The sequence below is a fragment of the Pseudomonas sp. MNR3A genome (genome assembly GCF_009650575.1).
Classification (GTDB): domain Bacteria; phylum Pseudomonadota; class Gammaproteobacteria; order Pseudomonadales; family Pseudomonadaceae; genus Aquipseudomonas; species Aquipseudomonas machongensis.
In genome coordinates, this window is record NZ_VZZS01000010.1 from 55,791 (window position 1) to 113,461 (window position 57,671).

Here is a 57,671-nt window from a genome sequence, read left to right on the forward strand (position 1 = left end):
CCATGCCACTGCCGCTGGTAGGGCAGTCGCAGCCGGTCATGCGTGAGCCGCTGGCCCAGGCTGCAGGCATGGGAGATGGCGACGAGGCGGGCCCTGCCGGTGATACTGCACTGCAGCCTTCAGCGCCCTCTGCTGCCGTTCCTCCCACCGTCACCACGACTGCGCCGCCCCAAGGTGTCGCCGCCGGTCCTGCACCCGCTCCGGCCCAGCCGGTTGCGCCTGTGCAGAAACCTGTCGCAACCCAGCCGGTCAAGCCGGTTGCGCCTGCCGCCAAACCAGCGCCGGCCCCGACCCAGGTGGCGACCGCCAAGCCCGCTGCCAAGCCTGCCGAAAAACCCGCCGCCGGTGGCGCAGGCAACAGCGGCTGGTACAGCGGCCAGAAGCCGGGCAACTATGTGGTTCAGGTGTTCGGTACCAGCAATGAATCCGCTGCCCAATCGTTCGTCAGGGAACAGGGTGGCGACTATCGCTACTTCAAGAAAACCCTGCAGGGCAAGCCGCTGTATGTGGTGACCTACGGCAACTTCAGCAGCCGCGATGCCGCAGCTGCGGCAATCAAGAACTTGCCAGCGAAGGTCCAGGCTGGTAAACCTTGGCCTCGTACCGTCGGCAGCGTTCAACAAGAGCTGGCCACGGCCCGCTGATCCTTCCGGGCGGCACTACCCCCGCCGCCCAGTTGCTGAGCGAATCCCGGACTCGACAAAGCCTGCTGTGCTGATGCGCGGCAGGCTTTTCTGTCCCAGACTGCCGGCCACAAGCCTTCTGTTGCAGTCACGGCTGAAACGCTTCAGACTCTGCTCAAGCCGTTACCACGGCGCATGACGCAAAAACATTCAAAAATGCGACATAAACTTTCAACGATTCGTCGTGAAAATTTGTGAGCTTCCCTGTCGCTGTGCAACAATGGTTTCCCTATACCCACCGCAAAAAAGCTGGCATTCGATCGGCGTGGATGGTAAGTGGTTGTACTAAAAAGAGATTTGCCTTGGTTGAGAGGCGAACCTGGTGAGAAAGTGTCTATGAAAACAGGTCTGTACCATCCCGAAGAGTTCAAGGATAACTGTGGTTTTGGCCTGATCGCCCACATGACGGGCGAGCCGAGTCACCACCTTCTGCAAACTGCCGTCGAGGCCCTGACCTGCATGACCCACCGTGGTGGGATCAACGCAGATGGCAAGACCGGTGACGGTTGCGGCCTGCTGATGCAGAAGCCCGATCAGTTCCTGCGTGCCGTGGCCCTGGAGCACTTCGCCGCCGAGCTGCCCAAGCAGTACGCCGTCGGCATGGTGTTCTTCAATCAAGACCCGGTAAAAGCCGAGGCTGCGCGCGCCAACATGGACCGCGAGATCCTCGCTGCCGGCCTGCAATTGGTCGGCTGGCGCAAAGTGCCGATCGATACCAGCGTGCTCGGTCGCCTGGCCCTCGAGCGCCTGCCGCAGATCGAGCAGGTGTTCATCGGTGGTGAAGGTCTCACCGACCAGGAATTCGCCATCAAGCTGTTCAGTGCCCGTCGCCGTTCGTCCGTGGCCAACGCCCACGACGCCGACCACTACATCTGCAGCTTCTCGCACAAGACCATCATCTACAAAGGCCTGATGATGCCGGCGGATCTCACCGCCTTCTATCCGGACCTGGGCGATGAGCGCCTGCAGACCGCCATTTGTGTCTTCCACCAGCGCTTCTCCACCAACACCCTGCCAAAATGGCCGCTGGCGCAGCCATTCCGCTTCCTCGCCCACAACGGCGAGATCAATACCATCACCGGCAACCGCAACTGGGCCATGGCCCGTCGCACCAAGTTCGCCAACGACCTGATCCCCGATCTGGAAGAACTCGGTCCGCTGGTCAACCGTGTCGGCTCCGACTCCTCCAGCATGGACAACATGCTCGAGTTGATGGTCACCGGCGGCATCGACCTGTTCCGTGGCGTGCGCATGCTCGTGCCGCCAGCCTGGCAGAACGTCGAGACCATGGACGCCGACCTGCGCGCCTTCTACGAGTACAACTCCATGCACATGGAGCCGTGGGACGGCCCGGCCGGTATCGTCATGACCGAAGGCCGCCACGCCGTGTGCCTGCTCGACCGCAACGGCCTGCGTCCGGCGCGCTGGGTGACCACCAAGAACGGCTACATCACCCTCGCCTCGGAAATCGGCGTGTGGAACTACAAGCCCGAGGACGTCATCGCCAAGGGCCGTGTTGGCCCGGGCCAGATCTTTGCCGTGGACACCGAGACCGGTCAGATCCTCGACACCGACGCCATCGACAACCGTCTCAAGTCGCGCCACCCCTACAAGCGCTGGCTGCGTCAGCATGCCACCCGTATCCAGGCGACGCTGACCGACGACCAGGGCGTGGCCAGCTACGATGCCGACCAGCTCAAGCAGTACATGAAGATGTTCCAGGTCACCTTCGAGGAGCGTGACCAGGTGCTGCGCCCGCTCGGCGAACAAGGCCAGGAAGCGGTCGGCTCGATGGGCGACGACACGCCGATGGCCGTGCTTTCGCAGCGTGTGCGCTCGCCGTACGACTTCTTCCGCCAGCAGTTCGCCCAGGTGACCAACCCACCGATCGACCCGCTGCGCGAAGCCATCGTGATGTCCCTGGAAATCTGCCTGGGCGCCGAGCGCAATATCTTCCAGGAATCCCCTGAGCACGCCTCCCGAGTGATCCTCAGCTCGCCGGTGATCTCGCCTGCCAAGTGGCGCTCGCTGATGGCCCTGGAGCGCGAAGGCTTCGACCGTCACCTGATCGACCTCAACTACGAGCAGGATGTCGGCCTTGAAGCGGCCATTCGCAACATCGCCGACCAGGCCGAAGAAGCGGTGCGCAGCGGCAAGACCCAGTTGGTGCTGAGCGACCGCTTCATCGCCCCGGGCAAACTGCCGGTACATGCTTCGCTGGCCGTTGGTGCAGTGCATCACCGCCTGACCGAGCAGGGCCTGCGCTGCGACAGCAACATCCTGGTGGAAACCGCCACCGCCCGCGACCCGCACCACTTCGCCGTGCTGCTGGGCTTCGGCGCCTCGGCGGTCTACCCGTACCTGGCGTACGAAGTGCTGGCCGACCTGATCCGCACCGGCGAAGTGCTGGGCGATCTGGATGAAGTGTTCAAGTACTACCGCAAAGGCATCTCCAAGGGCCTGCTGAAGATCCTGTCGAAGATGGGTATCTCCACCATCACGTCCTACCGCGGCGCGCAGCTGTTCGAGGCCATAGGCCTGTCGGACGAAGTGGTCGGCCTGAGCTTCAAGGGCGTGTCCAGTCGTATCAAGGGTGCGCGTTTCGAAGACCTGGAGAGCGACCAGAAGCTGCTTGCGGCCGAAGCCTGGAGCGCGCGCAAGCCGATCCAGCAGGGCGGCCTGCTCAAGTTTGTCCACGGCGGTGAATACCACGCTTACAACCCGGACGTGGTCAACACCCTGCAGGCTGCAGTGCAGCAGGGCGACTACGCCAAGTTCAAGGAATACACGACGCTGGTCGATCAGCGTCCGGTGTCGATGATCCGCGACCTGCTCAAGGTCAAGGTGGCCGATCAGGCCCTGGCACTGGATCAGGTCGAGCCGCTGGACGCGATCCTCAAGCGCTTCGACTCCGCTGGTATCTCCCTGGGCGCGCTGTCGCCGGAGGCCCACGAAGCGTTGGCCGAGGCGATGAACCGCCTGGGCGCGCGCTCCAACTCCGGTGAGGGCGGCGAAGACCCGGCCCGCTATGGCACCCTCAAGAGCTCGAAGATCAAGCAGGTGGCCACCGGCCGCTTTGGTGTGACCCCGGAATACCTGGTCAACGCCGAAGTGCTGCAGATCAAGGTGGCCCAAGGCGCCAAGCCCGGCGAGGGCGGCCAGTTGCCAGGCGGCAAGGTCAACGGCCTGATCGCCAAGCTGCGCTACGCGGTGCCGGGCGTGACCCTGATCTCGCCGCCACCGCACCACGACATCTATTCGATCGAAGACCTGGCGCAGCTGATCTACGACCTCAAGCAGGTCAACCCGCAGGCGCTGGTGTCGGTCAAGCTGGTGGCCGAAGCCGGTGTCGGCACGATCGCTGCCGGTGTGGCCAAGGCCTATGCCGACCTGATCACCATCTCCGGCTACGACGGTGGCACCGGCGCCTCGCCGCTGACCTCGATCAAGTACGCTGGCGCCCCGTGGGAACTGGGCCTGGCTGAAACCCACCAGACCCTGCGTGGCAACGACCTGCGCGGCAAGGTGCGGGTGCAGACTGACGGTGGCCTGAAAACCGGCCTGGACGTGATCAAGGCCGCGATCCTCGGCGCCGAGAGCTTCGGCTTCGGTACCGCGCCGATGATCGCCCTGGGCTGCAAGTACCTGCGCATCTGCCACCTGAACAACTGTGCCACGGGCGTCGCCACCCAGAACGACAAGCTGCGCAAGGACCACTACATCGGCACTGTCGACATGGTGATCAACTTCTTCACCTTCGTCGCTGAAGAGACCCGCGAGTGGTTGGCCAAGCTGGGCGTACGCAGCCTCGGCGAGCTGATCGGTCGTACCGACCTGCTCGAAGTGCTGCCGGGCGACACCGAGCGCCAGCACCACCTGGACCTCACGCCGCTGCTGGGTAGCTCGCACATTCCGGCCGACAAGCCGCAATTCTGCGAAGTCGACAAGAACCCGCCGTTCGACAAGGGCGAGATGGCCGAGAAGATGGTCGAGATGGCCTTGCCGGCGATCCGCGACCAGGCCGGTGGCGAGTTCGCCCTCGACATCTGCAACTGCGATCGTTCCATCGGTGCGCGTATCTCTGGCGAGATCGCCCGCCTGCATGGCAACCAGGGCATGGCGGCTAACCCGATCACCTTCCGCTTCAAGGGGACGGCGGGGCAGAGCTTCGGCGTATGGAATGCCGGTGGCCTGAACCTGCACCTGGAAGGTGACGCCAACGACTACGTCGGCAAGGGCATGACCGGTGGCAAGATCACCATCGTGCCGCCAGCCGGTAGTCCGTTCGAAACCCAGCACAGCGCCATCGTCGGCAACACCTGCCTGTACGGCGCCACTGGCGGCAAGCTGTTCGCCGCCGGTACCGCGGGCGAGCGTTTCGCTGTGCGTAACTCCGGCGCCCACGCTGTGGTCGAGGGCACCGGTGATCACTGCTGTGAATACATGACCGGCGGCTTTGTCTGCGTCCTGGGCAAGACCGGTTACAACTTCGGTTCTGGCATGACGGGCGGCTTCGCCTATGTGCTCGACATGGACAACACCTTCTTCGACAAACTCAACCACGAGCTGGTGGAAATCCAGCGTATCAGTGGTGAGGCGATGGAGGCCTACCGCAGCCACCTGGCGCGCGTCCTGGGCGAGTACGTGGAAGAAACCGGCAGCGAGTGGGGGCGTGAGCTCTCCGAGAACCTGGACGACTATGTGCGGCGCTTCTGGCTGGTGAAGCCGAAGGCGGCCAATCTGAAGCAACTGTTGTCCAGCACCCGTGCCAACCCGCAGTAAGAGCAGCTGCAAGTGGCGAGCTGCACGCTGCACGTAGAGGCAGCGTACGGTTCGCCCGGCTTAAGTGATCGTCTTGCGGCTTGCAGCGTGTAGCTTGCAGCTGCTGTTGAGAGGTTTTGAAAAATGGCTGAACGTCTGAGCAACGACTTCCAGTTCATCGAAGTGGGCCGCAAGGACCCGAAGAAAAAGCTGCTGCGCCAGCGCAAGAAGGAGTTCGTCGAGATCTACGAACCCTTCAAGCCGCAGCAGTCCGTGGAGCAGGCACACCGCTGCCTGGGCTGCGGCAACCCCTATTGCGAGTGGAAATGCCCGGTACACAACTTCATCCCCAACTGGTTGAAGCTGGTGTCCGAAGGCAACATCCTGGCGGCAGCGGAGCTGTCGCACCAGACCAACACCCTGCCGGAAGTGTGCGGCCGCGTATGCCCGCAGGACCGTCTGTGCGAGGGTGCCTGTACCCTGAACGATGGGTTCGGCGCAGTGACCATCGGCTCGGTGGAGAAGTACATCACCGACACCGCCTTCGCCATGGGCTGGCGCCCGGACATGTCCAAGGTCAAGCCGACCGGCAAGCGCGTTGCGATCATCGGTGCCGGCCCTGCGGGCCTGGGCTGCGCCGACGTGCTGGTGCGTGCCGGTGTAACGCCGGTCGTGTTCGACAAGAACCCCGAGATCGGTGGCCTGCTGACCTTCGGCATCCCCGAGTTCAAGCTGGAAAAGACCGTGCTGAGCAATCGCCGCGAAGTCTTCACCGGCATGGGCATCGAGTTCCGCCTGAACACCGAGGTGGGCAAGGACATCACCATGGAACAACTGCTCGCCGAGTACGATGCAGTGTTCATGGGCATGGGCACCTACACCTACATGAAAGGCGGTTTCCCGGGTGAAGACCTGCCGGGTGTGCACGATGCTTTGGACTTCCTGATCGCCAACGTCAATCGCAACCTGGGCTTCGAGAAGTCGCCGGAAGACTTCATCGACATGCTGGGCAAGAAGGTCGTGGTGCTGGGCGGTGGCGACACCGCGATGGACTGCAACCGCACCTCCATCCGCCAGGGCGCCAAGGCTGTGACCTGCGCCTATCGTCGCGACGAAGCCAACATGCCTGGCTCGCGCAAAGAGGTGAAGAACGCCAAGGAAGAGGGCGTGAAGTTCCTCTACAACCGCCAGCCCATCGCCATTGTCGGCGAGGACAAGGTGGAAGGCGTCAAGGTGGTCGAGACCCGTCTCGGTGAGCCAGACGCCCGTGGCCGCCGCAGCCCCGAGCCGATCCCGGGCTCCGAAGAGATCCTGCCGGCCGATGCCGTGGTGATCGCCTTCGGCTTCCGCCCGAGCCCGGCGCCATGGTTCGAACAGCATGGTATCCAGATGGACAGCCAGGGCCGCGTGGTGGCTCCTGAGAAGGGCAAGTTCAAGCACCAGACCAGCAACCCGAAAGTCTTCGCCGGTGGCGACATGGTGCGCGGGTCTGACCTGGTGGTGACGGCGATCTTCGAAGGGCGTACCGCTGCTGAAGGGATCCTGGACTACCTCGAAGTCTGATCCTGGCTATTCGCGGGGCAGGTCGGAGCGTCGAACCGCCGTTCCGACTTGCCCCGCGATGCATTTTGTATACAAAAATCCTTGATCCACGGCACCCGATAGACAAAACGCATGGCCCTGGCCGTGCCTTTTGCGCTGGCGTCTGAGAAAATGCCCGCACTTTTTTGCTGGATGCCGACATGACTGCCCTGAAGAACGATCGTTTCCTGCGTGCACTGCTCAAGCAACCCGTAGACGTGACCCCGGTCTGGATGATGCGCCAGGCCGGCCGCTACCTGCCGGAGTACCGCGCCAGCCGCGCCAATGCCGGCGACTTCATGAGCCTGTGCATGAACCCGCAGTTCGCCTGTGAGGTGACGCTCCAGCCGCTGGACCGCTACCCGCTCGACGCCGCAATCCTCTTCTCCGACATCCTCACCATCCCCGATGCCATGGGGCAGGGCCTGTACTTCGAGACGGGCGAAGGCCCACGTTTCAAGAAGGTCGTCAGCACCCTGGCCGATATCGAGGCGCTGCCGATTCCCGATCCGCACAAGGACCTGGGCTACGTGATGGATGCAGTCAGCACCATCCGCCGTGAGCTCAATGGGCGCGTGCCACTGATCGGCTTCTCCGGCAGCCCCTGGACCTTGGCGACCTACATGGTCGAGGGCGGCTCGTCGAAAGACTTCCGCAAGACCAAAGCGATGCTGTACGACCAGCCCGAGGCCATGCACCTGCTGCTCGACAAGCTGGCACAATCGGTCACCAGCTACCTCAATGGCCAGATCAAGGCCGGCGCCCAGGCGGTGCAGATCTTCGATACCTGGGGCGGTGCACTGTCGGCAGCGGCCTATCAGGAATTCTCCCTGGCCTACATGCGCAAGATCGTCAGCGGTCTGATTCGCGAGCATGAAGGGCGCAAGGTGCCGGTCATCCTGTTCACCAAGAATGGCGGCCTGTGGCTGGAAAGCATCGCCGAGGCCGGTGCCGACGCACTGGGCCTGGACTGGACCTGCGAGATCGGCGACGCCCGTCGTCGCGTCGGTGACAAGGTTGCGCTGCAGGGCAACATGGACCCGACCGTGCTGTACGCCAAGCCAGAGGCGATCCGCAACGAAGTGCAGCGGATCCTGGCCAGCTACGGCAAGGGCAGCGGCCATGTGTTCAACCTGGGCCATGGCATCACGCCGGAGGTGGACCCGGAACATGCCGGTGTGTTCATCAACGCCGTGCACGAGTTCTCGGCGGGCTATCACGGCTAAGGCGACCTGTGAGCGATCCGGGTCTGCAATGGGCTTCGGATCTCACAGGCCAGTGTGCATTGACGGCGCTTCCTCTCGGACTAGCCTTACAGTCCGCGCTCCAGCGTTTTCTTAATCTTCGTGCTCTTTCGGCTCAAGCCGTATCGGTCGTCCATGCAGATGACCGAGCGGACTTGGGCTTTGCCACGAGGATTTTGTATGAAACGAGTAGCTCCACGAAAAGGATTTCTGGCGAGCAGCGTATGCGCTGCGCTTGTCAGTACGACCCTGTTGCCGCAGTTGGCAAATGCCCATGGTTACCTGCAAGACCCGCCTTCGCGCGACATCCTGTGCAAGCAGAAGCAGAACACTGGCTGTGACTCGGTGGACTGGCCACCCAGTGCCGGAGAGTTCGCCCAGGGATTCCCAAGTGATGGTCCAGCTGATGGCAAATTGATTGGTGGTCACATATTTCCTGTCCTTGACGAGCAGAGTGCCAACCGTTGGCATCGTGTCCCGCTCGACAAGCATGAAATCGAATTCAAGTGGCTCTACACAGCAGCGCATGTAACCAAGAGATGGGAATATTTCATCACCAGGAGAGACTGGAATCCCAACGCTGCCTTGGAGCGCGCATCGTTCGAGAGCACGCCATTCTGTTCCGTCGATGGTGGCGGCAAGAAAGCCGATGATCCCTCGCATCCCAAGCACACCTGCGCAATTCCTGCCGATCGCTTGGGACATCACATCATCCTTGGCGTATGGACTGTCGGTGACACCAGCAATGCGTTCTACAAGGCTGTCGATGTCGATATCCAGGTTGACGGCGGGCCTGCACCCGAATGGCGCCAGGTCGGCAGCATCAATCCGCATCGCAATCTTAAGAAAGGCGACAAGGTCAAGGCCAGAGCGTTTGTCGGCGGTCATGAGTCCGAGCAGTTCAGCGCCAGCATCGTTATCGAAACCGCCGAGGAGGGTGGGGCGCCAAACTGGGCCTACAAACTGGCCAAACAGATCAACGCCACACAGGTGTTGGTCAGCGCAGGACAAAAGGACGCCGAGGGCAACGTCGCGCCGGTGCGCGGTTCCAATATCATCTTTGCCAAGCAGGAAAGCGGCGTTACGGGCTACGAGTTAGGCTTCGAAGGCAGCCCGCCGGACGCCTATATGCACTTGCACGGGGTGAAGCCGCAATACAGTTTGATAGACGGTAAAGCCACCATCGACTTCTCGGTGATGACCAATCGCTCGATGGAAGTCACCGCAACACTGTTCGATGCGAGCAACAAGCAAGTCGGCTACCAGCGTCAGCCGGTGGATTCGACCACGAAGCCGTTCGCCGTCGACGCCATCAGCGTGGAGGGTGGGCATGTGCTCAAGGTCGTCGGCAAGAATGAAGATGACGAGATCCTCCTGCAACAGGAGCGCGACCTGACCCTTGAGGCGCAAGGCGAAGAAGCCTATCCCACCTTCCCGGAAGGCATTGCAGGCTACACCGCGGGTACCCGGGTCTATGCCAGGGGCACTCGCGATGTCTATGAATGCAAGCCTTTCCCCTACTCGGGGTATTGCCGCCAATGGACCGAAAGCACCACCCAATATGAGCCCGGCATTGGTTCTCACTGGCAGAGCGCCTGGGACAGGCATTGATGAACAGGGGGTATCCGAACAGGGTGCCCCTTTTCATAAGCGGGAATGGGCATGGCTTACGACAAACAATGCTGGCAACTGCTGTCGTGGCAATCGGTGCTCGTCATCCTCCAGCGGGGGTTGCCTTGATACCTGAACATTACCGTCGTCATGCGGCGTGGCTGGTGTTGCCTGTGCTGCTGGCGTCGTTCCTGGTGTGGCGAGAAGACCGGTTACGCAGTCACTGGCGCACCGAGGAACCGGCGGTCGCCACATTGCCGGACGTCGAAGTTGACCGCTCCCTTGCGGTTACCACGCTTGCGCTGGCGTTCGGTTTTCGGGCCGCGGATGCGAGAGCGTCCGTGCGCTCGGACATCATTCTCAAGGCCACTTTCGCCTCCAGTGCCGGAGGGTCGCGCGCGCTGGTTGCCCTGGATGGCAAGGTTGCGGCGTATCGCATTGGCGACCGTCTGGCGGGCGGTGCTGTCGTCCGGCGCATCGAATCGCATGCAGTTGCACTATGGATTGATGGCGTTGAGGAGGTTCTGCCCCTTGAGGGGACCAAGGGCTCCTTGCTGCACCTGGTGAGAGAAACCTCCCATGCGCCAACAAAACCGGATTCCCATCGTCTTTTCCTGCGGACTTCCCGATGAACATACGGCTCATGTTGCGGTTAGCGTCGCTGAGCGCGCTTTTGTGCCTGTCTGGCGTGTTTGCCCACGCGCAGCCTCCGGCCACCTGGCAAATGGCGATGAGCGATGCGGATGTTCGCGATGTGGTACGGGAGGTAGGGGCAATCCTCGACCAACCGATCATTCTCGATCCTCGGGTACAGGGGCGGATTACGGTGCTATCCAATGAGCGGCTGGACAGTGAAGGTATCCGCAGATTGTTCTACTCGGTACTCAATGCTCATGGCTTTGCTGCAGTGAACGATGATGGGCGTTTACTGGTACTGCCGGCGAGCGAGGCCAAGGCGTGGGCAGATCAGCAACTAGACGCTGCGCCGACAGCCTTCGCTACCCGAGTATTCAGCCTCCAGAGCAGTCTTGCCGCCGATCTGGCAGGCCTTCTGCGTCCATTGGTTTCCAGCAATGGCTACATCGGCCCTTCGAGTTCGGCCAATGCCTTGATCGTTACCGACTCGGGGACGAATCTGGAACGCCTTGCGACATTGATTGCGCAACTCGACAGTGGTCAGCGACACGACCATGAAGTTGTCGTGCTGCGTCATGCCCAGGCCAGTGAATTGCTGGCGGTGATCGAGGCGGCGGCGGGTGGGACGGAGACTGGCGTGCGGGTACTTGCCGACACTCGCAGCAATACAGTGCTGGTGCTGGGCCCCATTCAGTCCAGGCGACGTCTGGCGCAGTTGGCACGTTCGCTGGATGTGCCGACGCCGCAGGCTTCACAGAATTGGCGAGTGATCAGGCTTCAGCACAGCAATGCCGAGCAATTGGCCGAAGTACTGGCTGAAGTTGGCGATGGCCTGAACGGCAAAGCATCAGGGGAGCGCAAGGGTTTCGACAACTTGTCGGGAAAAACCTCGGTCAAGGCGGATATCAGCCAGAACGCTCTGGTATTGCTAGGTGAGCCGGAAGTGTTGATCAGTCTGGAGCAGATCATCCAACAGCTCGATCAGCCGCGTGCCCAGGTGTTGATACATGCGGCCATCGTCGAAGTCAGTGGCAGTATCTCCGAGGCCCTCGGGCTGCAGTGGGGTATCGATCGAGGCAGCCTGAGGGGCGGAATCACCTTTCCTGACAGTGGGTCTTCATTGTCGACGCTGCTTGGCGGTGAGTCTCTACCAGCAGGGGCCGCACTGGCGATCGGATCTGATCGTTTTGCTGCATTGGTCAGTGCGTTGGCGAGCAACTCCAGCAGCAACCTGCTGTCCACGCCCAGCCTGGTGACACTGGATAACCAAGAGGCACAGATCCTTGTCGGACAGAACGTGCCGTTCAGATCCGGCAGCTATGCAACCCCAGGCAGCGGCACGGAAAACCCCTTCACCACCGTCGAGCGCAAGGACATCGGCATCAGCCTGAAGATTCGTCCCTATATCAATGAGGGCAGCAGCTTGCGTCTGGAGGTCGAGCAGGAAAGCTCGGAGCTTGCGCCCAGCGTGGTCGAGAACGATCTGATTACCAACAAGCGCACCCTCAAGAGCACCATTCTCGCTGCCGATGGCGAAATCATCGTGATCGGCGGATTGATCAAGGACAGTGTGCGTGCCGAGCAGCGCAGCGTGCCGCTGTTGGGAAGTCTGCCTCTGATCGGCGGATTGTTTCGCTGGCAGCGAGACATCGATGAGAAAACCAACCTGATGGTGTTCCTGCGTCCGACCATCCTGCGTACCCGGCAGCAACTGACCGAAGCTGGCGAGCGTGCCTATCGAGATGTGCGCTCTCCTGCGGCCTCTTCCTTCCCGGACGATGTGCAAAACCTGTTCGATTCCCCCTCCATCAGAAGTGACCGTCCATGAATGGGTCTCTGCCGTTTGCCTTCGCCAGACGCTACGGCGTGCTCTTCGACCAGCATGCCGAACCGCCCGTCATGCTCATGCGCAAGGACACCTCGCTGTCGTCGCTTTCGGAGGCGTATCGCTTGGTGGGTGCTGGTTGGGATTTGCAGTGCCTGGACGCCGAACGCTTCGCCGAGCGTCTCGCCAGTTACTATGGTCGGACACAAGATGCTGCCCAGACTGTGGTTCAGGACATCGATCAGCAGTTGGACCTTGCGCGGCTGGCCGAGGAATTACCGCAAACCTGCGACTTGCTCGACCAGCAGGATGATGCACCGATCATTCGTTTGCTCAATGCACTGCTCAGCGAGGCCGTCAGGTCGCGTGCATCGGATATTCATCTGGAAACTTTCGAGCAGCATCTGCGTGTACGCATGCGCATCGATGGTGTCATGCGTGAAGTGCTGTCGCCGCCACGAGCGCTGTCGGCCCTTCTGGTATCCCGGATCAAGGTGATGGCACGGCTGGACATCGCGCAGAAGCGCATTCCCCAAGACGGTCGCATCAGCCTTCGCCTGGCCGGGCACGAGGTGGATGTGCGGGTTTCGACCCTGCCCGCGGCCCATGAAGAGCGGGTCGTGCTGCGCCTGCTGGACAAGCAGGCGGTACGTCTTGATGTCGAGTGCATGCAGATGCAGCCGCAAACTCGCTCGGGGTTTGTGCGATTACTGCAAAGACCTCATGGCATTTTTCTGGTTACCGGCCCCACCGGATCGGGCAAGACCACCACGCTGTACACCGCGTTGTCGGTCTTGAACGAGGTGACGCGCAACATCCTGACTGTTGAGGATCCGATCGAGTATCACTTGCCCGGTATTGGCCAGACCCAGATCAACAGCAAGGTCGACATGACCTTCGCCAGGGGGCTGCGGGCGATTCTTCGACAAGACCCGGACGTAGTGATGGTCGGCGAGATCCGTGATCGCGAAACCGCAGAAATTGCCGTACAAGCATCCCTGACCGGTCACCTGGTGTTGTCGACGTTGCATACCAACAGCGCATTGGGGGCGATCACACGCTTGACCGACATGGGAGTGGATCCTTGCCTGCTCGCGTCGTCGCTGTCGGGGGTGATGGCCCAGCGTCTGGTCCGCCAGTTGTGTCCCAGCTGCAAGACGCCCATGGAGGTCGACGCCGCCACCGCGCAATCGCTCGGCTCCCCTGCAAACCTGCCTGCGCGGATCTATCGTGCGCAAGGCTGCGAGCATTGTCAGCATGGCTACAGTGGGCGGCTGGCGCTGCATGAACTGGTGCTGGTGACTGCGGAACTTGCCGAAGCGATTCATCGGCGCTCCTCGCAGGCGCAGATGCTCGATTGGGTACGTCAATCCACGCCAAGCTTGTTTGACCACGGCGTGCAACGTGTGTGCGAAGGCCAGACCAGCGTCGAGGAGTTGCTGCGGGTGGCGGGGCAGGGATAGATGATGAGGTTCAGGTATCTCGTTCAAGACCCCCTAGGTGCGCGCAGGCGGGGCACCCTCGAGGCCGGAAACGCCAGGCAAGCTCGACAGTTGTTGCGCGAGCAGGGGCTGCTCATCATTGCGGTCCGCGCGGTTCGACTGCAATGGAACAGCCGCTTGCGGCCTGTCCGGCTTGGAGCGACACAGCTGGCGATCATCACGCGGCAGTTGGCTACCTTGTTGCGTGCCAGCATGCCGTTGAGCGATGCGTTGCTGGCGGTCGCTTCGCAAAGTGAAGATCGCCAGGCCAGCAAGCTGATGGGTGCCGTCAACGAGCAGATCGCCCAAGGGCGTACGTTGGCCGATGCCCTTGGCCATTATCCGCAGGCTTTTCCTGCGGTGTACCGGGCAACGGTGGCGGCAGCCGAGCGCTCGGGTCATCTGTCGAGCGTATTCGAGCGTCTGGCCGACCATGGCGAGCGCGAGCAAGCGCTGCGCCAGAAGGTTCAACTGGCGATGGTCTATCCGCTGATCCTGTTCCTGGTGTCGTTGCTGGTGGTGGGGTTCCTGCTGGGATATGTGGTGCCAGATGTCGTCCAGGCCTTCGCCCGCGATCAGGCGCAGTTGCCCTACGCGACCTTGTTGTTGATCGCTCTCAGCGAGTTCACTGGGCATTTTGGGCTTTTGATCATCATGACCGTGCTGTGCTGCGTGGTGGCCGTTCGCTGGGCGCTGCGCCAGCCCGCCAGGCGACGGCGCTGGGATGCACTGGCTCTGCGTATACCGTTGTGGGGTGAGTTCATTCGTGCCAGCAATGCAGCGCGTTTTGTCGCCACGCTGGCCACACTCGGGCGCAGCGGCGTTCCCCTGGTCGAAGCCATGCGCATCGGTGCCGTGGTTACCAGCAACCTGGCATTGCGCGAACGTCTGATCCGGGCCACCGAAGAGCTGGCCGAGGGTTCTAGCTTGGCCAGCAGCCTGACGCGCTGCGCAGCGCTCCCTCCACTGACCCTGCACATGATCGCCAGTGGCGAGCGGGCCGGTGAGGTCAACACGATGCTTGAGCGCGCCGCAGACCTGCAAGAGAAGCAGCTGAGCTCGCGCATCTCGTTGCTGGTCAGCCTTTGCGAACCCGCGATGCTCCTGCTCATGGGCGCCATCGTGCTGTTCATCGTGCTGGCGATCCTGCTGCCGATACTCAACCTCAATCAACTGGTTACCTGATCATGTCCCCACGCAACAGTCGTCGCCGTAACGGCGGTTTCACCCTAATCGAAATCATGGTGGTTATCATCATCCTGGGCGTGCTTGGCGGGCTGGTGCTGCCCAACGTCATGAGCCGGCCAGACCATGCGAAAGCTACGGCAGTGCGTACCGACCTGCAGTCAATTTCAACCGCGCTGGAGATCTACCGGCTCGACAACGGTCGCTATCCCTCCACCGAGCAGGGCCTGCAAGCCTTGGTAGCACGTCCCACCCAGGCGCCTGCGCCAAGGATGTGGAACGAACAGGGCTATCTCAAGAGCATGCCGGTCGATCCTTGGGGAGGCGAATACCAGTACCAGAGCCCTGGTACTCGCTCGAATCAGGGCTTCGACCTCTACTCCTTTGGTGCAGATAACCTGCCGGGAGGCGAAGGTATGGACGCCGACATCGGTAACTGGCCCCAGTGAGACGTAGCCGCGGATTTACCCTGCTGGAGTTGCTGCTGGTAATGGCGGTGCTCGGGGTGGTGATCGGCATGGCAGGGTTTGTATCCATGCACAACCCGCAACGGTTGGCCGTACAGGAGGCGCAGTTGTTCCTGCGGTTCTTCGAGCACGCCCGTGCGCACGCATTGATCTCGGGACAGACCCTTGGCATTCAGATCAACCAGGATGGCTACCGCATGATGAGGCTGACGCACCTGGGGTGGGGTGCAGGTGGTGATCTGCAGCCCAGTGAGCTGGACCTGCGCCTGAAGCACACCGACTGGTCGCCGGTCGTCTCGGACGGCCTTGTGCAACTGGTGCTGGTCGGTGACGAAGAACACACGCCATTCATCCTGTATTTCAGCCACGCCGGGGAGCTTCTGGCATGTGTGACAAGTGACGGAATCAATGTGCAATTCGGCTGCTGAGCGGGGCTTCACCCTGCTGGAGGTCATGGTTGCTCTGGCGATCTTTGCGGTACTGGCAGGTGCTGCAAGCATGGCAATGCAGCAGGTCTTGCAACAGTCCCATCAACTGCGTGAGCGCATGTATGGCAGTTGGATTGCGGACAACCACTTGACCGAAATGACTCTCCTGCCCACGCCAGGCCCTGGACAACGCGTACTGACGATCGACTTTGCCCAGGGGCGTTGGCACCTGGAGGAGCGGCGTAGACGCAGGCACGCAATGCTCGAGGTCGAGGTACTGGTCATGCGCGTCCCGAATGGTCCGGCGGTGTATCAGGCCAAGCGCTGGCTGGAGATTTCGAATGAAACGCAATGAGTCTCGCGTCGGTCGCAGGCAGCGTGGCTTCACGCTCCTGGAGCTACTGCTGGCTGTGGCGATCTTCGCTGTGTTGGCTGCTGGTGCTGCCCGTTTGTTCGATGCGTTGCTGCGTACCGACTCGGCGCGCCAGGCGCAGGCCGATGAAATTCGTAGCTTGGCAAGGGCGATGGGTATGCTGCAACGGGACGCCCTGCAAGGGGTATTTCCAGCTGCATTGGAGAAAGAGCACTTCGCTTTGAGGTTACGGGAGCAACGGCTTAGTTGGTTGTCGAGTAGCGGATATGACATCCACCTGCAGCCGCGCAGTGACTTGCGTATGATCCAATATTGGCTGGAAGACGGTGTGTTATGGCGCCAACGCGACAGTCTCGTCAGTGGCGCAGGGCGAGCGCAATACTTGCTCGCAGGTATCACGAGTCTGCGTTGGCGAGTCTTCGTGCCTGGCCTGGGCTGGCAAGCCGACTGGCCCGGTGATCGTACTGCGAGCGAACCGCCCATCGCTCTCGAAATTACCTTTTCCATTGGACGAGCAGAGCGGCTTCGCCGCGTTCTCCCGCTGGCGGGTGTGAGCCTGTGAGAGGGACACGACAAGAGGGCCTCGCGCTGATCACCGTGTTGTTGGTCATGGCACTGATGGTGATGCTGATCGCCGCGATGTTGCGTGACCACCGACTGTTGATTGCCAGTGTATCCAGCCAGACTGAGGCTTCGCGCGGGCTACAGGTGCTGATGGCCGCAGAGCGCCAGGCACTGGCGCTTTTGCGCGAGCGCTTGAGGCTCGACATGCGTGTCGTTCATGCGGGGCAGTCGTGGTCAAAACCCTTTGAGTTCACTCTGGGCGATGTGCGCCTGCGAGGGCGAGTCGAGGATTTGGCTGCGCGCATCAATCTCGCTGCGCTTGTCCGCAGCCGCGAGCCCGACTCCGTGTTGCTTGCGCGCTGGGAGCGTCTTTGCCGGACCCTTGGCCTGGTTACTCCGGATCTTGCCATGTTGCAGGGTGTTCCACTGGTGGATGTCAGCCAGTTGGCGCAGTTGCCGGATGTGAGTGCCGAAATATTGGAGCGCCTCAGGCCGTGGGTGGCGGTGCTGCCTGCGCAGGCTGGGCTGAACATCAACACTGCAGATCGATTCGTCCTCGGCACACTGGAGGGCGTGACGCCGGCGATCGCTCAGCGCCTGGTCGAGCAGCGCCCCAAGGATGGGTATGCCAGCGTGCAGGCCTTTCTTGGCGATCCGTTGCTCGATGGTCAGATCGCCACGGGGCGCGGTCTGGCGGTTGGCAGTCGATGGTTCGGTATGACCCTTCAGGCCGATTTCGAGACGAGCCGCTCGTACCTGCACAGCGAAGTGGAAGTGGACCTGGATGGTCATCGAATGCGCGTATCACGACGTATGTTTTCCATGGTACGACCAGCAGGTGCCGAATGAGTGAGTACGCTGCCTACCTGCTGCCCGAGGGCGTGGGTGGGGTTCCGAAGCACTGGCCTGTTCGCGTTCTTCAGCCTGATGGCGTCACGCGGGAGTCTCGTCTGAGTGACCTGGAGGCATTGGCTGGACAGAAGGTGACACTGGTGCTGCCGATGGAGCTTCTCTCCTACTGTCAAACTGGCTCCTTGCCGGGACGCAAGCCTGCCTACGATACCCTTGCCTTTGCGGTAGAGGATCAATTCGCCACCGCCTTGGAGACGCTTCACCTCGCGTTCGGCATGGCGAACCAGGCGTCATCGCGCCCTTGTCTGGTGATCGATCGAGCGTGCTTCGAGCAACTGCTGTCGTGTCTGCGCGTTCAGGGAGTCGAACCGCAGGCAGTGCTGGTCGATGCAGACATGCTCGCCTCGACCGGCCCCACGGCGTTGTGGCTGGAGGGGCGTTGGCTGTTTGGCGGCGGGGAGCAGCAGCGTCTTGCGGTCAACTGCGCGGCAGCCAGAGTGCTGAGTACATCGTTGCCTGAAATCAAATGGCTGGCAGAACCAGGGCAGGCGTCACGATGGGACGAGGTCGAGCTGGTTACCGACGCCTTTGCGTTGCTTTGGCAGGGGCGCTTTGACGCCATCAACCTGCTCCAGGGTGCTTTCGCACCCGGACGCGCCAAGTCAGTGCCTTGGCAAGCGCTACTGGGCGGATGCCTGCTGGCAGCATTGCTGGCCTGCATTGCCGAGTACTGGCACGTAGAGTGGCTGCAAGGACAGGTCGCGCAGTTGAAACAGCATAATGTGCGAGCATTCCAGCGTTGGGCGCCGGGACATGTACCGCGTGATGACCTTGCGCGTCAGATAAACGAATTGATGCAGCACCCTGCTCCGCCCACAGCGATGCAGCGTCTGGCCGTGTTGAGTGAATCCTTGGTCGAAAGCGGCGACTTGCGGATCGAGCGCGCAGAGGTTGTGGCTGGTCAGGGATGGCGGATCGAGATTCTTGCCCAGGGCTTCGATGATCTGGAACGATTTCGTCAGCGTCTGCCAGGGCTACAGGTCGAGCGTGCGCAGCAGGCTGCACAGCAGGTAAGCGCCACATTGACATGGCCAGGAGCCCAATGATGGTTGGCCTGCTTGATTGGATCGGCAGAGAGTGGCGAGGTATTCCGGCCCCGCGTCGCTGGGTGCTCAAGGCCGTCGCCTGGGGCCTTGCCGCGATCACGGTCTGGCAGGTGCTCTGTTTGCCGGCTCAACAACGATTGGATCAGGTGCAGGTGCAATTGAACCGGGAGCGTGCGCTGGCTCAACAGTTGCGACGCCTTTCGGCGACTTCCGCAGCGCTGCCAACGCCCGCGCAGGCCTTGACGACCGCACGCCTGAATGAGAGGGCGCGGATCGATGGGCTGCAGATCGTTGACATGCATAGCAATGGCTCGCAGGTGACGATGACGCTGCAGGGTAGACCGCATATCTTGACGCTCTGGCTCCATGCATTGGAGCAGGATGGCGCGCAGTTGACCGGGATAAGGCTGCAGGCGGTCGATGACCAGCTGCAGGCGCATCTGGGCCTGGCCATGGATGATGGGTGATTGCCATTAAGCTTGGCTTCAGCAGCCGTTGTTAGCCTGTATCCATCGAAACCCATACAGGACCTGCATCATGAAAGCCCGTTACCTGCCCCTGATCCTCGCCCCACTGTTCAGCACCGCCGCTCTCGCTGCCGGCTACACAGGCCCGGGCGCCCAGCCGGTGACCACCGTCGCTGCCGCCAAGGAGGCCGCCGATGACACCCCGGTAGTGCTGCAAGGCTATGTGACCAAGAAGATCAACAACGACGACAAGTACGAGTTCAAGGACAACACCGGCACCATCACCGTCGAGATCGACAACGAAGACCTGCCGGTAACCCCGTTCAACGACAAGACCAAGGTCAAGCTGACCGGCGAGGTGGAGAAACACCTGATGAGTCGTGAAGTGGATGTGGATATCGTCGAGATCGTCAACTGACGAACACCGTTTCGCGGTGGTTCTGCGCCCCGAACCGCCGCGAATGCCTCACACCGATTTAGGTGCCAGCTTGCTCAGGTGCAGCGCCACCAGCAACGCCACCGCCAGCAGACCGCCGATGAACAGACCGATGCCGTTCCAACCGGCGTAATGCCAGAACACCCCGCCCGCCGTCCCGGCGACACTCGATCCCGCGTAGTAGCAGAACAGGTACAGTGAAGAGGCCTGCCCCTTGGCCTTGAGCGCGCGTCGACCAATCCAGCTGCTGGCCACCGAGTGGGCACCGAAGAAGCCGAAGGTGAACACCAGCATCCCGACGATCACCACTGGCAATGGGGTGAACAGGGTCATCAGCATGCCAGCGGCCATCACCAGGATGCTCGCCCAGAATACCCTGCGACGCCCCAGCCGGTCGGCCAGCGCGCCGACCTGTGCCGAACTGTAGATGCCTGACAGGTACACCACCGACAGCAAGCCGACCAGCGCCTGGTTCATGTGGTAGGGCTCGGCCAGCAGGCGATAGCCGATGTAGTTGAACAAGGTGACGAAGGCGCCCATCAGCAGGAAAGCTTCGAGGAACAGCCAGGGCAGGCCGGCATCCTTGAAGTGCATGAGGAAGCCATCGAGCAGATTGCGCGGCTTCAGCGACTGCGCGCGGAAGTTGCGCGATTCCGGCAGCACCTTCCAGAACACTACCGCGGCCAGCAGCGCCAGGCCGCCGATCACCAGCATCGCGGTGTGCCAACTGACGAAGTCGATCAGCACCCCGGTGATCAGCCGCCCGCTCATCCCGCCGATCGCATTGCCACCGATGTACAGGCCCATCGCCAGGCCAATGTGCTGCGGGTGGATTGCTTCGCTCAGGTAGGTCATGGCCACCGCCGCCAGGCCGCTCAGCGACAGGCCGACCAGTGCGCGGGTGGCAAGCACGCCTTCCCAGGTCGGCATCACTGCGCTGGCCAGTGTCGCCAGCGCAGCGCACACCAGGGCCGAGACCATCACCGGTTTGCGCCCGATGCGATCGGAAATGGGCCCGGTCACCAGCAGCCCGAACGCCAGCATGGCGGTGGACACCGACAGCACCAGGCTGCTCTGCGCAGCGTTGATCGAAAACTCTTGCGACAGCAGCGGCATCATCGGTTGCACGCAGTAGAGCAGGGCGAACGTGGCGAAACCGCCGCTGAACAGCGCCAGTACGGTTTTCATGAAGGCTGGGGTGCCTTTTTCGATCCACAAGTCGTTCAGGGGAGGCACTTCGGGTTCGGCGGGAAGGGGGGCTACAGCAGTTTTCACGGGTGATACCTCTGGCGCAATGAAAAAAGCATATAGCTGGCTAATGATTAGATCCAATATATTGTTCGACCTATTTGATAGCTTTAGCGACTTGTTCGGAGCCGATCATGGAACTGCGCCACCTGCGTTACTTCATCGCCGTCGCCGAAGAACTGCACTTCGGCCGTGCAGCCCAGCAACTGGGCATCTCCCAGCCGCCCTTGAGCCAGCAGATCCAGGCGCTGGAACAGGAACTGGGGGCGCGTCTGTTCGAGCGCACCAATCGTCGGGTCGAGCTGAGCGAGGCCGGACGACTGTTCCTCGAGGAGGCGCGCCAGGTGCTGGCGCAAGTCGACAAGGCGGCCGATGTGGCACGTCGCGCACAGTTGGGCGAGCTGGGCGAGATGAAGATCGGTTTCACCTCGTCGGCGCCCTTCACCTCGAGGATTCCCCAGGCGATCCACGCCTTCCGCCGGCGCTTCCCGGCAGTGCACCTGCACCTCAAGGAGATGAGCAGCCGTGAAGTGGTCGATGCTGTGTTCGACGAATCCATCGAGGTCGGCCTGATGCGGCCGCTACCGGTGCCGGAAGGGTTGGCGGTCACCGAGTTGTTTCGCGAGCCGTTGGTCGTGGTGCTCAATGCCTCTCATCCGCTGGCGCTGGGCGGCGAGCAGGGCCTGTATATGCGGGACTTGGCCCACGAGCCGTTCGTATTCTTCCCACGCAGCTACGGCAGCGGTCTGTATGCGCAACTGATGGACCTGGCACGCCAGGCAGGCTTCAGCCCGCATTTCGCCCAGGAAGCCGGTGAGGCGCTGACCATCATCGGGTTGGTCTCGGCGGGCCTTGGGGTTTCGGTGTTGCCCGCGTCGTTCCAGCGCATCCGCATCGACGGCGTGGTGTACCGCACGCTGCTCGACGAGCAGGCGACCAGTGCGGTCTGGCTGGTGCGTCGCGAGGGCGCGGGCTCGGCGATGGCCCGGGCGTTCGTCGACCTGCTGGCGGGCCTGGAAAAGCCCGAAGGTGCTGGCTAAACCGCTGCGCCGGACACATACTCGGGCATTCCCTGATACACGGAGGTCAGTCATGCGGCGCGTGGTGTTCAATCAGAAAGGTGGCGTGGGCAAGTCGAGCATCGCCTGCAACCTGGCGGCGGTCAGTGCCAACGAAGGCTACCGGACCCTGTTGATCGACCTGGATGCCCAGGCCAACTCGACCCAGTACCTGACTGGGTTGACGGGTGACGACATCCCCATGGGTATTGCCGATTTCTTCAAGCAGAGCCTGTCCAGCGGGCCGTTCAGCAAGAAGAACAAGGTCGATATCTATGAAACGCCCTTTGACAACCTGCACGTGGTCACCGCCACCGCCGAGCTGGCCGACCTGCAGCCCAAGCTCGAGGCCAAGCACAAGATCAACAAGCTACGTAAATTGCTCGATGAGCTGGACGAGGATTACGAGCGGATCTACATCGATACCCCGCCAGCGTTGAACTTCTATGCGGTTTCCGCGTTGATCGCCGCAGATCGTGTGCTGATTCCCTTCGATTGCGACAGCTTCTCGCGCCAGGCCCTGTACGGCCTGCTGGCCGAGATCGAGGAACTCAAGGACGACCACAACGAAGACCTCCAGGTAGAGGGCATCGTGGTCAACCAGTTCCAGTCACGTGCCAGCCTGCCTCAGCAGATGCTCGACGAGCTGCTCGCCGAGGGCCTGCCGGTGCTGCCGGTCTACCTGGGCAGCTCGGTGAAGATGCGCGAATCCCACCACGCCAGCCTGCCGCTGATCCACCTGGAGCCGCGGCACAAGCTGACGCAGCAGTTCGTCGAGTTGCACTCGCTGCTCGAAGAAAACGCTTAGATCCCTTGGCTGCGCACCCATTCCAGCAACGACTGGAGTGGAAACGCCCCCGCCTGGCGGCTGACTTCGCGGCCGTTCCTGAACAGGATCAGGCTAGGGATTGAACGGATGCCCAGTTGCCCGGCGAGGTTGCGGTTGGCCTCGCTGTCGAGCTTGGCCAGGCGGCAGCGGCCGCTGAGCTGGCGGGCCGCCTGTTCGAAGGTCGGTGCAAAGCTCTTGCACGGGCCGCACCAGTCGGCCCAGACGTCCACCAGCAAAGGCAGGTCGCCCTTTATCTGGCTGGCGTAGGTGCTTTCGCTGAGCTCGAAGGGCTTGTCGAGCAATACCGCCTGCTTGCAGCGCCCGCATTTCGGGCTGTCGCCCAGGCGTTCGCTGGGCAGGCGGTTGAGGCCGTTGCAGTGCGGGCAGGGGATTACCAGTGGGTCGGACATGTTTTCTCCGCTATAGCGTTCATATATGGCCTGTAGGCGGGCTTGCCAGGGCGCCGAACCGCCGCGAAGCAAGGGGCGCGGTGAGTGGCACCGGCTTTGCGGGTGTTCGCGGGCAAGCCCGCTCCCACAGGTCAGTCGTAGTTCAGGAAGAACAGCTGATTTCCAGATGCTTGCCCCACTCTGGTGGTCGCTCGGCATAGGCTTGCATCCCCGGCTGCTCCTCGAATGGCTTGCACAGCACCTGGTGCAGCCGTCGCACTTCACTGTAGTCCCTACCTTCGGCCGCTTCGATGGCGCGCTGCGCCAGGTAGTTGCGCAGGATGTACAGCGGGTTGACCGCATGCATGCGCTCGCGCCGACCTTCGGCGTTACCCGCTTCGCGCTGGCAGCGTGCGAGGTAGTCGGCACCCCAGGCGTCGAAGCCGGCGAGATCGATGAAGTCGTCGCGAACCACGTTCAGTGCCTGCTCCACTGGCTGCTCGCCAAGCCGGCGGAAGAACAGGGTGTAGTCCACGCCGCCACTCTGCATGCGCTGCAGCAGGCGTTCGACCAGGGTCATGTCGTCGTCCTCGGCGGTCGTCAGGCCGAGCCGACGGCGCATCAGGTCCAGGTAATGGGCCTGGTACAGCGGCAGGAACAGGCCGAGCGTCTCCTTCAATGCCTCCACTTCGATCACCGTGGTCAGGGCCTGGGCCAGGGCGCTCAGGTTCCAGTGGGCGATCGGCACCTGGTTGGCGTAGCTGTAGCGGCCGCGATCGTCGGAGTGGTTGCAGATGAAGTTGGCGTCGAAGTCGTCGAGGAAGGCGTAGGGACCGAAATCGAAGGTGATGCCCAGGATCGACATATTGTCGGTGTTCATCACCCCGTGGCAGAAACCATAGGCCTGCCAGCGTGCGATCAGCTCGGCGTTGCGCTCGACGATGCTGCGGAACATCGCCAGGTACGGCTGCTCGGCGTCGCGGCATTCGGGGTAGTGCTGATCGAGCACGTGATCGATCAGCACGCGTTGTTGCTCGGGCTGCTGGGTGTAGTAGAAATATTCGAAATGACCGAAGCGCACATGGCTCTGCGCCAGTCGCAGCAGCATGGCCGCGCTTTCGCGGGTCTCGCGCCACACCGGGGTGCTCGAGCCGACCACGCATAGCGCCCGGCTGCTGGGAATGCCCAGGGCGTGCAGCGCTTCCGAGGCGAGGAACTCACGGATCGACGAACGCAGCACCGCGCGGCCGTCGCCCATGCGCGAGTACGGGGTCTGGCCGGCGCCCTTGAGGTGCAGGTCCCAGTGCTCGCCCGCGTCGTTCAATACCTCGCCCAGCAACAGGCCGCGGCCGTCACCCAGGCGCGGGTTGTACGAACCGAACTGATGGCCGGAATAGACCATCGCCCGTGGATCGGCTTCTTCCCAGAGCTTGTGGCCGCTGAACAGCTCGGCGAACACGGGCTCATCGGCCTGGGCTGGGTCGAGGTCGAGCAGGGCCATGGCCGATTTGCTGGCGACCACCAGGCGCGGCTCGGCAATCGGCTCGGGCAGCACCTGGGTGGAGTAGGTGTCGCCGAGTTGGGCGAAGCGGTTATCGAAAGTGAGTTGGTCGAGGGCTTTCACGTGGCCGGCTCCTGGCTATCGGTGACAGGGGGCCGCCTTGCGGCCCTGCGCGGGGCAAAGCCCGCACCTACAGAACTCGGTTTCCTGTGGGAGCGGGCTTTTCCTGCGATCGAGGGCAAAGCCCTAGCAGGCATTCTGGGCGCTTGCACCCATCAGCGTCCACTCAGCTCGGTGGCGTGCTGTCGGGTTTGCTCTCCAGCGGGATCATCTGCTGCTTGCCGCCCTTGGCGTCCATCAGGAACACCTCCACCTGGCGCACCGAGATCTTGATGTCGTGGGCCTTGAACTCACGGTTGATGTAGCGGTTGATCTCGTCCAGCGTCGGGTTGCGGTCGCCCAGGTCACGCACGTGCATGCGCAGCTCGTGATCCAGCGAGCTTTCGCCGAACTGCAGGAAATACACGATCGGCTCAGGGTCCTTGAGCACACGTGGGTTTTCGTGGGCACCCTTGAGCAGCAGGTCGCGCACCAGGTCCAGGTCGGAGCCGTAGTCGATGCCCAGCTTGAGCGTCACTCGGGTAACCGTGTCGGTCAACGACCAGTTGATCAACTGGCCGGTGATGAACGTCTTGTTGGGGACGATGATGTCCTTGCGGTCGAAGTCGGTGATGGTCGTGGCGCGAATGCGGATCTTGCTCACCGTGCCGGACAGATTGCCGATGGTGATGGTGTCGCCGATCCGCACCGGGCGCTCGAACAGGATCATGATGCCGGAGATGAAGTTGGCGAAGATCTCCTGCATGCCGAAGCCCAGGCCCAGAGACAGGGCGGCGACCAGCCACTGCAGCTTGTCCCAGCTCACCCCGAGGGTGGCCAGCGTGCTGACGATGCCCACCCCGACGATCACGTAGGACAGCAGCGTGGTGATCGCGTAGGCGCTGCCCTGGGCCAGGCTCAGGCGCGACAGCACCAGCACTTCCAACAGGCCCGGCAGGTTGCTGGCCAGGGCGATGGTGATGCCGGCGATGACCAGCGCACCGAGCAGGTCGCCGAGGCTGATCGGAACCATGCTGGCCGCCGCGCCGGTGCCGCTGGCGTATTCGTACAGGGTGACGTTGTTGAGGTAGGAGAACACGGTTATCAGATCCGACCATACCCAGTACAAGCCACCGATGAAGCCACCGAGCAGGGCCAGGCGGATCAGGCGCAGGGACTGCTGGTTGACCTGCTCGATGTCCAGGGTCGGTTCCTCGATGATGACTTCGCCGTCCAGCCCTTCCTTGGCAGCCGCGCGCTTGCTCAACGCGCGCTGGTAGGCCAGGCGTCGCGCCGCCACCGACAGGCCACGGACGAACGCCGCCTCGATCACCAGCCAGAACAGCAGCAGGTAGAGGGTATAGATCAGGCGGTCGGTGAGTTTCAGTGCGGTGTAGTAGTAGCCGAAGCACACCGCGACGAACAGTGCGATCGGCAGCGCGGTGAACGCTACCCCGACCGCCTTGCGGAACAGCGACGTGTCGCGGTGCGCCGGACTGCTCAGCAGCAGGCGGCTGAGCAGCCAGGCCATCAGCGCATAGCACGCCAGCACCACGCCGATGCCCAGCACGTCGTCGGCCAGCGCCGAAGGCTGGTGCTCGGCCACCGCGACCACACCCACCAGGGCCAGCACCACCGTGCCGAGCCTGCGTACCCAACCGCGCAGGAACTCCACCTGCGGCTTGTGCCAGCGGAAGTGCACCTCGGCCACGCCGCCGGGGGCCAGCACGCGGTAGGCGGTGTAGAACACCAGCCAGGCCTGGGCCAATTGCCACAGCGCAGCGCCGAGGTTGGCGTTCTGGCCGCGGGCGTCGATCTGCAAGGCATAGCTGCACAGCGCCAGGCCCAGGCTGACCGGCATGGCCAGGAGGATGTTGATGAGGATCGCTTGTGGCGTGTGCCACTGGCTGTCGCGACGGAAGTGGCCGATGTCCTGGTGCACCTTGCCCAGACGCTGGTACAGGTACTTGCGCCGCCACAGCAGCGCGCCGATCACCAGCAGCAGCGGCAGGAACAGCAGCGGGCGCTGGCTCAGGCCGTCGGCCAGTTCCTTGATGCCCGAGCCCCAGGGCAGGCTGGCGACCTGGTCGGCGAAGCGCTCGGGCACATAGCGCAGCCAGTCCCAGTCCAGCGGCTTGTTGCTGGGGATCCAGAACATCTGCTCATCGAGGGTGGTGCGCAGGTTCTGCGCGGTGCCCAGCAGTTGCTTCTGGTTGAGCTGCAGGGTGATGGACTCATTGAGCAATGCTGAAAGCTCGCGGTTCAGGCGCTCGAGCAGGTCGCTGCGGGTGATGGCGACCTCCAGCAGCGCCTTGCGCAGTTGCGGGGTAACATCCTGCTCAGGCTGGGTGGACAGCAGCTTGTCGACGTAGCTGACCGGGCTGCTCATCTGCTCGCGCTGCTGGTTGACCTCGAACTGGTACAGGCGGATATCGGCGATCTGGTCGGCCAGGTCGCGGTCCACCTTCAGGTGCGGCAGCGCCTGTTTCTGCTTGTAGAGGATCTTCGACAGCAGCAGGCTGCCCTTGAGCACGTTGATCTGCTCGTCCAGCGCCTGGTCGGCCTGGGTCAGGGTGTCGAGCTGCTGCTTGGTCTGCAGGTTCTGCTGGGTGAGTTCGTTGAGGCGGTCGGTGCTGCGCAGCAGGTAGTCGGAGAGCTTGAGGTTGGCGGCGCTCTCGTTGGCCAGCAGGGTGCTGCCGCCGGCTTTCTGCGCTTCGATCGACTGCTGGGTGACGGTCTGTTGCGACTGTGCCAGGCGCTTCTCGTTGATCAGTGTCTGCAGGTCCTGGATCTCTTGCTCCAGGCGTGCGGCACGCTCGATCAGCAGGTCGTGACGGGCATTGCCCAGGTCCTGCAGCAGGCTGTTGCCGGCCAGCTCCTGGCGGCGCAGCAGGGTGAGGGCGTTGAGCGAGGCCAGTTCGGCGTTGAGCTGGTTGCGCTGGTCGGCGGAAATCGCCTTGCCGTTGTCCTTGCCCGACTTCAGCGCGTTGTTGATCTGCTGGGCGCGGGTCTGGTTGTTGCTGATCTCGGCTTGGGCACGTTCGGGGCGGGTCTGGGAGTTGATGATCAGGCTGTTGGCTTCGGACAGCGCCTTTTGCAGCTCGCCCTGCTGGGTGCTGCGCTCGCTGAGCATCTGCTCGAGCTGCGGTACGCTGAGGCTGGCATAGCGCTGGGCCACGGGCGTGACCTTGCTGTCCTTGAGTTTGGCCAGTTCGCGCTGGCTGTCGCGGGTTTCCTGAGGGGCACCGGCCAACTGCTGCTTGAGGTCGGCGAGTTTCTTCTCGCTATCCTCTTTGCTGGCGATCAGCGCGAGCGTCTGCTCCAGCACCTGCTGGAGCGCCTTCTGCTCGGGTTCCGGCAGCTTGCGCTCGGCAATCTTGTCCAGGCTGTTCTGAATACCGGGAGCGGCCGGCACCTCGGCCGCCACAGCGGCGAACGACAGGGAAAGGCACAGCCCGAGGAGGGCTGCGCGGGCATACACGCGCAGGGACATAGGCAGACTACTTGCGAGAGGGCACTAACGGAGTTTAGAGGAACAGCCCCGGGCCGGGCCGGGTTCCTTCGGGGAATCTGACGCCCACTTTCTGGATCTTGTTCCCGTCCATGGTCGCGACCGTCCAGATCGTGCTGTGCCATTCGACCTGGTCGCCTACGACTGGAGCGCCTCCGACCTTCTGTCGGATGAACTGCGCCAACGGCATTTTCGCATCCAGGCCGTCGAGTTTCAGGCCATAAAGCGCTGCCACGGCGCCGAGTTCGGCATCGCCTTCGAGGACGAAGTCGCCGAAGAAGCGCAGGTCCAGGCCGCGCTGTGGCGCCTGGCTGAACAGTTTGCCCAGGGCGGGCAGGTTGTGCTCGTGGCCGATTACGCAAAGCATGTCGCCGACCTCCAGCACGGTACTGCCCGAGGGGTGCAGCAATTGCTCGCCACGGAACAGCGCGGCGATACGCGTGCCCTCGGGCATCTTCAGCTCGCGCAGGGCTGCGCCGATGCACCATTTTTCCGCGCCCAGGCGGTAGACGAACAGCTCCCATTCGCTGGTGATATGCACCTCAAGCGCCGAGCGCGAGATCGGCGCTGGATCTGGCGGCACCGTGACCTTCAGCAGCTTGGCCATCCACGGCAGGCTGGTGCCTTGCACCAGCAGTGACACCAGCACGATGAAGAACGCCAGGTTGAAGAACAGCTGCGCATCCGGCAGGCCCGCCATCAGCGGGAACACCGCAAGAATGATCGGTACCGCGCCGCGCAGGCCAACCCAGGAAATGAAGCCCTTTTCGCGGCCGTGGAAAGCCTTGAACGGCAGCAGTGCGGCCAGCACCGACAGTGGGCGGGCGAAGAGGATCATCCACAGCGCCAGGCCCAGCGCGGGCAGGGCGATGGGCAGCAGGTCGTGCGGGGTGACCAGCAGCCCCAGCACCAGGAACATGCCGATCTGCGCCAGCCAGGCCATGCCGTCGAGCATGTGCAGGATGCCGTGGCGGCTGCGGATCGGCTTGTTGCCCAGCACCAGGCCGCACAGGTAGACGGCAAGGAAGCCGCTGCCGTGCAGGGCGTTGGTCAGCGAGAACACCGCCAGGCCGCCGGCGACCACCAGGATCGGGTACAAGCCGCCGGCCAGGTTGATGCGGTTGACCAGTTGCAGCATCAGCCAGCCGCCGCCCAGGCCCAGCAGGCCGCCGATGCCGAACTCGCGCAGCAGGTGGGTCAGCAGGCTCCAGTGCAGGCCGGTCTGGCCGCTGGCGATCATGTCGATCAGGGTGACGGTGAGAAATACCGCCATCGGGTCGTTGCTGCCCGACTCGATCTCGAGCGTTGCCGTGACCCGTTCGTTCAGGCCTTTGCCACCGAGCAGCGAGAACACCGCCGCGGCGTCGGTAGAGCCGACGATGGCGCCGATCAGCAGGCCCTGGATCAGGCTCAGGTCGAACAGCCAGGCAGCGACCATGCCGGTAAGGCCGGTAGTGATGAGCACGCCTACCGTGGCCAGCGACAAGGCTGGCCACAGGGCCACGCGGAAACTCGCTACCCGCGTGCGCAGGCCGCCGTCGAGCAGGATCACGGCCAGCGCGAGGTTGCCCACCAGGTAGGCGGTCGGGTAGTTGTTGAAGATGATGCCGCCACCATCGACACCGGCGACCATGCCGACCGCGAGGATGATGACCAGGATAGGGATGCCCAGGCGCGACGACAGAGAGCTGACCAGGATACTTGCGCCCACCAGCAGTGCGCCGATCAGGAACAGGCTGTTGATGGTGCTGGCATCCAAAGGCAGGTACTCCGGGATATCGCAGAAAGATGACTTGACTGGCAAGTCGCGTGCCAATCGATTCTAACCTGATGAATTGCCAGCATGTAAAGCGTTTCTGCAGATGTGCAAAAGGCACCGCGGTGGGTGCCTTTTGTTGTGCTGACTATGCGGGCCCTTTCGCGGGCAAGCCCGCTCCCACAGGTATTGCACAGTTTTCATAATCTGTGCGAACCCTGTGGGAGCGGCTTTAGCCGCGAAGGGGCCGGTGCAGGATTACGCCTGCTTCACCTCACGCATCGGCTTGCCCTTCACCGGCGCACCGTTGGCCTTGTAGTACTTGGCCGTGCTGCGTGGCAGTGGCTTGCGTCCACGGATCTTGTCGGAGATTTTCTCGGCGATCATGATCGTGGTGGCGTTGAGGTTGCCGGTGATGATGATCGGCATGATCGACGCATCGACAACGCGCAAGCCTTCCATGCCATGCACGCGGCCTTCGCCATCGACCACCGCCATGTCGTCGGTGCCCATCTTGCACGAGCAGGACGGGTGGAACGCGGTTTCGGCGTGCTCGCGGATGAATTTGTCCAGCTCTTCATCGGTCTGCACGTGCGCGCCCGGGCTGATTTCGCGACCGCGATACGGGTCCAGCGCCGGCTGGGCCATGATCTCGCGGGTCAGGCGGATGCCGTCGCGGAACTCTTGCCAGTCCTGTTCGGTGGCCATGTAGTTGAACAGGATGCTCGGGTGCTGGCGCGGATCCTTGGACTTGGCCTGGATGCGGCCACGGCTTGGCGAACGCATCGAACCCATGTGCGCCTGGAAGCCGTGTTCCTTCACGCCGTTGGAGCCGTTGTAATTGATCGCCACCGGCAGGAAGTGGTACTGGATGTTCGGCCATTCGAACTCAGGACGGGTGCGGATGAACCCACCGGCCTCGAACTGGTTGCTGGCGCCGATGCCGGTGCCGTTGAACAGCCACTCGGCACCGATGGCCGGCTGGTTCCACCACAGCAGCGATGGGTACAGCGACACCGGCTGGGTGCAGGCGTACTGCAGATACAGTTCCAGGTGGTCCTGCAGGTTCTCGCCGACGCCCGGCAGGTCGTGGACCACCGGAATGTCGAGGCTCTCCAGCAGGGCGCGCGGGCCGACACCGGAGCGCTGCAGCAACTGCGGCGAAGCGATGGCGCCGGAGCTGACGATGACTTCCTTGCGGGCACGGGCTTCGACGCGCTCTTCGCTGTCACCGACCAGATAGGTCACACCCACGGCGCGCTTGCCTTCGAAGAGTACGCGATCGCTCAGGGCGTGGGTGACGATGGTCAGGTTAGGGCGCTTCTTGGCCTGGTCCAGGTAGCCACGGGCGGTGCTGGAGCGACGACCGTTCTTGGTCACCGAACGGTCCATCGGACCGAAGCCTTCCTGCTGGTAGCCGTTGAGGTCTTCGGTGCGTGGGTAACCGGCCTGTACACCGGCTTCGACCATGGCATGGAACAGTGGGTTGTTGCCAGCTTTTGGCGTGGCAACGCTGACCGGGCCGTCGCCGCCGTGGTAGTCGTTCGGGCCGATGTCGCGGGTTTCGGCCTTGCGGAAGTACGGAAGGCAGTCGAGGTAGGTCCAGTCTTCCAGGCCTGGCAGTTCAGCCCAGCCGTCGAAGTCCATGGCGTTACCACGGATGTAGCACATGCCGTTGATCAGCGAGGAGCCACCCAGGCCCTTGCCGCGGCCACATTCCATGCGGCGGCCATCCATGTGTGGCTCAGGGTCGGTCTCGTAGGCCCAGTTGTAGCGGCGGCCTTGCAGCGGGAAGGCCAGGGCGGCCGGCATCTGGGTGCGGAAATCGAAGCGGTAGTCGGGGCCGCCGGCTTCCAGCAGCAGCACCGAGACGTTGGCGTCTTCGGTCAGGCGGGTGGCCAGGGTGTTACCGGCCGAACCGGCACCGACGATGATGTAATCGAATTCTTGGGACATGCAAAGTACCCTCGTTGGCAGTGTTCAGGGAGCGGGAGCGCCCGTGCGCAATGGCACGGGCGTGGCCAGACCGGTCTTAGAAGACCGAGTTGTAGCCGCCCAGCTCGACCTGCACCGACTTGATGCGAGTGTATTGAGCCAGCGAGCTGACGCCGTTTTCACGGCCGACGCCCGACTGCTTGTAGCCGCCAACCGGCATCTCGGCTGGCGATTCACCCCAGGCGTTGATCCAGCAGATACCGGCTTCGAGCTTGTGGATGATGCGGTGTGCGCGGGTGATGTCGTTGGTGCATACGCCCGCAGCCAGGCCGTACTCGGTGTCGTTGGCGCGGCGGATGACTTCTTCTTCGGTTTCGTAGGTGAGGATGCTCATCACCGGGCCGAAGATCTCTTCCTTGACGATGGTCATGTCGTCGCGGCAGTCGGTGAACACGGTCGGGGCGACGAAGGCGCCCTTGGCGAACGCGCCTTCGGTCAGACGCTCCCCGCCGCACAGCACGCGGGCGCCTTCTTCCTTGCCCTTGGCGATGTAGCCCAGGACGCTTTCCATGTGCGCGAAGCTGACCAGCGGACCGAAGTTGGTGTTCTCGTCTTCCGGGTTGCCGATGCGAATGCGGGCGACGCGTTCGGCGATCTTGGCTTCGAAGGCGGCTTTCATCGCTGCCGGAACGAACACGCGGGTGCCGTTGGTGCAGACCTGACCGGAGCTGTAGAAGTTGGCCATCATGGCGATGTCGGCGGCCTTGTCCAGGTCGGCGTCGTCGCAGATGATCAGCGGCGACTTGCCACCCAGTTCCATGGTCACTTCCTTGAGCGAGGAGCTCGAAGCGCTGGCCATGACTTTCTTGCCGGTGGTGGTGCCGCCGGTGAAGGAGACTTTCTCGATGCGCGGGTGCTCGGTCAGCAGGGTGCCGACTTCACGACCGCTGCCGGTCAGGACGTTGAACACGCCATCCGGCAGACCGGCTTCGGTGAAGATCTCGGCCAGCTTCAGGGTGGTCAGCGAGGTGACTTCAGACGGCTTGAAGATCATCGCGTTGCCGGCGGCCAGGGCTGGCGCAGACTTCCACAGGGCGATCTGGATCGGGTAGTTCCACGCGCCGATACCGGCAGTCACGCCCAGCGGCTCGCGGCGGGTATAGACGAAGGACGATTCGCGCAGCGGGATCTGCTCGCCTTCGATGGCCGGGATCAGGCCTGCGTAGTACTCCAGCACATCGGCACCGGTGACGATGTCGACGTAGCGGGTTTCGGAGTACGACTTGCCGGTATCCAGGGTTTCCAGCATGGCCAGCTCGTCGTTGCGCTCGCGCAGGATGTCGACGGCGCGGCGCAGGATGCGCGAACGCTGCATGGCGGTCATCGCGGCCCAGACTTTCTGGCCACGTTCGGCGCTCTCGACGGCGCGCTCGACGTCAGCCTCGGTCGCACGCTGGACGTGGGCAAGGACTTCGCCGGTGGCCGGGTTGATGGCTTCGAAGGTGGCATCGCTGCCAGCGTCGACATAACCACCATCGATGTAGAGTTTTTGCGTTCCGAAACGGGCCATAGAGTCCTCGCAAGTGCAGTGTGTGATTGGCTAGCCGCGTCGTGCTCCTGCCGGTTGGGCAGTCGCTGCGTGCGATCGTTCAGCCGCCTGGGGGTTGGTAGCCAGGTCGTGCTGCTTAGCCAGTTGTAGATCCATGTATTCGTAGGCGATCCGTATTGCCTGCTCGGTGTCGAACGCGTCGCCCGAGAGCGCACCACGCAGCCACAGGCCGTCGATCAGGGCCGCCAGCCCGCGAGCAGCCTTGCGTGCATGGTAGAGCGGCAAGACACGACGGAACTGGCAGCACAGGTTGGAGTAAAGGCGGTGATCGTTGATCCGCTGCAACCTGTGCAAGGACGGCTGGTGCATGCTGGCGGCCCAGAAGGCCAACCAGGTTTTCATTGCCGGGCCGCTGACCTGGCTTGCGTCGAAGTTGCCTTCGACGATCACTCTCAGGTGCGCCCGCGGGCTGTCGTCGGTGAGGGCTTGTCGGCGGGCGACGGTGCCTTCGCTCAACGCATTCATGAGGTAGCGCATGGTCGCCGCGATCAGGCCGTTCTTGTCCTGAAAGTAGTGACTGATGATGCCGTTCGACACACCGGCCAAACGGGCAATCAGCGCAATGCTGGCATCTCCCAGACCGACCTGGTCGACAGCCTGCAATGTGGCGTCGATCAACTGCTGGCGGCGGATGGGTTGCATACCGACCTTGGGCATCTTGCTATCTCCTCAGGCCTGCGAGCGGACAACACGCATCCGACTCGGCGAGGGCCAGTCTATTTTGTTTTGATTGAACGTTCAATCAATAAAGAATAAGCTCTGCGACAATTTGTGCCATTGACAGTCTTTCAGGCAGTCGAGAAGGCACGGATTGACACCCCAGGAAAACGTGTAACCCCCGGAATACAAGGCGTTGACGGGCAAGAACGGTGCATGGACAGATTCTGCCGAGCGGTCAATGACCGCGCGGACGACCCTTGGAGCGGGTCAGGCGAGCTGTGACCAATGCGCGCATCCAGTGAGGATGAAGGCGCTCAGGTGCAGTCCGCCGGTCTGTTTTTTTGCAGCGTTTCGATTCGGGATCACGGTTTCCAAGGTGCTTTTATAACACCTGACGCAGTGGAGCTATTGCACCAATTGCGCGGGAAATGACTGATTAGCCTCCACAGCCGTACTGCCCGGAGCATTCGTGCAATGAGTTCTGCCTCCCTGACAAAGCCCCCCGCCGAGAGGGTTCGGGTCAACCGCGTGGTGTTCCTCACCTCCGCGCTGCTGGTCCTCGCGTTGACTGCCTTGCTTATCGCTGTACCCGAAACTGCCGGCCAGGTGCTGGGCGTGGCCCAGAAGTGGCTGACGCGCACCTTCGGCTGGTACTACATGCTGGTGATCTGCGGTTACCTCGTGTTCGTCGTCTACCTGGCCTTCTCCGACTACGGCAAGCTCAAGCTGGGCGGCAAGGATGACCAGCCCGACTTCAGCTACGGCGCCTGGGCCGGCATGCTGTTCTCCTCCGGTATTGGCATTTCGCTGCTGTATTTCGGCGCATCCGAACCGCTGGACCACTACTTCAATCCGCCGGAAGGCACCCCTGCCAGCCTCGAGGCTGCGCGCCAGGGCCTGCAACTGACCTTCCTGCACTGGGGCCTGCACGGCTGGGCGATCTACGCCTTGGTGGGTCTGGCCGTGGGCTACTTCGCCTACCGCCACAACCAGCCGCTGGCGCTGCGTTCGGCGCTGTACCCGCTGGTCGGTGAGCGTTGGGTCAAGGGCGCGGCCGGCAATGCCGTGGACATCTTCGGCATGTTCGTCACCCTGCTGGGCCTGGTGACCAACCTCGGTATCGGCTCGATGCAGGTCTCCTCGGGCCTGGAGTACCTGTTCGGCATGGACCACAGCAAGACCAACCTGCTGGTGGTCATTCTGGTGATGGCCGGTGTGGCCACCGTAGCCGCGGTCTCGGGTGTGGAAAACGGCATTCGCCGCCTGTCCAACCTCAACATCATGCTGTTCAGCGGGCTGTTGATCTTCGTCCTGCTCGGCGGCAATACCCTGCACCTGCTCAACGGCTTCGTGCAGAACGTCGGCGATTACCTCAACGGCATCGTGCTCAAGACCTTCGACCTGTATGTCTATGAAGGCGAGGCCGGCAAGTCCGAGCGCTGGCTGGGCCTGTGGACCGTGTTCTACTGGGCCTGGTGGATCTCCTGGGGTCCGTTCGTGGGCATGTTCATCGCCCGTATCTCCAAGGGCCGTACCGTGCGCCAGCTGGTCAGCGGCGTGCTGCTGATCCCGCTGGGCTTCACCCTGGCGTGGCTGTCGATCTTCGGCAACACCGCGCTGGACCTGGTGATCAACCAGGGCGCCGTTGAGCTGGGCAAGACAGCGCTGGAGCAGCCCTCGATGTCGATCTACCAGTTGCTGGAGTACTTCCCGGCGGCCAAGATCGTGATCGGTGTGGCGGTGTTCGTCGGCTTCGTGCTGTTCCTCACCCCGGCCGACTCGGGCGCGGTGATGATGGCCAACCTTTCGTGCAAAGGTGGCCAGGTCGACGAGGATGCGCCGCACTGGATGGTGGTGTTCTGGTCGGTGATCATCACCCTGGTTACCATCGGCCTGCTGTTCGCCGGCAACTTCGAAGCCATGCAGACCATGGTGGTGTTGGCCGGCCTGCCGTTCTCGGTGGTGCTGGTGCTGTTCATGTTCGGCCTGTACAAGGCGATGAAGCAGGATGTCGCGGTCGAGCAGGAGCGCGCGGAGCTGGCTGCTCGTGGTCGTCGCGGCTTCAGCGAGCGCCTCACGCAACTGGAGCTTGAGCCGACCCAGGCGGTGGTGCAGCGCTTCATGGACAAACAGGTCAGCCCGGCCCTCAAGGAGGCGGCGGAACAACTGCGCGCCCTGGGCTTCGAGGTGGAGACCCGTGTCGGTCAGTCGCGCAACATGATGGGCGTGCGGGTGATGATGGAAGAGGGCAACCCGTTCGTTTATGAAGTCAGCCTGGACGGCTACCTGGCGGCACCGAGCGAGGCGTCTGCCGGGGGTGAGCCAGAAGTGCGCCAGCGCTTCTACCGCGCCGAGGTGTACCTGCACAACGGCAGCCAGGAGTACGACCTGATGGGCTTCCTGCCTGAGCAGATCGTGCGCGATGTGCTCGATCAGTTCGAAAGCCACCGCCAGTTGCTGGGGCGTGTCTACAGCTGATCGCTTAGGCGGCGTATCGTTGTGAAAAGGGCTCTGTCGAATGACAGGGCCCTTTTTTCTTCAGCGGGCGGTCACGTTGGGGCGGACCGGCGATTGCCGTTGCCCATGGTCAACCGGTGCGCAAAAGCATTATGTACCCCCCAGTGATATCGACTGGCGCGGAGGCTTTGGCTTCATTTCACAACGAGCCTTGAGCATGTCTACTACCTCCGTGAGTTACCCACCCTACGACCTGTACAGCGCAGTCGCTGCGCAGTTCGCTAATCGACCGACCTTGCGCGAAGTGCTCGACCAGCAGGTCATGAAGATAATCGTCGAGCAGTATCCGCTGATCGCGATTCATCGCCCCGAGATGACTTCTGCACAGCCACTCTCGCTGCTTTGCTCCACCGCAGATGACACCTACCGCAATGAGTTGCTGATCGACCATCTGCTGCAGTTGGTGCTCGATGGCAAGCGCGTGGATTTCGCCAGCATGGGCGCTTATGCGCTGAGCCTGAATCCGTACCAACGCCTCTTCGCCATCAAGTCGCCCTTCGAAACCAGTGATGGAGACCTGATCAAGCCCGAGAAGCTGGTCGAACCGCTCGACAAGATGCTGCCTCTGTTGCCCCACTATCTGCAGCAGGCGCAGATCGGCTACTGGAATGGCGACGGCCAGGGCAACCGGGATCTCTGGTTGCAGCAAGTGCTGCGTGCCAGCCTGCTGCAAGGCCTGGACGAGGCTGACCTTGAGGAGGCCGAGCGCGCCTGCCTGCGCCAACTGCTGTTGGGGAACACTCGTAACGTCGAGGTGCAGGCCGTTCGCGTGCAGATGCACTTGGGCGATCGACAAAGCAGTGAACTGTTGCCCGGCTTACTGGTGACGACCCTCGACACGCCGCGTCCGCTGGTCTTGTGGTGCCAACCGGATGGGGAAGTGCGTAGCTTCGAGTCACTGAGTGCCTTTGGCCGAGGGCTGCAGCTGCAGATGGCGCGGCGTTGCGAGTTCGATCGCATGAGCTGGAGTGGTTTCACGTCGGAGGGCGATGCGTTCGCCCTGCAAAGCGGGTTGCTGCTGGAGATCCTCCTTGAGCGGCAGTCGCGTGTGCGCTGGGGGGCGCCTGATAGCATCGCCGAGCTGGAGCGCGGGGTCGATGGTGCCTTTGACCCCTCGCAGTTTTTTGCTCAGCGCAGCAATGTGCCTGCCAAGCCGGTTGCCTTGTCGCTACCTGCTGGGATTCGGAGAGCCGGGTCTGAGGGGCAGGCCACCTATTTGCAGGCCATGCTCGATCTGACGCTGTTGCAGGGGAGTGAAGGTGGTGAGCGCGCCCTGGACGGGGTGGACGATCTGCACACCTATGCAGCCCGCCGTCTTCGCGAGGAAATGCTTGCCGATCATCCAGTCGATGCCAACTACTTTGCCGATGATCTGCTCCTGACCATCGACACCTTTGTCAGCGACGGTCATGGCCTGGGTTTTGGGCAAAAGATCGACAGCCGTACCGTGACCCTGACCGAGCTGGCCATCGGTCGGCTGGCTGCGTCGCAGGGTGGCGTGGTGACACACATCGCCCACCGTAATGAACAGTTGATCCTGGACTGGATGAATGTCGATTACATCCGTGAACTGGTCGCACGCGTCGATATCGGCGGTACCTACCCGACCTACGTCAACAACCTGCTCGCAGATGGCACCGAAAACGCGGAACGTATCGCCCGTTTCGGTCGTCAATGGCGTATCACTTTGATGTTCGATGCCGCTCGGGCGGTGGTGGTCAATCGCCTGGATACCTTTGCCTATGGTGCAGTGGCCCGCTTCTGTCGCGATGGGGACGCGCAAGCGGCTGGGGTCAGGATTGCGCCCTTGGCTTTCAGGCGTTCGCCGACCTCGAAGAAAGTTGATCGGGTGCATGGGTTCTATGTCATTGAAATCGTCGAGTCCGGCCAGTGCGTGCTGTATTGCCCGATGTACACAGACGGCGCGGTCCATGTCTTCAAGGACGTCGATACCTTGATGGGGGCCATCCGCAAGCCTGGCAAGCTACAGAACCTCGCGCTGATGTGGATGGATCAGAACGAGCGTCCTGTCTACGACAATGGTGGATTCAATGAACCTCACCTGCCGCACTGGGTGTTCGACCCCTTCGGTCCATTGGATAAGCCTGATCCTGCTCAACTGGCGCTGGAGGCCTGGGGGCAAGACATCGACGCACAGATGTTCGAGGCGCGGCATCAGGTGTTGGTCGAGCTGGCCGACCGTTCGGCGGTGAGCAACAGCGAGTTGCGGTGGGGGGTAGTGATCGCGTTTGGCTGGGAGCTGCTCAATGCGGTGCTGCCTGTGCTGCCGGGACCGGTGGTATCGATCACCTGGCTGTACATGGGCATCCGCAGCCTGGCCAGCGATGTACAGGGGCTTGGCAGTGACAGCGCGGGGGAGCGAATCCAGGCCGTGACCGACCTTTTGAACAATACCTTGATGGCGTTGATCCATCTGCAGACCCCCAGAAACACAGTACTTGGGTCGCAGCACGATGTTACGTCGCTCGAGGAGCTGCCCGTGGCGCAGGACGTAGCGCTTCACCCGTTGCCGGAGCCTGAACGCAAGCCTGCGGGGCTGGTGCGTGACTTGTACGGCACCACGCAGACACACCTGGATTTTTCGTGGCGTGGGGCTGGTGGCCTCAACGGACTTTCGGCGTCTCAACGCAGTCGCGTGCGCGAATTGGCGGTCGAGGTATCGCTGGCTGGACACGCGCCCGACACGCAAGGTGCAACGGCGGGCTTGACTGCTGTCGACGGCAGGTACTACGTCAGGCTGGGGCAGGAGGTCTATCAGGTCGTTGTTCATGAAGGGGGGGCGAGAATCGTGGGGGCTGACCTGACGCCAGGGCCTTGCCTGCACAACGATGGCGGTGGCTGGCGCATCGATACACGGTTGCAGGGGGGCGGTGGGCGTGGGCGCAGCGCTGCGCAGGAACGGCTGCGCCAGAAGATTGCCGCTACGATCCAAAAGTCGCTGGAAGAGGTGGAGCATCATTTGCTTGAGGCAAACAAGCCGATTCCTGAGTACCTGAGACAGAACCGCCAGATCGAGGAGCTGCGGACCAAGATCGTGAAGCTGGAGGAAACACTGAACCAACCTCCTCCCACGAACCCGGATGACCTCTCCCGGTTCAAGACGTTGACCGAACTGTACACAGCAAAGCGCGATGAGCTAATGCGCGCGATGCGCGACCTGCGCCGGCAGCGTGTCGAGCTGGTCTACTCGATGTTCGAGCACCAAGCCAGCGCGCAGCGGAGCATTGTCGAGCTGCTGGATAACCCCAGCTATACGCGCACAACCGCCCATGGCAGGGACCTGCGACAAGCCCTTTCGAATGCACGTCACGACTTGATTGGCTATGGCGTATTCCTTCTGAATGAAGCGGTGGCTGTGGGTAGTTTCCGCGAGTATGACCAGATCGTCCGCAGCCTGAGCGGAGCTACGCCAGAAAACCGCGCGGTTCTCTACGCCAAGTGTCGAGAGCTGCTCGAGGGCATGGTCCTGGACCAACCAAGGATCATGGAGGTCTCAAGCCAAATGGATCATGTGCTGGCGGTCAGCGATATTGACATGGAAATCCAATCGAGCACCGGCTTGGTCAGCGTTGCCCAGGTCATCGCCGCGCGCAAGACTTCTACGGTCATGATTCGCTTCTTCCAGGCGATGAGCCTGGTGGAACTCGCACTGCGCTTCGAAGAGGGTGCCGCCAGCCAGCATTACACGATCTTCCGCGACGCGATTGCCAGCTACCGTTTGCGTGTAGCCGCAAACGCCCACCATCTGTCGATGTTCTACGAACTGCCGATCCTTGAGCGTATCGAGGTGCTGCAAGGTGCCTGGGATGAATATCTGGCGGCGATTCTCAACTGCGACCGCATCAGCAAGCTAGGCAGCGGGCTGGTCGATACCCAGCGCCTTGCCGCCTACAGAGAGCAGATGGTGGGTCTGAAGAAGATGGCAGGCGACGCGCTGGTCGAAGCCATGCGTGAGCAGGCTTCCGGACAAGCTCAGGCCTCGCGCCGTATGGTTTATCCACTGTGGGCGCTGCAAGTGGCGCGTACCCTTGCAGGGCAGACAGTGCTAGGTACAGAGGTGATGGTTGATGGGCGGGCGCAGTTGCAGGTCAAGGGCGCGTTCAGCTCCAAGATTCAGCACCGGTTTCAAAAGGTAGGCGGGGCTTGGTTGGAAGAGGTCGCGAGTACGGAACCTGAGTCGCAGTCGCGGGCCTCGACGCCGGAATTCGAGAAGAAAAGCCGTGAACTGGCCGAAGGCATATTGGCGCAAAACGAGAGCGTCATCGAGCAGGCCAAGGCATTGGTAAGCAATGACGCGCAGGACAGCGGGTTGATCTCGATGCTTGATGCGCAGATCGCTGAAGTGCTGGAGTTGCGCGAACAGCTGGCGGACGCGGATAGCACCGACAGTCTGTTGGGGCGCCTGGATGACGCTGTTATCCGGTTGCGCGAGCAGAAGCGAGAATGCCTGGTCGAGCTTTATACCAAGACGCGCTATCCCGGTGCCCGGGGTCTGAGCTTTCTCCATCAGCAAGGCTTGATCACGGTTGAGTACGTGGGGCCGCGCAAGCAGGTTTCAGATGGCTATCTGGATGAATACCGCATCAACCTGCTCAAGTCGTCCGGCGACAGCAAAGGCCGACCCCTGTGGGCCGCGCACTTCCACTTCGCCGACTCACAGGCGGCGCCCACAGCATTCGGCAAAGGCCATCTGAAGCTCTGGAGCCAGCGCAAGATGGGCTACAGGGAGCAGATGAGGGCTGCGAGCGAGGGGCAGGTGCTGAGCATCTACCGGGGCAACCTGACCTACGCCCAGGCCAAGGACATCATTCCCTTCAACAGCCTGTAGGCGCTCTGAACGGCCAAGCGATCAACGGTTGCTGTAGCGACCGTTGCGACCGTGCGCCGACATGGCCTGGTTGCTGCGTTCGGCGATCATCTGGCGCAGTTCGATCAACTCGATGCCCTGGCGCTTGAGCCCGGGCATCTCTCGTTCGAGCACTTCGAGAGTCTGCGGGTAGGGGTGGCCGATCAGCACCGCTGAACCTTGCTTGCGGGCAAGCTCGATGCCTTGGCGCAATTGGCCGGCGATGGCTTCGGTTGTGCGTACGTCATCCAGAAATACATCCCGCGAGACGTGCGCCAATCCGATTGCCTGGGCCTCGGCCGCCGCCACCGTGGCGGCGCTGGTGCGGCTGTCGACGAAGAACAGCTCGCGGCCCTGCAGGTTACCCATCAACCAGGCCATGGCGTCGCGCTGTGCGGTCATGCGGCTGCCCATGTGGTTGTTGATGCCTGCGGCGAAGGGCACCTTGAGCAGCGCGGCGTCGAGGCGTCGTGCCAGCTCCTCGATGGGTAGCCCCGGATGCCAGGCATAGGGCCCGGTGGCGGGGTCCATGGGCATGTGCAGGATCACCGTACGTCCGGCCTTGTGTGCCTGGCGGGCGAAGTCGGTGGCGTGCGGGGTGTCGGGCATGATCGCCATGGTGACCGGCCCGGGCAGGTCGAGGGTGCGGCTGTCGCGTTCGTTGTTCTGGCCCAGGTCGTCGATGATGATGCTCATATAGGCCTTGGCCGGTGCCGCATGTGCGGTACCGGCCAGCAGGCAGAACAGCGTGAACAGCAGAAAACGCATGGTGGTTATCAATCACCCTTGGTGATGTTCAGGCCCTTGAGCAGGCTGAGCGCCTGGCTCAGCTGGAAGTCGTTGTCCTGCGGGCGCTCGGTACGCTTGCTGCTGCCGGTCGGACGATCGGCGCCGCCATTGCCGTTGCCCAGGTGACCCTGCAGGTCGGCTTCCTTGAAGTTGTCCGTGTCGGCTTCGGCAGTGAGCTTGGCCTGGCGTACTTCGATGTCCGGCACGATACCCTGTGCCTGGATCGAGCGTCCGTTGGGGGTGAAGTACAGCGCGGTGGTGAGCTTCAGTGCGCGGTCGTTGGCCAGTGGCAGCACGGTCTGTACCGAGCCCTTGCCGAAGCTGTCGGTGCCCATCAGCACGCCGCGTTTCTGATCCTGCAGGGCGCCGGCGACGATCTCCGAAGCCGAGGCGCTGCCGCCGTTGATCAGTACCACCAGCGGTACGCCTTCGCTGGCGTCGGCCGGGTCGGCGGAGAAGCGCAGCTCGGAGTTGGCGATACGGCCCTTGGTGTAGACGATCAGGCCTTTGGTGAGGAAGTGGTCGGCCACTTCCACCGCCGACTGCAGGACGCCGCCGGGGTTGTTGCGCAGGTCCAGCACCAGGCCGCGCAGCTTCTTGCCGTTATCCTTGCGCAGCTTGGCCAGCGCCTTGCCGACTTCTTCGCCGGTCTTGACCTGGAACTGGGTGATACGGATATAGCCGTAGTCGTTCTCGAGCAACTGGCTCTTCACGCTCTTGACCTGGATGACCGCGCGGGCCAGCGTCACATCGAAGGGCGTGCCGCCGTCGCGTACCAGGGTCAGGGTGATCTTCTGGCCGATCTTGCCGCGCATCTTGTCGACGGCCTCGGTCATGGTCTGGCCGCGGGTCGGGGCGCCGTTGATCTTGACGATCAGGTCGCCCGCCTCGATGCCGGCGCGTGAGGCCGGAGTGTCGTCGATGGGCGAGACCACCTTGACGAAGCCGTCCTCCATGCCAACCTCGATGCCCAGGCCGCCGAATTCGCCGCTGGTGCTTTCCTGCAGCTCCTGGAAGTCTTCAGGGCCGAGGTAGGCCGAGTGCGGGTCAAGGTTGCTGAGCATGCCCTTGATGGCATTTTCCAGCAGGGTCTTGTCGTCCACCGGCTCGACATAGGCTGCCTTGATGCGGTCCATGACCTCGGCGAAGGTGCGCAGTTCGTCCAGCGGCAGCGGCGCCTTGGCCGTCACCTCGGTGGCCGGCACGGCAGCCGCCTTGGCAGGCTTGACCGGCTCTGCGGCGCTGGCCAGGGGCGCGCCGAGGACCAGAGCTATGGTCAGGGCCAGCTGGGTGAGGCGAGACGAGTGCAGCATGTCGAACGAACTCCTGATCCTGTAGGTGCTCCCGTGGGAGCATCGGTGCGGCCCACCGTCGGGCCTGACCGTAAATGTTGCGGTGCCTAGCCTCGGCACCATTGCGCAGGGTCGGTGGGCCGGCCCTGCTGGCGAATCGCGAAGTACAAACCTGCGCTGTCCTGGCCGCCGCTGTCGCCGACGGTAGAAATGGCTTCCCCGGCCTTGACGATGTCGCCGGCGCTCTTGAGCAGGCTCTGGTTATGGCCGTACAGGCTCAGGTAGCCATTACCATGGTCGAGAATGACCAGAAGTCCAGCGCCGCGCAACCAGTCGGCGAACACCACACGCCCGCCATGTACGGCGCGCACCTGAGTGCCGGCGCTGGCGCTGATCATCACGCCGTCCCACTTGGCACGCGCATCACCGCCTCGCGTGTCGCCGAAGCGTGCCAGCAATCGACCATTGACTGGCCATGGAAGTTTTCCACGGGCGGCGGAAAATGCACCACCGTAGTTGGCGCCATCGCTGGACACCAGCGGGCCGAGCACGGTGCGGGCCTTTTTCGGCGGCTCTTGCGGCTCGTCGCGGCGAGCGTCGGCCAGCGCCTGTTCCTTGCGCCGCTTCTCTTCTTCCTGCTTGGCCAGCAGCGCCTTCTGTCGCGCTTCTTCGGCTTCACGGGCCTGGCGGGCGAGGGTTTCCTCGATGGTCTTGAGCACCTTGGCGAGGTCGGCCTGGTCCTGTTCGCGGGCCTGAAGCTTCTGGTCGCGATCCTTGACGTCGCTGTTGAGCTTGGCCAGTACCTGCTGGCGCTTGCTGCGTTCGGCCTCCAGTGCCTGGCGGCGGCTGTCGAGGTCGGCGCGCTGGGCCATCAGCTGTTCCTGTTGGCCGGAAATTTCCAGTTCGACATTGGCCAGCTGGCGCAAGGTTTCGTTGAAGGTGCGCAATTGTTCCAGGCGCGCCTTGCTCAGGTAGTCGTAGTACGTGAGGGTGCGAGCGAACTTTTCGGGATTCTGCTGGTTGAGCAGCAGCTTGAGGTATTCCTCGCGACCGTTCTGGTAAGCGGAGCGGGCCTGGATCGCGATCAGCCGTTGCTGTTCAACGCGGGCGCTCTGGAGTTTTTTTTTCTCGTGGTCAAGGCGCTCCAGCTCGCCCTCGGTCTTTTTTAGTTCTTGCTGAAGACCCTCCACCTGCTTTTCGAGATTGCCGATATCGGTCTCGGTGGATTTGAGGTCTTTCTGCACGCCGGCTTTCTCTTCCTGGAGCTTGCCCAGCATTTTCTTGAGCTCGGCGATGTCCTGGCGAGTGGCGTCCAGTTGTTGCTGGGTCTGCGCGCGCTCGTCGGCGAACGCCGGACTGAGCAGGCATGACAGGGCTAGGAGTATGAGGGCGCGGCGCATGGAATCGGGCGTACCAGGGATGGAGACTGGCCTAGTATGCCCGCCTGAGCGAGCAAAAAAAACGCCCCGCTGCGGGTGCGGCGGGGCGTTTGTCCGGAAATCACGTCAGGGTGCGCTGCACCGCGACCCCAATGCGCAGTCTCAAGTGTCGATCAGGATCGAGGTTCCGGTCATTTCGGCAGGCTTCTCCAGCCCCAGCAGCTTGAGCATGGTCGGCGCCACATCGGCCAGCACGCCGCCGTCACGGACTTTCACGCTGCGCTTGCCGACATAGATGAACGGCACCGGCTCGGTGGTGTGCGCGGTGTGCGCCTGGCCAGTGGACTCGTCTTCCATCTGCTCGACGTTGCCGTGGTCGGCGGTGATCAGTGCTTCGCCACCGACCTTGCCCAGCGCCTCGACAATGCGCCCGACACAGCCGTCCAGCGCCTCGACGGCCTTGACCGCCGCGTCGAATACGCCGGTGTGGCCGACCATGTCGCCGTTGGCGTAGTTGACCACGATCACGTCATAACGCTGTTGCTCGATGGCCTCGACGATACGGTCGGTCACTTCCGGCGCGCTCATCTCAGGCTGCAGGTCGTAGGTGGCGACCTTCGGCGACGGGATCAGGATGCGCTCTTCGCCTTCGAACGGCTCTTCACGTCCGCCCGAGAAGAAGAAGGTCACGTGAGCGTACTTTTCGGTCTCGGCGATGCGCAGCTGGGTCTTGCCGTTCTTGGCCAGGTACTCGCCCAGCACGTTGTTCAGGCTGGCTGGGGCAAAGGCCGCGGGGGCGGGGATCTTCGCCGAGTACTGGGTCAGGCCGATGTAGGCCGCGAGCTTCGGCAGGCGCGCACGGGGGAATTCATTGAAATCGGCTTCGACGAACACTCGCGACAGTTCGCGGGCGCGGTCGGCGCGGAAGTTCATGAAGATCACCGCGTCGCCGTCTTCGACCTTGACCGCCTCGCCGATGCGCGTGGCCTTGACGAATTCGTCGCTCTCATCGCGTGCATAGGCTGCTTTCAGCCCAGCCACGGCGCTGTCTGCGCTGTACTCGGCGGAGCTGTCGACGATGAGGTTGTAGGCTGCGCTGACGCGGTCCCAGCGGTTGTCACGGTCCATCGCGTAATAGCGGCCGATCAGGCTGGCGATGCGGCCCTTGCCCAGCTTGGCGAAGGTCGCGTCGAGCAGTTCGATGGACGACTGGGCGCTGCGCGGAGGGGTGTCGCGGCCGTCGAGGAAGGCGTGCAGGTAGATTTTCTCGGCGCCACGCTGGGCGGCCAGTTCGGCCATGGCGACGATATGGTCCTGGTGGCTGTGCACGCCGCCGTCGGAGAGCAGGCCCAGCAGGTGCACGGCCTTGCCTGCTGCAACTGCCTTGTCCACGGCGCCGGTGAGTACCGGGTTTTCGAAGAACTCGCCGTCGCGGATGGCCTTGGTGACCCGGGTGAAGTCCTGGTACACCACACGGCCCGCGCCGAGGTTCATGTGACCGACTTCGGAGTTGCCCATCTGCCCGTCCGGCAGGCCGACATCCATGCCGGAACCGGAGATCAGGCCATGCGGCTGGGTGGCGCGCAGGCGGTCATAGACCGGTGTGTTGGCGGCGTAGATGGCGTTGTATTCGGGGCTTTCGCTGTGACCGAAACCATCCAGGATGATCAGGACCAGGGGCTTGGGCGTGCTCGTCATCAATCAAACTCACGGTTGTTCAAAGATGATAAAGACACGCATTTTAGGGCAAATCGGCCAGCGACGGCGAATATTCGTCGGTTCGTACGACCAGCGTCCCGACGGGTTGCAGATGAAGGCTGTTTCCGAGCCGGCCCGGCGGGCTTTGGCGGGCATGGGTGGCTGTGTATACTGGCCGGCATTTTCAATCGCCTGGAACACCCCTGATGGTTGCTCACCTGATTCAATTCGCGACAGATCACTTCATCCTGGTTGCGATCTTCTTCGTCCTGCTGATCCTGCTGCTGGTCAATGAAATCCGCCGCGGCGGCCAGAGCCTGAGCAACGGCCAACTGACCGCGCTGGTCAACGCCGAGAAGGGCGTGGTGATCGATATCCGTCCAAGCAAGGAATACTCCGCCGGCCACATCGTCGGGGCGCTGAACATTCCGCAGGACAAAGTCATCGGCCGCATTGCCGAGCTGGAAAAACACAAAGAAAAGACCCTGATCATCGTCGATGCGATGGGCCAGCAGTCCGGCACCATCTGCCGCGAGCTGCTCAAGGCTGGCTTCACCGCTGCCAAGCTCAGCGGTGGTGTGTCCAGCTGGAAAGCCGATAACCTGCCCCTGGTGAAGTGATATGAAGCCCGTCATCGTCTACTCCAGCGACTACTGCCCCTACTGCATGCGCGCCAAGCAACTGCTGGCGAGCAAACAGGTGGCGTTCGAGGAAATCCGTGTCGACGGCAAGCCGCAACTGCGCGCCGAGATGGCGCAGAAGGCCGGGCGTACCTCGGTGCCGCAGATCTGGATCGGCAGCACCCACGTTGGCGGTTGCGATGACTTGTTTGCGCTGGAGCGCTCGGGCAAGCTCGACGCCCTGCTCGAGGCCTGATTCACGCCTCTTTCAACCATTTTCAGAAAAGGATCTGCCATGACTGACCAACAGAACAACGGCGCCGCCGAAGAGAACAGCCCACAATTCTCCCTGCAGCGCATCTACGTGCGTGACCTGTCGTTCGAAGCCCCGAAAAGCCCGCAGATCTTCCGCCAGCAGTGGGAACCCAGTGTCGCGCTGGACCTGAACACCCGCCAGAAGGCCCTGGAAGGTGACTTCCACGAGGTCGTGCTGACCCTGTCGGTTACCGTCAAGAACGGCGAAGAAGTCGCCTTCATCGCTGAAGTTCAGCAGGCGGGCATTTTCCTGATCTCGGGTCTGGATGCAGCTTCCATGAGCCACACCCTGGGTGCGTTCTGCCCGAACATCCTGTTCCCGTACGCGCGTGAAACCCTCGACAGCCTGGTGACCCGTGGCTCGTTCCCGGCGCTGATGCTGTCGCCGGTGAACTTCGATGCCTTGTACGCTCAGGAACTGCAGCGCATGCAGGAAGCCGGCGAAGCGCCTTCCCTGCAGTAATCGTTATCGCGCGGCATAAAAAACCCTCGGGATCGACCCGAGGGTTTTTTTGTGGGCGCAAGCCGAGCTTCAGCCAAACTGCTTCTGCTGTTGCTGCTGCTTGGCCACTGCCTCCGACGCCGCCACGTAGGCGTCCTGGAACTCATCGCTCTCCAGCCAGGCCATGGTCGCCGCTTCATCGGCGCCATCGAGCCAGGCGCGGTAAGCGGTGAACACCAGGACGATGTAGTCGGTGGCGTGCTCTTCCTTGTGCCCCTTGAGTACCAGCGCCAGCAATGGATCGACCAGAAACACCGAGATCATCGACACCAGGCTGGTTTCCTGGGCCTCCTTCATCTTGTCGAACAGGGCGTCATAGCTCCCGGACTCCATGGCCTTGTTGTACACCTGCTCGACACTGGCGCTGTCGCCAGCGCTGGCCTTGACCGCCTGGCCGCCGCGGACCATGCGGTTCTGCTTGGCCTTGGAGGCGGCGCGCTTGGCGCGTTTCTGTTGCTTGGTGTTGGAAGCCATGGGTGAATCCTTGGGTGTGTCCGGAAAAAACGCGTATTGAAGCCTAGTTGCCGCGGTTCTGGATAGGGCCCATCGGTCAGAAGCTGTAGGTGCCTGTCACCACCAGGCTGCGCGGATCGCCGAACTGGATCTGCGCGGCGCTGGTCGCCGAGCTGTAGTAGGTCTTGTCGGTGATGTTGTTCAGCGCAGCGCGAACGTCCCAGTCCTGGGTGCGGTAGCCGGCCAGTGCATCCCAGTGCCCATAGCCTGGCAGCACCGTGGTGTTCTGGTTGTCGGCGTAGCGTTCGCCGACCAGTACCAGGCCGGTTTCGGCGTACCAGCCCAGCTCCGGCTTCCAGGTCACGAACAGGCTGGCGTTGCGCCGCGCCACGTTGTTTACCCGGTTACCCTCCAGGCCGCTGTTGTCCTTGGCGATGATGGCATCCTGCAGGCCGATGCCGCCGCGTACGTACCAGTTGCCGACCACATTGCCCTGGGCGGTCAGCTCCACGCCACGCGAGCGTTGCAGGCCGGTGAGGATGGTGATGCCGGGGTTGTCCGGGTCAGTGGTGCGACGGTTGTAGAGCTCCAGCTCGTAGATGGCGAGGGTGGTACTCAGGCGCTCGTCGAACCAGTCGCTCTTGACCCCGATTTCCTTCTGCCGGGTGTTCTCTGGAGCCGTTTCGTTGGTGTTGCCGGCAGCGCCGGGGGTGATACCGATCAGGCCGCCGCCGACCGGGGAATAGGTCTTGCTCCAGGAGGCATAGAACGAATGTTCCTGCCACGGCGAATAGACCACGCCCAGGCGCGGGCTGGTGCTGTTGTCGTCCTGTTTTTCCGAGATGCCGCGCAGCTTGTTGGTGGTTTCCACCTCGAACTGGTCGAAGCGCACGCCCGCCAGGATCTGCCATTGGTCGTTGAGGCGGATCTGGTCCTGCAGGTAGACGCCACGGCTATCGACCACCGTGTGGTTGTAGCTCGACGGCACCATGGGACCGTTGTGTTGCAGGCGCCGGTTGGGGTTGTTCAGGTTCAGCGACGGCACCGCCTGGCCACCGGCACTCACCGCCCGCGCGGTGTACAGGCGCGGATCGCGGCGCTGATTGCCGAATTCCAGTCCCAGCAGCAGCTTGTGCTCCAGGCCCCAGGTGCTGACATCGCCCTCGGCCTCGAGGTTGTTGAACAGGTTGCGGGTGTTCAGGTCCTGCTGCCAGCGCTGGCGGGTCACCAGATTGGTGCTGGGGGTGTAGCCGGTGAGGTAGGTGTTGTCGAAGTCGCTGTCGAGCTTGAACAGGCTCAGGGTATGGCGCACTTGCCAGTTGTCGCTGAGCTGGTAGTTCAGGCGCGAGCGTAGCGACTGCGACTTGTCGTCGATGAAATCGCGCTGCGTGTCGCCGTACGTAGTGCTGCGCCCGACATCCGCCGGACGACCGCCGACGCCAGGAATGCCGCGATCCGGGGTGCGGTTGTAGCGGCTGTATTCGTACTGCACCAGCCAGTTCAGGTCGGGGTTCAGTTGCCAGCTCAGCGACGGGGCGAACAGTTGGCGGTTGCCATCGACCCCATCGCGGAAACTGTTGTTGTCCTGGTTGCCCATGTTCAGGCGCACGCTGATGTCGTCGCTCAGGTCGGCACTGAGATCGGCGTACAGGCTGCGCAGGTCCTCGCTGCCGCCCTGGGCTTCGATGGTCGAGCGCCGGCCATGCTCGGGCGCCTTGCTCACCCGATTGACGATGCCGCCCTGGCTGCCACGGCCATAGAGCACGGCTGCCGGGCCCTTGAGCACCTCGATGCGCTCGATGTTGTGCAGGTCGCGCACGTACTGGCTGTCATCACGCACGCCGTCCAGATAGAAGTCGTTGCTGGCGTCGAAGCCGCGGATACGCAGGCTGTCGAAGCGTGTGTCGGCGCCGCTGCTGACGTTGGGGATGCCTTCCAGTGCCTTGCCCAGGCTGTTGTTGCCGTAGTCCAGTACGTTGGCGGTCTTGACCGTGTCGATCGCCTGCGGGACGTAGCGCACCGGCGTCGAGGTGCGGGTGGCGGTGCTGACGTCCTTGACCCGCGGATTATCGCGCTCGCGTTCACTTTCAGCAGTGACCGAGAGCTCAGGCAGGGTAGTGGTGGCAGCGCTGGCAAGGCCCGCGCTGAACATCAGTGAGAGGCCCAGAGACAGGGGAGACAAGCGGCAGGGGACAAGCATCGGCAGGCATCCAGCAGAGATTGTTATGAAGAGGATGCGAATGGTAATGCTTGCTATTTGCTCTTGCTTGGCTATTTGTAAAGGCGCGTATTTACGAATGTATCAAATTGTAACTGGTAATTATTCGCTTTTATCGAGGTGTTTTTGTCAAGCCAACCAGAAGTGACTTGCCTGTACGAAAGTACAGAAAAGAGAGGGAATAACTGTCTGCTCTGCGATTCAGCACAGTTTTGCACCAGCTCTGGCCTTTAATTTGGTTATATCAACCTTCATTTCACGTTTTTTTGACATTGCGAAGCACACGCGGCTAGGATTCGGCCTCTACGCCTGCCGGCCATCAGTTGGCCGAGCGCCGGACGAAGCCCGCTACCTGCAAAAGGAGCGGGGTTTTCAGTTTGGATACAAGCGTCGAACCTACGAAGGGGCGTTGGTTCCTGGCGTTTTAGGTAGCAGAGCGTTCTGATTCGGTAATAAGGAAAACAACATGTTGAATACAAGGATCAGCCTGGTAGCGCTGGCACTCATCGCCGCCACTCAGGCCCAGGCCAACGACCAGGCCGAAAGCAAGGGCTTCATCGAGGACAGCCACGCCAACGTCCTCCTGCGCAACGCCTTCATCAACCGTGACAAGAAGCACCACACCAACGACCAGTCCCAGTGGGGCCAGGGTGTGATCGCCAACTTCTCGTCCGGCTTCACTCAAGGCACCGTGGGTGTCGGTGTCGACGCCTTCGGCCTGTACGCCGTGCGTCTGGATGGTGGCAAGGGTCGTAACCAGGGGGGCGGTGTCGACTTCTTCAAACGCTCCGACCCCACTTTCGACGGTGAGAAAACCAACGCCCCTCACAACCTGGCTCGTGGTGGCGCAGCGGTGAAGTTCCGCATATCCAACACTGTGCTCAAGTACGGTGACCAGATGCCGGCTCTGCCGGTCCTGCAGTACGACGACGCTCGTCTGCTGCCAGAGAGCTTCACTGGCACCATGATCACCTCCAAGGAGATCAAAGGCCTGGAGCTGAATGCAGGCCGCTTCACCCAGGAAGCCCGCAAGAGTGCCGAGCGCCGTGATGGCGGTGGCCTGAAGTCGATCAACGTGCTCGGCGGCAGCTACAAGTTCACCGACAACTTCACCGCGTCGCTGTACACCGCGGACAACGAAGATGTCATGAAGAAGCACTACCTGGGCCTGAACTACGTCTTCCCGATCGCGGCCGACCAGTCCCTGACCCTGGACTTCAACGGCTACAAGTCGGACATCGACAACAAGTATGTGCGTGAAGCTGGCTTGAATGGCGACCGCAACACCATCTGGAGCCTGGCGGCTACCTACGCCTATGGCCCGCACTCCTTCACGCTGGCCCACCAGCGCAGCACCGGCAGCACCGGCTACAACTATGGCTGGTACCAGAACGAAGGCGGTGTCGGCGACGGTGGTTCGACCATCTACCTGGCCAACTCGTACTGGTCCGACTTCAACGCCGAAGACGAGCGCTCCTGGCAGTTGGGCTACGGCCTGGATTTCGGTGCCTTCGGCATCCCTGGCCTGACCTACAAGCTGGCTTACGTGGTGGGTGACAACATCAACACCCGCAACCTCAAGAACCCGGAAGGTTTCGGCGAGGGTAAGGAGCGCGAGATCTTCAACCAGGTTCGCTACGTGGTGCAGGACGGCCCGGCGAAGGACCTCTCGATCAAGCTGCGTAGTTCGTTCTTGCGTACCAACAACGCTGTGCGCCAAAACGGCTACAACGACGACGGCAACGAAGTTCGCGTGTTCGTCGAGTACCCGATCAGCATCTTCTGATACTGATCTGGCGTAACGAAACAGCCCCGGCATTTGCCGGGGCTGTTTCGTTTCAAGGCTAGCGCGCCAACAGTTGCGGATAGTCGCCGAACCAATATTCCATCGCGTCGGCGTCCACGCCGTTTGCCCCGGTCCAGAAATCCACCGGATAGCTCCAGTCCGACGAGCGCGAGCTGCTGGGCGCCAGGCCCTGGTTGGTGAAACGCTGCAAAAGCCCGGGGTGTTCGGGCGTCTGCAGGATCGCGCAATGCCCCAGCAGATCGATAAAGCTGCGCGCTTCCTCTTCGCTCATCTTCACGCCCTTGAGCTTGCGCAGTTGCTTGAGCATATCCTTGGGCCTGGCGTTGTCCGGCAAGGCCCGGATCATCTCGAAGATGCGGGTCGTGAGCGGCAGTGCCTCAGGGCGGGGGCTCTCGATGGCGTTGGCCTGCTGCAGAAAGAACGCCATCTCGGCGATATCGCCACTCAGCACGCTGCCGCACAGGTAGCGTGTCTGGTTCAGCAGGACGAAATCGATGTCCAGATGCTCGAAGGCCCCGCACACCTGGCAATTGAGCTGCTTGTCGACGCTGAACGGGTGCTGCATGAAGTGAGTTGCGCTGGCGAGTGAGGAAAGGCCGGCGCGCAGGTGCGCCTGGTTCGTTTCCACACCGTGCAGGAACTGGGCGACGATATTTGCCTTGTCAGCCTTGTCACGCTCCTGCAGCAGCCACTGCACCACCTGGTCGTGGGACATTTTCTGGCTTGCAGGTGCCAGCCCGGCCTTCTTCAGCACCGGGTCGATCGCTTCGCCTTCTTCGTAATCTTCCAGCGCCTCGCGAATCGCCGCCAGTTGCTGGTTTGTTGTCATTTGCCACATGTCCTCGTATTGACCTTTGGTCAGTACCGGCAGTGAGCTGACCTTGCTGACACCCGAATCGCGCAGGTAGGTCCTGGCTGCTTGATGTTACTCGGCTGAAAAATAATGCTCGATCGGCAATCCTGCACTTTCAAATTCAAACAGGACTTTCCACGTGAACGCGGTGGCCCAGCGATCAATCATCTCTCGTGCTTCATAACGATTTTCAGTGGTGCAGGTCAGTGAGAAAATAGACGTTTTCTTCTTGCCTTTGTACACATTTATCGAAGCCTGATACTCGATCATGCGTTCTTCATCCGGTGCTCTGCACCAGAGGTCCAAAGTGGCGTAAATAGGGACGCCACTATCGAGTGTTCGCTCACTGCCCGCCATGAATATGTTATCGGCGAAAAAATTCTGTGTTACCAGAAAGCGCACATGCTCATCGTCGATTGTTTCCAGGATGTCAGGGCCGATATCGACGAAGTCATTTTTCGAGATCGACCAACCGGTAGGGATTCGCAGAGCCATCAGTGTGTGTTGCTGCACAATCGTTTGGATGATGTTCATATTTTTGATTTCAGATAGCTCATGTAGTCTGCCTGCGAGATCGGATGCCCATGGAATTCGGGCAAACAACGCGGTACGGCAGGACCGCTACAACGACGACGGCAACGAAGCTCCCATGTTCGTCGAGTACCCGACCGACATCTTCTGATACTGAGCTTTCTGATGCCCGAATTGCGCAGATAGATCTTGGCCGACTTGAGGGCGTTCAGGTGGGCGTCCCCCTGGCGTCAAACTCGAGGCGCGCTACGGCCCGTCGTCCCTCGTAGACTTCCAGCGTACTGCCAGGGCATAACAGGTCCCTGGGGGCATTGGGGGCAAGGAAGCGCGCGGTTCCGGTTCCTATTCTGATGTCACGTGATTGGTGATTCTTCGTGACCTCAAGTACAACACTCCAGGCCGCCCGTGAGCCGTCAGGGCCTTCAATCGGAGCGGTGATGACGTAGTAGGGGTGGTTGAGGGGAAGCTGGGCCTTACCGCCGTCACTTACATTTCGCCAGTATATGGTTACGTGAACAGGTCTGTTCATTGGTTGATCACTTTCCACAAGAGATACCCCGCGTCCAACGTGGCTTGATGCGAGCACGATTCAAATCTGCAATTTCTATGTATCTGGCTTTGCCAATACTGTCCAAATTGCTGGAGGAGAACGCTGCATTGGCAAGTTTGTCAGGAACCTTGACCTGAACTATTTTGAAGTCTCCGCCGTGACCCATCGTCTTACCCCATGTCACAGCATCTTTGTATGACTCAGCAAACCATTTTCCTTCCATGGTGCCATTCGATGTCCACGTGCCGGTTCGCATAAGTCCGTTATATTCTTCCATGCTCATGGAGCGGTAGAGGACAGTCTCCCACCCTAGCGGGTCAATCCACATAAATGGATTGGGAGCATAGCGGTAAAGGTTCCATCCCCCCGCCAACCCTATCGGATCCGGCTGGGTAAAGCGTCCGATGTCGGGATCATAGAATCTGAAGGTGTTGTAATGCAGCCCGGTCTCTCGATCCAGGTACTGGCCTTGGAACCTCAGGTTCTGCTCCATGCCCTGGTCTGGGTTGCAGCGCTCGGCGGCAGTGTTGCCCCACACCCGATAGGTAGCTTCCCATTGGGTCTGTCCATCTTCGTCGGTCTGACGATATGGCAGACCGTTGAGGTGGTTGTGAAAATGCAGTACGCGTTGATGGGCGCCGTTCCCATCGACGCGTGCAAGGGGTTCGTGGCCAGATTCTGCATATAGGTACAGACTGCTTCGACCGTTGCGGCGCTCATGCAGCAGACGCAGGCCATCCCACAGGAAGTCGGTTCTTCCCAGCAGAAGGCCGCGTACATCGTATTGTTCCTTGGCAACACGTCTGCCGAGTGGGTCGTAGTGCATCCGTACGCAGGTTTCTCGACCGGCATGCAGGGTGCGGACTTCCACCAGTCTGTGCTCAGCGTCGTAGTGAAAGTGTTGGATGCCTCGTGCGCTGCTGACCTTTTCAATCAGGCGCCCGAAGCCGTCGTAGCGATAGCGCTTGTCCTGATACTTCAGCAGTTGGTTGTACTGAACCGAAGAGTTGTTGATTCCGTCGAGCAGGTTTGCGGCGGGGTCGTAATTGAACTGTTCTTGACGACCACCAGATGAGGCATAGCTTGAGCGCACCCTGGCTGTAACGTCGTAGGCAATGGTCTCAAGCGTGTTGCCTGTCGTGTGAAACTCCTCCACCTGAATCAGATTGTCGGCGCCGTCATAGCTGTAGTGCCGACGTCCCTTAGCCAAAGTGGCGGATGTCGGATCGCTTGCGTGATTGCCACGGCTGCGAAGCCGACCCAGCTGGTCGTAATCGCTACGGTACAGCAGGCGTCCCTGGGTACGATTGATTTCTCGATGCAGCCGATCGCGCTCGAAGTCGGCGATGACGTGCCCATCGAGGTTCAGTTGATGCAGATGACCCGAGCCATACATCAACCGGTTGATCGAACGGCCATCCGGAAGGATGAGCCTGGTCTGATTACCCAGCTCGTCGTAGGAGTAGCCAAGAGTGCCATGTGGTGTGTGCTCCTCGAGCACATGCCCCAGCTTGTCATAGGCATAGCTCAGCGTCTGGGAGTTACCGTCCAGGGCAATGGTCTGCACCGCGAGCAACTGGTCCAAGGCATCAAACCGGTACTCCGTGCGGCCATCGGAGGTGATCTTGGCCACGAGCCGACCGACGGCATCGCGTTCGAGCTGGTGGGTGACAGGAGTATCGGGGCTCTCTGGCGCTGGGTGGAACACCAGCCGTATCAGATTCCCCAGAGCGTCATAGCTATAGGCCTTGTGACTACCACCCAGATCGCGTTGCATCGCTAGGCGGTTACACGCGTCCCAGGAGAATCGATAAGCTTCGCCGTTTTCGTTGACGAGCTCTACCAGTCGGCCGTAGTGATCGTACTCGAAACGCACGCTACGGCCGGCCGCGTCAACTTGGCGGCTGAGCTGTCCGCGTGCTGTGTATGAGTAGCGCGTGGTATGGCCAGTCGCGTTCACATGGGCAATCAGGGCGCCATCGGCTGCACGCTGGTACTGCTCGTGCGTACCGTCTGGCCGAGTGATGGACTGCAACCTGCCCTGTGCGTCATGGCTGTATCGAGTCGTGCAGCCCTCTGCATCCGTCATCTGTGCTAGATGGCCGCGGTGGTCGTAGCTGTAATGAGTAACGGAGCCCGTGCAATCGACTGTCTCGATGACTTGATCCAGGTCGTTCCAGCGCTGTGATCTTGTTTTTCCCGCAGCGTCGACCATCTCGACCATTCTGCCGTGAGGGTCATGGCGAAACCGCGTCAGATGTCCTTCAGGGTCTTCTTCACGGGTGCAGTTGCCACGCGGGTCATAGCGGTATTTCCAGCGATTCCCAGCGCGGTCGACTTGCTCTCTGGGTAGCGCCCAATGTTCCAGCCAATACGTGGATTCGCTGCGCCCGAGCGGATCCACCGTCTCGGTCAGGTTGCCGGATTCATCATAGAAGTATTGCCAGCGTCCGCCTTGAGGGTCTACCGCGCCCAACAGCTGACGTTCATCGTTCCATTCGAAATGCCAGGTGTTCGCCAGGGCGTCGGTGTGTTCCACGACTTGATATTGGTTGTTCCAGCGATGCGTATGAGTGCGTTGTAGGCTGTCCGTAACATGGGTCAGCCCGGCGATCAGGTCGTAGGAAAACTGGTATTGATCACCCTCGGAAGTCCAGTGCCGACAGACGCGCCATTCATCGCCGAGGGCTTGCCACTCATAGTGACAACGTAATCCCGAGGCGTTCCGGTGTTCAATCAGCCGTCGGTGTTCACCATAAACGAAAAGCCGCTGCACTTGGCCGATGCCATCCCTGACTTCAGCCAGCTCTCCGAACGCGTCGTAGTCATAGACAACCAGCGGTTCGTTGCTCCCGTCGCTGTACACGCGAACAATCTGAGCGACGCGTGAGGGCCATCGGGAGCTATAGCGCAATTCCATTCTGGTAGCGCCGTAGGTGTCATCAAGCCCGATCAGGCGACCATGCTCGTCGTACCGAAGGTGCA

The 57,671-nt window shown here is 62.0% G+C and carries 42 protein-coding genes (2 of these 42 cut by a window edge); 25 read left to right on the forward strand and 17 right to left on the reverse strand.

Translation table 11 applies throughout. The features are described from left to right. From F6X62_RS09175 to F6X62_RS09255, 17 genes are all read left to right on the forward strand, one after another. A protein-coding gene (locus F6X62_RS09175; RefSeq protein ID WP_065863946.1) for an AAA family ATPase crosses the window boundary here: on the forward strand, positions 1 to 644 show its end. Its footprint begins 955 nt before the window's first position; the window shows 644 of its 1,599 coding nt (coding positions 956–1,599); its start codon lies off the left edge, out of view; the stop codon is at positions 642 to 644. Positions 645 to 1,019: 375 nt separating this feature from the next. Further along, positions 1,020 to 5,465, forward strand: a complete 4,446-nt coding sequence (gene gltB / locus F6X62_RS09180) for a glutamate synthase large subunit (protein WP_054891193.1) — start codon at positions 1,020 to 1,022, stop codon at positions 5,463 to 5,465. A gap of 123 nt (positions 5,466 to 5,588) precedes the next feature. Next, positions 5,589 to 7,007 carry an FAD-dependent oxidoreductase gene (locus F6X62_RS09185; protein WP_153773289.1) on the forward strand — a complete coding sequence of 473 codons (1,419 nt, stop codon included), beginning with the start codon at positions 5,589 to 5,591 and terminating at the stop codon, positions 7,005 to 7,007. A 179-nt stretch (positions 7,008 to 7,186) separates the two neighbouring features. Continuing rightward, positions 7,187 to 8,251 (forward strand): uroporphyrinogen decarboxylase, encoded by a 1,065-nt coding sequence (gene hemE, locus F6X62_RS09190; RefSeq protein ID WP_153773290.1) that lies wholly within the window; start codon positions 7,187 to 7,189, stop codon positions 8,249 to 8,251. 198 nt (positions 8,252 to 8,449) lie between these two features. Then, positions 8,450 to 9,880 carry an N-acetylglucosamine-binding protein GbpA gene (gene gbpA / locus F6X62_RS09195; protein WP_153773291.1) on the forward strand — a complete coding sequence of 477 codons (1,431 nt, stop codon included), beginning with the start codon at positions 8,450 to 8,452 and terminating at the stop codon, positions 9,878 to 9,880. 68 nt (positions 9,881 to 9,948) lie between these two features. Beyond that, complete coding sequence (locus F6X62_RS09200) at positions 9,949 to 10,512, forward strand: type II secretion system protein N (RefSeq protein WP_153773292.1); 564 nt, start codon at positions 9,949 to 9,951, stop codon at positions 10,510 to 10,512. 92 nt (positions 10,513 to 10,604) lie between these two features. Further along, the gene (gene gspD / locus F6X62_RS09205; RefSeq protein ID WP_256674018.1) at positions 10,605 to 12,344 is read left to right on the forward strand and encodes a type II secretion system secretin GspD; all 1,740 of its coding nucleotides are present in this window, start codon (positions 10,605 to 10,607) and stop codon (positions 12,342 to 12,344) included. Further along, positions 12,341 to 13,804: a type II secretion system ATPase GspE gene (gene gspE, locus F6X62_RS09210; protein ID WP_153773294.1), complete on the forward strand. Its 1,464-nt coding sequence runs from the start codon at positions 12,341 to 12,343 to the stop codon at positions 13,802 to 13,804. Before gspD ends, gspE begins: the two co-directional genes overlap by 4 nt. After that, entirely contained in the window at positions 13,805 to 15,007 is a 1,203-nt protein-coding gene (gene gspF, locus F6X62_RS09215) for a type II secretion system inner membrane protein GspF (protein ID WP_153773295.1), read from the forward strand. It abuts the gene before it with no gap. A 2-nt stretch (positions 15,008 to 15,009) separates the two neighbouring features. Then, on the forward strand, positions 15,010 to 15,456 hold the full coding sequence (gene gspG, locus F6X62_RS09220; RefSeq protein WP_153773296.1) for a type II secretion system major pseudopilin GspG: 447 nt from the start codon (positions 15,010 to 15,012) through the stop codon (positions 15,454 to 15,456). Then, positions 15,453 to 15,902, forward strand: coding sequence for a prepilin-type N-terminal cleavage/methylation domain-containing protein (locus F6X62_RS09225; RefSeq protein ID WP_178117536.1), 450 nt, complete (start codon positions 15,453 to 15,455; stop codon positions 15,900 to 15,902). The genes gspG and F6X62_RS09225 overlap by 4 nt, the downstream gene beginning before the upstream one ends. Next, positions 15,883 to 16,257: a type II secretion system minor pseudopilin GspI gene (gspI, locus tag F6X62_RS09230; protein WP_153773298.1), complete on the forward strand. Its 375-nt coding sequence runs from the start codon at positions 15,883 to 15,885 to the stop codon at positions 16,255 to 16,257. Before F6X62_RS09225 ends, gspI begins: the two co-directional genes overlap by 20 nt. Continuing rightward, entirely contained in the window at positions 16,244 to 16,837 is a 594-nt protein-coding gene (gene gspJ, locus F6X62_RS09235) for a type II secretion system minor pseudopilin GspJ (protein WP_178117537.1), read from the forward strand. The genes gspI and gspJ overlap by 14 nt, the downstream gene beginning before the upstream one ends. A gap of 47 nt (positions 16,838 to 16,884) precedes the next feature. Beyond that, positions 16,885 to 17,688, forward strand: coding sequence for a general secretion pathway protein GspK (locus tag F6X62_RS09240; RefSeq protein WP_153773300.1), 804 nt, complete (start codon positions 16,885 to 16,887; stop codon positions 17,686 to 17,688). Next, entirely contained in the window at positions 17,685 to 18,797 is a 1,113-nt protein-coding gene (gene gspL, locus F6X62_RS09245) for a type II secretion system protein GspL (RefSeq protein ID WP_178117538.1), read from the forward strand. The genes F6X62_RS09240 and gspL overlap by 4 nt, the downstream gene beginning before the upstream one ends. Beyond that, complete coding sequence (gspM, locus tag F6X62_RS09250; RefSeq protein WP_178117539.1) at positions 18,794 to 19,264, forward strand: type II secretion system protein GspM; 471 nt, start codon at positions 18,794 to 18,796, stop codon at positions 19,262 to 19,264. Before gspL ends, gspM begins: the two co-directional genes overlap by 4 nt. Positions 19,265 to 19,334: 70 nt before the next feature. Next, positions 19,335 to 19,682: a YgiW/YdeI family stress tolerance OB fold protein gene (locus F6X62_RS09255; protein WP_054891196.1), complete on the forward strand. Its 348-nt coding sequence runs from the start codon at positions 19,335 to 19,337 to the stop codon at positions 19,680 to 19,682. Positions 19,683 to 19,730: 48 nt separating this feature from the next. Here the strand turns inward: F6X62_RS09255 and F6X62_RS09260 are convergent, their stop codons facing one another. Beyond that, positions 19,731 to 20,888, reverse strand: a complete 1,158-nt coding sequence (locus F6X62_RS09260) for an MFS transporter (RefSeq protein ID WP_256674019.1) — start codon at positions 20,886 to 20,888, stop codon at positions 19,731 to 19,733. Between the two features lie 194 nt (positions 20,889 to 21,082). Here F6X62_RS09260 and F6X62_RS09265 point away from each other — a divergent pair, with 194 nt between their 5' ends. Beyond that, positions 21,083 to 21,988 carry a LysR family transcriptional regulator gene (locus F6X62_RS09265; RefSeq protein WP_153773304.1) on the forward strand — a complete coding sequence of 302 codons (906 nt, stop codon included), beginning with the start codon at positions 21,083 to 21,085 and terminating at the stop codon, positions 21,986 to 21,988. Positions 21,989 to 22,040: 52 nt separating this feature from the next. Next, on the forward strand, positions 22,041 to 22,814 hold the full coding sequence (locus F6X62_RS09270; protein ID WP_054891199.1) for a ParA family protein: 774 nt from the start codon (positions 22,041 to 22,043) through the stop codon (positions 22,812 to 22,814). On the opposite strand, the gene trxC is transcribed toward F6X62_RS09270, so the two are convergent. The 7 genes from trxC to betI form a co-directional block, all read right to left on the reverse strand. After that, on the reverse strand, positions 22,811 to 23,245 hold the full coding sequence (trxC, locus tag F6X62_RS09275; RefSeq protein WP_063541589.1) for a thioredoxin TrxC: 435 nt from the start codon (positions 23,243 to 23,245) through the stop codon (positions 22,811 to 22,813). The two genes, F6X62_RS09270 and trxC, sit on opposite strands and share 4 nt — an antisense overlap. Before the next feature lie 142 nt (positions 23,246 to 23,387). Continuing rightward, the gene (selO, locus tag F6X62_RS09280) at positions 23,388 to 24,848 is read right to left on the reverse strand and encodes a protein adenylyltransferase SelO (protein WP_153773305.1); all 1,461 of its coding nucleotides are present in this window, start codon (positions 24,846 to 24,848) and stop codon (positions 23,388 to 23,390) included. Between the two features lie 163 nt (positions 24,849 to 25,011). Beyond that, positions 25,012 to 28,317 (reverse strand): mechanosensitive channel MscK, encoded by a 3,306-nt coding sequence (mscK, locus tag F6X62_RS09285; RefSeq protein ID WP_153773306.1) that lies wholly within the window; start codon positions 28,315 to 28,317, stop codon positions 25,012 to 25,014. Positions 28,318 to 28,351: 34 nt separating this feature from the next. After that, positions 28,352 to 30,094, reverse strand: a complete 1,743-nt coding sequence (locus F6X62_RS09290; RefSeq protein WP_153773307.1) for a potassium/proton antiporter — start codon at positions 30,092 to 30,094, stop codon at positions 28,352 to 28,354. Positions 30,095 to 30,349: 255 nt separating this feature from the next. Continuing rightward, positions 30,350 to 32,047 carry a choline dehydrogenase gene (gene betA, locus F6X62_RS09295; protein ID WP_153773308.1) on the reverse strand — a complete coding sequence of 566 codons (1,698 nt, stop codon included), beginning with the start codon at positions 32,045 to 32,047 and terminating at the stop codon, positions 30,350 to 30,352. A 76-nt stretch (positions 32,048 to 32,123) separates the two neighbouring features. Further along, complete coding sequence (gene betB, locus F6X62_RS09300) at positions 32,124 to 33,596, reverse strand: betaine-aldehyde dehydrogenase (protein ID WP_112899397.1); 1,473 nt, start codon at positions 33,594 to 33,596, stop codon at positions 32,124 to 32,126. 30 nt (positions 33,597 to 33,626) lie between these two features. Beyond that, positions 33,627 to 34,292: a transcriptional regulator BetI gene (gene betI, locus F6X62_RS09305; protein WP_054891206.1), complete on the reverse strand. Its 666-nt coding sequence runs from the start codon at positions 34,290 to 34,292 to the stop codon at positions 33,627 to 33,629. Positions 34,293 to 34,769: 477 nt separating this feature from the next. On the opposite strand from betI, the gene F6X62_RS09310 reads away from it, so the two are divergent. After that, entirely contained in the window at positions 34,770 to 36,773 is a 2,004-nt protein-coding gene (locus F6X62_RS09310) for a BCCT family transporter (RefSeq protein ID WP_054891207.1), read from the forward strand. Between the two features lie 196 nt (positions 36,774 to 36,969). Continuing rightward, entirely contained in the window at positions 36,970 to 41,661 is a 4,692-nt protein-coding gene (locus tag F6X62_RS09315) for a dermonecrotic toxin domain-containing protein (protein WP_153773309.1), read from the forward strand. 21 nt (positions 41,662 to 41,682) lie between these two features. On the opposite strand, the gene F6X62_RS09320 is transcribed toward F6X62_RS09315, so the two are convergent. From F6X62_RS09320 to gpmI, 4 genes are all read right to left on the reverse strand, one after another. Beyond that, on the reverse strand, positions 41,683 to 42,447 hold the full coding sequence (locus F6X62_RS09320) for a divergent polysaccharide deacetylase family protein (RefSeq protein WP_153773310.1): 765 nt from the start codon (positions 42,445 to 42,447) through the stop codon (positions 41,683 to 41,685). Between the two features lie 8 nt (positions 42,448 to 42,455). Further along, positions 42,456 to 43,781 carry a S41 family peptidase gene (locus F6X62_RS09325; protein WP_153773311.1) on the reverse strand — a complete coding sequence of 442 codons (1,326 nt, stop codon included), beginning with the start codon at positions 43,779 to 43,781 and terminating at the stop codon, positions 42,456 to 42,458. A gap of 86 nt (positions 43,782 to 43,867) precedes the next feature. Then, positions 43,868 to 45,160, reverse strand: coding sequence for a murein hydrolase activator EnvC (locus F6X62_RS09330; RefSeq protein ID WP_054891211.1), 1,293 nt, complete (start codon positions 45,158 to 45,160; stop codon positions 43,868 to 43,870). A 141-nt stretch (positions 45,161 to 45,301) separates the two neighbouring features. Continuing rightward, a complete protein-coding gene (gene gpmI, locus F6X62_RS09335; protein WP_153773312.1) occupies positions 45,302 to 46,837 on the reverse strand; it encodes a 2,3-bisphosphoglycerate-independent phosphoglycerate mutase in 1,536 nt (511 codons plus the stop codon). Between the two features lie 206 nt (positions 46,838 to 47,043). On the opposite strand from gpmI, the gene F6X62_RS09340 reads away from it, so the two are divergent. From F6X62_RS09340 to secB, 3 genes are read left to right on the forward strand one after another with little or no spacing between them, the layout of a single operon-like run. Continuing rightward, on the forward strand, positions 47,044 to 47,457 hold the full coding sequence (locus F6X62_RS09340; RefSeq protein WP_054891213.1) for a rhodanese-like domain-containing protein: 414 nt from the start codon (positions 47,044 to 47,046) through the stop codon (positions 47,455 to 47,457). 1 nt (position 47,458) lies between these two features. Next, positions 47,459 to 47,713, forward strand: coding sequence for a glutaredoxin 3 (gene grxC / locus F6X62_RS09345; RefSeq protein ID WP_054891214.1), 255 nt, complete (start codon positions 47,459 to 47,461; stop codon positions 47,711 to 47,713). Positions 47,714 to 47,752: 39 nt separating this feature from the next. Continuing rightward, the gene (secB, locus tag F6X62_RS09350; RefSeq protein WP_054891215.1) at positions 47,753 to 48,235 is read left to right on the forward strand and encodes a protein-export chaperone SecB; all 483 of its coding nucleotides are present in this window, start codon (positions 47,753 to 47,755) and stop codon (positions 48,233 to 48,235) included. Between the two features lie 69 nt (positions 48,236 to 48,304). Here the strand turns inward: secB and F6X62_RS09355 are convergent, their stop codons facing one another. Both F6X62_RS09355 and F6X62_RS09360 read right to left on the reverse strand, forming a co-directional pair. Then, on the reverse strand, positions 48,305 to 48,748 hold the full coding sequence (locus F6X62_RS09355) for a hypothetical protein (RefSeq protein ID WP_153773313.1): 444 nt from the start codon (positions 48,746 to 48,748) through the stop codon (positions 48,305 to 48,307). A 76-nt stretch (positions 48,749 to 48,824) separates the two neighbouring features. After that, on the reverse strand, positions 48,825 to 50,927 hold the full coding sequence (locus F6X62_RS09360) for a TonB-dependent siderophore receptor (protein ID WP_153773314.1): 2,103 nt from the start codon (positions 50,925 to 50,927) through the stop codon (positions 48,825 to 48,827). Positions 50,928 to 51,411: 484 nt separating this feature from the next. Between F6X62_RS09360 and F6X62_RS09365 the strand changes: the two genes are divergently transcribed. Further along, entirely contained in the window at positions 51,412 to 52,731 is a 1,320-nt protein-coding gene (locus F6X62_RS09365; RefSeq protein WP_063541571.1) for an OprD family porin, read from the forward strand. 58 nt (positions 52,732 to 52,789) lie between these two features. On the opposite strand, the gene F6X62_RS09370 is transcribed toward F6X62_RS09365, so the two are convergent. The 3 genes from F6X62_RS09370 to F6X62_RS09380 all read right to left on the reverse strand — a co-directional run. Further along, positions 52,790 to 53,581 carry a hypothetical protein gene (locus F6X62_RS09370; protein ID WP_153773315.1) on the reverse strand — a complete coding sequence of 264 codons (792 nt, stop codon included), beginning with the start codon at positions 53,579 to 53,581 and terminating at the stop codon, positions 52,790 to 52,792. Positions 53,582 to 53,677: 96 nt separating this feature from the next. Next, positions 53,678 to 54,139 (reverse strand): hypothetical protein, encoded by a 462-nt coding sequence (locus F6X62_RS09375; RefSeq protein ID WP_153773316.1) that lies wholly within the window; start codon positions 54,137 to 54,139, stop codon positions 53,678 to 53,680. A gap of 533 nt (positions 54,140 to 54,672) precedes the next feature. Further along, positions 54,673 to 57,671, reverse strand: the 3' portion of a protein-coding gene (locus F6X62_RS09380; protein ID WP_153773317.1) for an RHS repeat-associated core domain-containing protein. It continues 1,306 nt past the right edge of the window; the window shows 2,999 of its 4,305 coding nt (coding positions 1,307–4,305); its start codon lies off the right edge, out of view; its stop codon occupies positions 54,673 to 54,675.

What these genes read in the sequence shown, in the direction of transcription:
- gltB (WP_054891193.1), top strand. Translation starts at nt 1,020, where the DNA reads ATGAAAACAGGTCTGTACCATCCCGAAGAGTTCAAGGATAACTGTGGT.
- F6X62_RS09185 (WP_153773289.1), top strand. Translation starts at nt 5,589, where the DNA reads ATGGCTGAACGTCTGAGCAACGACTTCCAGTTCATCGAAGTGGGCCGC.
- hemE (WP_153773290.1), top strand. Translation starts at nt 7,187, where the DNA reads ATGACTGCCCTGAAGAACGATCGTTTCCTGCGTGCACTGCTCAAGCAA.
- gbpA (WP_153773291.1), top strand. Translation starts at nt 8,450, where the DNA reads ATGAAACGAGTAGCTCCACGAAAAGGATTTCTGGCGAGCAGCGTATGC.
- F6X62_RS09200 (WP_153773292.1), top strand. Translation starts at nt 9,949, where the DNA reads ATGCTGGCAACTGCTGTCGTGGCAATCGGTGCTCGTCATCCTCCAGCG.
- gspD (WP_256674018.1), top strand. Translation starts at nt 10,605, where the DNA reads ATGGCGATGAGCGATGCGGATGTTCGCGATGTGGTACGGGAGGTAGGG.
- gspE (WP_153773294.1), top strand. Translation starts at nt 12,341, where the DNA reads ATGAATGGGTCTCTGCCGTTTGCCTTCGCCAGACGCTACGGCGTGCTC.
- gspF (WP_153773295.1), top strand. Translation starts at nt 13,805, where the DNA reads ATGATGAGGTTCAGGTATCTCGTTCAAGACCCCCTAGGTGCGCGCAGG.
- gspG (WP_153773296.1), top strand. Translation starts at nt 15,010, where the DNA reads ATGTCCCCACGCAACAGTCGTCGCCGTAACGGCGGTTTCACCCTAATC.
- gspI (WP_153773298.1), top strand. Translation starts at nt 15,883, where the DNA reads ATGTGCAATTCGGCTGCTGAGCGGGGCTTCACCCTGCTGGAGGTCATG.
- gspJ (WP_178117537.1), top strand. Translation starts at nt 16,244, where the DNA reads ATGAAACGCAATGAGTCTCGCGTCGGTCGCAGGCAGCGTGGCTTCACG.
- F6X62_RS09240 (WP_153773300.1), top strand. Translation starts at nt 16,885, where the DNA reads ATGGCACTGATGGTGATGCTGATCGCCGCGATGTTGCGTGACCACCGA.
- gspL (WP_178117538.1), top strand. Translation starts at nt 17,685, where the DNA reads ATGAGTGAGTACGCTGCCTACCTGCTGCCCGAGGGCGTGGGTGGGGTT.
- gspM (WP_178117539.1), top strand. Translation starts at nt 18,794, where the DNA reads ATGATGGTTGGCCTGCTTGATTGGATCGGCAGAGAGTGGCGAGGTATT.
- F6X62_RS09255 (WP_054891196.1), top strand. Translation starts at nt 19,335, where the DNA reads ATGAAAGCCCGTTACCTGCCCCTGATCCTCGCCCCACTGTTCAGCACC.
- F6X62_RS09260 (WP_256674019.1), bottom strand. Translation starts at nt 20,888, where the DNA reads ATGAAAACCGTACTGGCGCTGTTCAGCGGCGGTTTCGCCACGTTCGCC.
- F6X62_RS09265 (WP_153773304.1), top strand. Translation starts at nt 21,083, where the DNA reads ATGGAACTGCGCCACCTGCGTTACTTCATCGCCGTCGCCGAAGAACTG.
- F6X62_RS09270 (WP_054891199.1), top strand. Translation starts at nt 22,041, where the DNA reads ATGCGGCGCGTGGTGTTCAATCAGAAAGGTGGCGTGGGCAAGTCGAGC.
- trxC (WP_063541589.1), bottom strand. Translation starts at nt 23,245, where the DNA reads ATGTCCGACCCACTGGTAATCCCCTGCCCGCACTGCAACGGCCTCAAC.
- mscK (WP_153773306.1), bottom strand. Translation starts at nt 28,317, where the DNA reads ATGTCCCTGCGCGTGTATGCCCGCGCAGCCCTCCTCGGGCTGTGCCTT.
- betA (WP_153773308.1), bottom strand. Translation starts at nt 32,047, where the DNA reads ATGTCCCAAGAATTCGATTACATCATCGTCGGTGCCGGTTCGGCCGGT.
- betB (WP_112899397.1), bottom strand. Translation starts at nt 33,596, where the DNA reads ATGGCCCGTTTCGGAACGCAAAAACTCTACATCGATGGTGGTTATGTC.
- betI (WP_054891206.1), bottom strand. Translation starts at nt 34,292, where the DNA reads ATGCCCAAGGTCGGTATGCAACCCATCCGCCGCCAGCAGTTGATCGAC.
- F6X62_RS09310 (WP_054891207.1), top strand. Translation starts at nt 34,770, where the DNA reads ATGAGTTCTGCCTCCCTGACAAAGCCCCCCGCCGAGAGGGTTCGGGTC.
- F6X62_RS09315 (WP_153773309.1), top strand. Translation starts at nt 36,970, where the DNA reads ATGTCTACTACCTCCGTGAGTTACCCACCCTACGACCTGTACAGCGCA.
- F6X62_RS09320 (WP_153773310.1), bottom strand. Translation starts at nt 42,447, where the DNA reads ATGCGTTTTCTGCTGTTCACGCTGTTCTGCCTGCTGGCCGGTACCGCA.
- F6X62_RS09325 (WP_153773311.1), bottom strand. Translation starts at nt 43,781, where the DNA reads ATGCTGCACTCGTCTCGCCTCACCCAGCTGGCCCTGACCATAGCTCTG.
- F6X62_RS09330 (WP_054891211.1), bottom strand. Translation starts at nt 45,160, where the DNA reads ATGCGCCGCGCCCTCATACTCCTAGCCCTGTCATGCCTGCTCAGTCCG.
- gpmI (WP_153773312.1), bottom strand. Translation starts at nt 46,837, where the DNA reads ATGACGAGCACGCCCAAGCCCCTGGTCCTGATCATCCTGGATGGTTTC.
- F6X62_RS09340 (WP_054891213.1), top strand. Translation starts at nt 47,044, where the DNA reads ATGGTTGCTCACCTGATTCAATTCGCGACAGATCACTTCATCCTGGTT.
- grxC (WP_054891214.1), top strand. Translation starts at nt 47,459, where the DNA reads ATGAAGCCCGTCATCGTCTACTCCAGCGACTACTGCCCCTACTGCATG.
- secB (WP_054891215.1), top strand. Translation starts at nt 47,753, where the DNA reads ATGACTGACCAACAGAACAACGGCGCCGCCGAAGAGAACAGCCCACAA.
- F6X62_RS09355 (WP_153773313.1), bottom strand. Translation starts at nt 48,748, where the DNA reads ATGGCTTCCAACACCAAGCAACAGAAACGCGCCAAGCGCGCCGCCTCC.
- F6X62_RS09360 (WP_153773314.1), bottom strand. Translation starts at nt 50,927, where the DNA reads ATGCTTGTCCCCTGCCGCTTGTCTCCCCTGTCTCTGGGCCTCTCACTG.
- F6X62_RS09365 (WP_063541571.1), top strand. Translation starts at nt 51,412, where the DNA reads ATGTTGAATACAAGGATCAGCCTGGTAGCGCTGGCACTCATCGCCGCC.
- F6X62_RS09370 (WP_153773315.1), bottom strand. Translation starts at nt 53,581, where the DNA reads ATGACAACAAACCAGCAACTGGCGGCGATTCGCGAGGCGCTGGAAGAT.
- F6X62_RS09375 (WP_153773316.1), bottom strand. Translation starts at nt 54,139, where the DNA reads ATGAACATCATCCAAACGATTGTGCAGCAACACACACTGATGGCTCTG.